55 protein-coding genes, 1 tRNA gene and 2 pseudogenes (2 of these 58 only partly in view) are annotated in these 55,916 nt (G+C 59.8%); 34 read left to right on the top strand and 24 right to left on the bottom strand.

Going from position 1 to position 55,916, the window contains the following annotated elements; genetic code table 11:
• From OP500_RS01905 to OP500_RS01930, 6 genes are all read left to right on the top strand, one after another.
• Positions 1-198: the 3' portion of an outer membrane protein assembly factor BamE gene (locus OP500_RS01905; RefSeq protein ID WP_238746073.1), read on the top strand. The gene continues 186 nt to the left of window position 1, outside the view; only the last 198 of its 384 coding nucleotides appear in the window; the start codon falls outside the window, past its left edge; the stop codon is at positions 196-198.
• Positions 195-1,010, top strand: coding sequence for a 4-hydroxy-tetrahydrodipicolinate reductase (gene dapB / locus OP500_RS01910; RefSeq protein ID WP_274070012.1), 816 nt, complete (start codon positions 195-197; stop codon positions 1,008-1,010). The genes OP500_RS01905 and dapB overlap by 4 nt, the downstream gene beginning before the upstream one ends.
• Positions 1,011-1,145: 135 nt before the next feature.
• Positions 1,146-1,907, top strand: coding sequence for a CDP-diacylglycerol--serine O-phosphatidyltransferase (gene pssA / locus OP500_RS01915; RefSeq protein ID WP_238746069.1), 762 nt, complete (start codon positions 1,146-1,148; stop codon positions 1,905-1,907).
• 99 nt (positions 1,908-2,006) lie between these two features.
• Positions 2,007-3,356 (top strand): hypothetical protein, encoded by a 1,350-nt coding sequence (locus tag OP500_RS01920; protein ID WP_274070013.1) that lies wholly within the window; start codon positions 2,007-2,009, stop codon positions 3,354-3,356.
• 197 nt (positions 3,357-3,553) lie between these two features.
• Positions 3,554-4,501, top strand: a complete 948-nt coding sequence (locus OP500_RS01925) for a cation diffusion facilitator family transporter (protein WP_274070014.1) — start codon at positions 3,554-3,556, stop codon at positions 4,499-4,501.
• Positions 4,502-4,523: 22 nt separating this feature from the next.
• The gene (locus OP500_RS01930) at positions 4,524-4,736 is read left to right on the top strand and encodes a PspC domain-containing protein (RefSeq protein WP_238746063.1); all 213 of its coding nucleotides are present in this window, start codon (positions 4,524-4,526) and stop codon (positions 4,734-4,736) included.
• 109 nt (positions 4,737-4,845) lie between these two features.
• Here OP500_RS01930 and OP500_RS01935 read toward each other — a convergent pair whose 3' ends face one another.
• A complete protein-coding gene (locus OP500_RS01935) occupies positions 4,846-5,133 on the bottom strand; it encodes a hypothetical protein (RefSeq protein WP_238746061.1) in 288 nt (95 codons plus the stop codon).
• A gap of 97 nt (positions 5,134-5,230) precedes the next feature.
• A complete protein-coding gene (locus OP500_RS01940; protein WP_274070015.1) occupies positions 5,231-5,680 on the bottom strand; it encodes a MarR family winged helix-turn-helix transcriptional regulator in 450 nt (149 codons plus the stop codon).
• A 146-nt stretch (positions 5,681-5,826) separates the two neighbouring features.
• On the opposite strand from OP500_RS01940, the gene OP500_RS01945 reads away from it, so the two are divergent.
• The 3 genes from OP500_RS01945 to OP500_RS01955 are packed head-to-tail and all read left to right on the top strand — an operon-like array spanning position 5,827 to position 6,908.
• The gene (locus OP500_RS01945; RefSeq protein ID WP_238746058.1) at positions 5,827-5,985 is read left to right on the top strand and encodes a hypothetical protein; all 159 of its coding nucleotides are present in this window, start codon (positions 5,827-5,829) and stop codon (positions 5,983-5,985) included.
• Positions 5,986-6,025: 40 nt separating this feature from the next.
• On the top strand, positions 6,026-6,421 hold the full coding sequence (locus OP500_RS01950) for a cytochrome b/b6 domain-containing protein (protein ID WP_238746056.1): 396 nt from the start codon (positions 6,026-6,028) through the stop codon (positions 6,419-6,421).
• 13 nt (positions 6,422-6,434) lie between these two features.
• On the top strand, positions 6,435-6,908 hold the full coding sequence (locus tag OP500_RS01955) for a hypothetical protein (RefSeq protein WP_274070016.1): 474 nt from the start codon (positions 6,435-6,437) through the stop codon (positions 6,906-6,908).
• A 118-nt stretch (positions 6,909-7,026) separates the two neighbouring features.
• Here the strand turns inward: OP500_RS01955 and OP500_RS01960 are convergent, their stop codons facing one another.
• The 3 genes from OP500_RS01960 to OP500_RS01970 all read right to left on the bottom strand — a co-directional run bounded on the left by OP500_RS01960 (position 7,027) and on the right by OP500_RS01970 (position 9,138).
• Complete coding sequence (locus tag OP500_RS01960) at positions 7,027-8,112, bottom strand: metallophosphoesterase (RefSeq protein ID WP_274070017.1); 1,086 nt, start codon at positions 8,110-8,112, stop codon at positions 7,027-7,029.
• 214 nt (positions 8,113-8,326) lie between these two features.
• Entirely contained in the window at positions 8,327-8,764 is a 438-nt protein-coding gene (locus OP500_RS01965; protein ID WP_238746050.1) for a protein YgfX, read from the bottom strand.
• 14 nt (positions 8,765-8,778) lie between these two features.
• On the bottom strand, positions 8,779-9,138 hold the full coding sequence (locus OP500_RS01970) for a hypothetical protein (RefSeq protein WP_274070018.1): 360 nt from the start codon (positions 9,136-9,138) through the stop codon (positions 8,779-8,781).
• A gap of 246 nt (positions 9,139-9,384) precedes the next feature.
• Here OP500_RS01970 and ppsA point away from each other — a divergent pair, with 246 nt between their 5' ends.
• Positions 9,385-11,790 (top strand): phosphoenolpyruvate synthase, encoded by a 2,406-nt coding sequence (gene ppsA / locus OP500_RS01975; RefSeq protein WP_274070019.1) that lies wholly within the window; start codon positions 9,385-9,387, stop codon positions 11,788-11,790.
• Positions 11,791-12,212: 422 nt separating this feature from the next.
• Here ppsA and OP500_RS01980 read toward each other — a convergent pair whose 3' ends face one another.
• Complete coding sequence (locus tag OP500_RS01980; RefSeq protein WP_274070020.1) at positions 12,213-13,103, bottom strand: DMT family transporter; 891 nt, start codon at positions 13,101-13,103, stop codon at positions 12,213-12,215.
• Between the two features lie 217 nt (positions 13,104-13,320).
• On the opposite strand from OP500_RS01980, the gene OP500_RS01985 reads away from it, so the two are divergent.
• Positions 13,321-14,304 (top strand): TraB/GumN family protein, encoded by a 984-nt coding sequence (locus OP500_RS01985; protein WP_274070021.1) that lies wholly within the window; start codon positions 13,321-13,323, stop codon positions 14,302-14,304.
• A gap of 121 nt (positions 14,305-14,425) precedes the next feature.
• Here the strand turns inward: OP500_RS01985 and OP500_RS01990 are convergent, their stop codons facing one another.
• A complete protein-coding gene (locus tag OP500_RS01990; protein WP_274070022.1) occupies positions 14,426-15,655 on the bottom strand; it encodes an LD-carboxypeptidase in 1,230 nt (409 codons plus the stop codon).
• A 67-nt stretch (positions 15,656-15,722) separates the two neighbouring features.
• Entirely contained in the window at positions 15,723-16,127 is a 405-nt protein-coding gene (locus OP500_RS01995; RefSeq protein ID WP_238746043.1) for an HIT family protein, read from the bottom strand.
• A 213-nt stretch (positions 16,128-16,340) separates the two neighbouring features.
• Between OP500_RS01995 and ppx the strand changes: the two genes are divergently transcribed.
• The 4 genes from ppx (at position 16,341) to yecR (ending at position 20,923) form a co-directional block, all read left to right on the top strand.
• Entirely contained in the window at positions 16,341-17,834 is a 1,494-nt protein-coding gene (gene ppx / locus OP500_RS02000; protein ID WP_274070023.1) for an exopolyphosphatase, read from the top strand.
• Between the two features lie 143 nt (positions 17,835-17,977).
• Positions 17,978-19,684 carry a biotin--[acetyl-CoA-carboxylase] ligase gene (locus OP500_RS02005; protein WP_274070024.1) on the top strand — a complete coding sequence of 569 codons (1,707 nt, stop codon included), beginning with the start codon at positions 17,978-17,980 and terminating at the stop codon, positions 19,682-19,684.
• Positions 19,681-20,268, top strand: a complete 588-nt coding sequence (locus OP500_RS02010) for a cell division protein (protein WP_274070025.1) — start codon at positions 19,681-19,683, stop codon at positions 20,266-20,268. Before OP500_RS02005 ends, OP500_RS02010 begins: the two co-directional genes overlap by 4 nt.
• A gap of 325 nt (positions 20,269-20,593) precedes the next feature.
• Complete coding sequence (yecR, locus tag OP500_RS02015; protein ID WP_274070026.1) at positions 20,594-20,923, top strand: YecR family lipoprotein; 330 nt, start codon at positions 20,594-20,596, stop codon at positions 20,921-20,923.
• Positions 20,924-21,004: 81 nt separating this feature from the next.
• On the opposite strand, the gene OP500_RS02020 is transcribed toward yecR, so the two are convergent.
• Complete coding sequence (locus OP500_RS02020; RefSeq protein ID WP_274070027.1) at positions 21,005-21,586, bottom strand: tetratricopeptide repeat protein; 582 nt, start codon at positions 21,584-21,586, stop codon at positions 21,005-21,007.
• A gap of 159 nt (positions 21,587-21,745) precedes the next feature.
• Entirely contained in the window at positions 21,746-22,852 is a 1,107-nt protein-coding gene (gene serC / locus OP500_RS02025) for a phosphoserine transaminase (RefSeq protein ID WP_238746035.1), read from the bottom strand.
• Positions 22,853-23,115: 263 nt separating this feature from the next.
• Here serC and lepA point away from each other — a divergent pair, with 263 nt between their 5' ends.
• The 7 genes and pseudogenes from lepA to OP500_RS02065 all read left to right on the top strand — a co-directional run bounded on the left by lepA (position 23,116) and on the right by OP500_RS02065 (position 30,089).
• Complete coding sequence (gene lepA / locus OP500_RS02030; RefSeq protein ID WP_274070028.1) at positions 23,116-24,909, top strand: translation elongation factor 4; 1,794 nt, start codon at positions 23,116-23,118, stop codon at positions 24,907-24,909.
• Positions 24,910-24,961: 52 nt separating this feature from the next.
• Positions 24,962-25,624 carry a hypothetical protein gene (locus OP500_RS02035; protein ID WP_274070029.1) on the top strand — a complete coding sequence of 221 codons (663 nt, stop codon included), beginning with the start codon at positions 24,962-24,964 and terminating at the stop codon, positions 25,622-25,624.
• A gap of 108 nt (positions 25,625-25,732) precedes the next feature.
• Positions 25,733-26,304 (top strand): annotated as a pseudogene (locus OP500_RS11255) (GTP pyrophosphokinase).
• Between the two features lie 23 nt (positions 26,305-26,327).
• On the top strand, positions 26,328-27,371 hold the full coding sequence (gene lepB / locus OP500_RS02050) for a signal peptidase I (RefSeq protein WP_274070031.1): 1,044 nt from the start codon (positions 26,328-26,330) through the stop codon (positions 27,369-27,371).
• Between the two features lie 218 nt (positions 27,372-27,589).
• Positions 27,590-28,081: a CoA biosynthesis protein CoaBC gene (locus OP500_RS02055; RefSeq protein ID WP_238746025.1), complete on the top strand. Its 492-nt coding sequence runs from the start codon at positions 27,590-27,592 to the stop codon at positions 28,079-28,081.
• Between the two features lie 27 nt (positions 28,082-28,108).
• Positions 28,109-29,326 carry a RidA family protein gene (locus tag OP500_RS02060; RefSeq protein ID WP_238746024.1) on the top strand — a complete coding sequence of 406 codons (1,218 nt, stop codon included), beginning with the start codon at positions 28,109-28,111 and terminating at the stop codon, positions 29,324-29,326.
• Between the two features lie 310 nt (positions 29,327-29,636).
• Positions 29,637-30,089, top strand: a complete 453-nt coding sequence (locus OP500_RS02065; protein WP_238746022.1) for a hypothetical protein — start codon at positions 29,637-29,639, stop codon at positions 30,087-30,089.
• Positions 30,090-30,531: 442 nt separating this feature from the next.
• Here OP500_RS02065 and OP500_RS02070 read toward each other — a convergent pair whose 3' ends face one another.
• Positions 30,532-30,957, bottom strand: a complete 426-nt coding sequence (locus OP500_RS02070; protein WP_238746020.1) for a type II toxin-antitoxin system VapC family toxin — start codon at positions 30,955-30,957, stop codon at positions 30,532-30,534.
• On the bottom strand, positions 30,957-31,202 hold the full coding sequence (locus tag OP500_RS02075; protein WP_238746018.1) for a type II toxin-antitoxin system Phd/YefM family antitoxin: 246 nt from the start codon (positions 31,200-31,202) through the stop codon (positions 30,957-30,959). Before OP500_RS02075 ends, OP500_RS02070 begins: the two co-directional genes overlap by 1 nt.
• Before the next feature lie 244 nt (positions 31,203-31,446).
• Between OP500_RS02075 and OP500_RS02080 the strand changes: the two genes are divergently transcribed.
• The 6 genes from OP500_RS02080 to OP500_RS02105 all read left to right on the top strand — a co-directional run bounded on the left by OP500_RS02080 (position 31,447) and on the right by OP500_RS02105 (position 37,070).
• Positions 31,447-32,451, top strand: coding sequence for an alpha/beta hydrolase (locus tag OP500_RS02080; RefSeq protein ID WP_238746016.1), 1,005 nt, complete (start codon positions 31,447-31,449; stop codon positions 32,449-32,451).
• A gap of 43 nt (positions 32,452-32,494) precedes the next feature.
• Positions 32,495-33,052 (top strand): flavodoxin, encoded by a 558-nt coding sequence (locus OP500_RS02085; RefSeq protein ID WP_274070032.1) that lies wholly within the window; start codon positions 32,495-32,497, stop codon positions 33,050-33,052.
• A 55-nt stretch (positions 33,053-33,107) separates the two neighbouring features.
• Complete coding sequence (locus OP500_RS02090; protein WP_274070033.1) at positions 33,108-34,217, top strand: alpha/beta hydrolase; 1,110 nt, start codon at positions 33,108-33,110, stop codon at positions 34,215-34,217.
• A 162-nt stretch (positions 34,218-34,379) separates the two neighbouring features.
• Positions 34,380-35,483 carry a cupin domain-containing carboxymuconolactone decarboxylase family protein gene (locus tag OP500_RS02095; protein WP_274070034.1) on the top strand — a complete coding sequence of 368 codons (1,104 nt, stop codon included), beginning with the start codon at positions 34,380-34,382 and terminating at the stop codon, positions 35,481-35,483.
• Positions 35,484-35,577: 94 nt separating this feature from the next.
• Positions 35,578-36,510, top strand: coding sequence for a LysR family transcriptional regulator (locus OP500_RS02100; RefSeq protein ID WP_238746008.1), 933 nt, complete (start codon positions 35,578-35,580; stop codon positions 36,508-36,510).
• A 260-nt stretch (positions 36,511-36,770) separates the two neighbouring features.
• Positions 36,771-37,070, top strand: a complete 300-nt coding sequence (locus OP500_RS02105) for a YciI family protein (RefSeq protein ID WP_238746006.1) — start codon at positions 36,771-36,773, stop codon at positions 37,068-37,070.
• A 159-nt stretch (positions 37,071-37,229) separates the two neighbouring features.
• On the opposite strand, the pseudogene OP500_RS02110 reads toward OP500_RS02105, so the two are convergent.
• Positions 37,230-38,236 (bottom strand): annotated as a pseudogene (locus OP500_RS02110) (IS5 family transposase).
• 364 nt (positions 38,237-38,600) lie between these two features.
• Between OP500_RS02110 and OP500_RS02115 the strand changes: the two are divergent.
• Positions 38,601-38,912 (top strand): hypothetical protein, encoded by a 312-nt coding sequence (locus OP500_RS02115; RefSeq protein ID WP_274070035.1) that lies wholly within the window; start codon positions 38,601-38,603, stop codon positions 38,910-38,912.
• Positions 38,913-39,062: 150 nt separating this feature from the next.
• Here OP500_RS02115 and OP500_RS02120 read toward each other — a convergent pair whose 3' ends face one another.
• From OP500_RS02120 to OP500_RS02155, 8 genes are all read right to left on the bottom strand, one after another.
• Entirely contained in the window at positions 39,063-40,793 is a 1,731-nt protein-coding gene (locus OP500_RS02120) for an ABC transporter ATP-binding protein (protein WP_238748017.1), read from the bottom strand.
• A 387-nt stretch (positions 40,794-41,180) separates the two neighbouring features.
• Positions 41,181-42,926: an ABC transporter ATP-binding protein gene (locus OP500_RS02125; RefSeq protein WP_274070036.1), complete on the bottom strand. Its 1,746-nt coding sequence runs from the start codon at positions 42,924-42,926 to the stop codon at positions 41,181-41,183.
• A 605-nt stretch (positions 42,927-43,531) separates the two neighbouring features.
• The gene (gene typA, locus OP500_RS02130) at positions 43,532-45,343 is read right to left on the bottom strand and encodes a translational GTPase TypA (RefSeq protein ID WP_238748013.1); all 1,812 of its coding nucleotides are present in this window, start codon (positions 45,341-45,343) and stop codon (positions 43,532-43,534) included.
• A 90-nt stretch (positions 45,344-45,433) separates the two neighbouring features.
• Positions 45,434-45,637, bottom strand: coding sequence for a hypothetical protein (locus OP500_RS02135; protein WP_238748012.1), 204 nt, complete (start codon positions 45,635-45,637; stop codon positions 45,434-45,436).
• 74 nt (positions 45,638-45,711) lie between these two features.
• Entirely contained in the window at positions 45,712-47,067 is a 1,356-nt protein-coding gene (gene trhP, locus OP500_RS02140) for a prephenate-dependent tRNA uridine(34) hydroxylase TrhP (protein WP_238748011.1), read from the bottom strand.
• A gap of 191 nt (positions 47,068-47,258) precedes the next feature.
• Positions 47,259-48,128, bottom strand: coding sequence for a ParB/RepB/Spo0J family partition protein (locus OP500_RS02145; RefSeq protein WP_238748009.1), 870 nt, complete (start codon positions 48,126-48,128; stop codon positions 47,259-47,261).
• A 67-nt stretch (positions 48,129-48,195) separates the two neighbouring features.
• Positions 48,196-49,095: an RnfABCDGE type electron transport complex subunit B gene (locus tag OP500_RS02150; RefSeq protein ID WP_238748008.1), complete on the bottom strand. Its 900-nt coding sequence runs from the start codon at positions 49,093-49,095 to the stop codon at positions 48,196-48,198.
• 235 nt (positions 49,096-49,330) lie between these two features.
• Positions 49,331-50,242, bottom strand: coding sequence for a Dyp-type peroxidase (locus OP500_RS02155; RefSeq protein WP_238748007.1), 912 nt, complete (start codon positions 50,240-50,242; stop codon positions 49,331-49,333).
• A gap of 393 nt (positions 50,243-50,635) precedes the next feature.
• Between OP500_RS02155 and accB the strand changes: the two genes are divergently transcribed.
• Positions 50,636-51,094 (top strand): acetyl-CoA carboxylase biotin carboxyl carrier protein, encoded by a 459-nt coding sequence (gene accB / locus OP500_RS02160; RefSeq protein WP_238748006.1) that lies wholly within the window; start codon positions 50,636-50,638, stop codon positions 51,092-51,094.
• A gap of 118 nt (positions 51,095-51,212) precedes the next feature.
• Complete coding sequence (gene accC / locus OP500_RS02165) at positions 51,213-52,574, top strand: acetyl-CoA carboxylase biotin carboxylase subunit (RefSeq protein WP_238748005.1); 1,362 nt, start codon at positions 51,213-51,215, stop codon at positions 52,572-52,574.
• Positions 52,575-52,760: 186 nt separating this feature from the next.
• Here accC and OP500_RS02170 read toward each other — a convergent pair.
• Positions 52,761-52,836: transfer RNA gene (locus tag OP500_RS02170), tRNA-Ile, on the bottom strand.
• Positions 52,837-52,968: 132 nt separating this feature from the next.
• Here OP500_RS02170 and scpB point away from each other — a divergent pair.
• The 3 genes from scpB (at position 52,969) to recX (ending at position 54,788) form a co-directional block, all read left to right on the top strand.
• Positions 52,969-53,550: an SMC-Scp complex subunit ScpB gene (gene scpB / locus OP500_RS02175; RefSeq protein ID WP_238748004.1), complete on the top strand. Its 582-nt coding sequence runs from the start codon at positions 52,969-52,971 to the stop codon at positions 53,548-53,550.
• A gap of 66 nt (positions 53,551-53,616) precedes the next feature.
• Positions 53,617-54,321, top strand: coding sequence for a phosphoglycolate phosphatase (locus tag OP500_RS02180; RefSeq protein ID WP_274070037.1), 705 nt, complete (start codon positions 53,617-53,619; stop codon positions 54,319-54,321).
• A 23-nt stretch (positions 54,322-54,344) separates the two neighbouring features.
• The gene (gene recX, locus OP500_RS02185; RefSeq protein ID WP_238748002.1) at positions 54,345-54,788 is read left to right on the top strand and encodes a recombination regulator RecX; all 444 of its coding nucleotides are present in this window, start codon (positions 54,345-54,347) and stop codon (positions 54,786-54,788) included.
• A gap of 65 nt (positions 54,789-54,853) precedes the next feature.
• On the opposite strand, the gene OP500_RS02190 is transcribed toward recX, so the two are convergent.
• Both OP500_RS02190 and hflX read right to left on the bottom strand, forming a co-directional pair.
• Positions 54,854-55,354: a hypothetical protein gene (locus tag OP500_RS02190; protein ID WP_238748001.1), complete on the bottom strand. Its 501-nt coding sequence runs from the start codon at positions 55,352-55,354 to the stop codon at positions 54,854-54,856.
• Between the two features lie 34 nt (positions 55,355-55,388).
• A protein-coding gene (hflX, locus tag OP500_RS02195; RefSeq protein WP_238748000.1) for a GTPase HflX crosses the window boundary here: on the bottom strand, positions 55,389-55,916 show its 3' portion. It continues 624 nt past the right edge of the window; 528 of the gene's 1,152 nt are visible here — the last part of the coding sequence; the start codon falls outside the window, past its right edge; it ends in the stop codon at positions 55,389-55,391.

Consider the following 55,916-nt stretch of genomic DNA (forward strand, 5'->3'; position numbering starts at 1 on the left):
GGCGCGCCGGTGCTCAATCCGTCTTTCCGCCAAGACCGCTGGGACTACACCTACGAACTGAGCCGCGGCGGCAAAATCAAAGAGCAGCGCACGCTGACCGTTTTCTTTGAAAACGGCACCGTTTCGCGCGTGGAAGGCGACGCGCTGGAGCACGCCCGCCGCGTGCTGCAGGAAAAACAGGAAGGAAAAGCGCAATGAGCAGCCTGAAAATCGCGCTGGCCGGCGTGGCCGGCCGCATGGGGCGGGTGCTGGTTGAAGCCGTTGCCGCCAACCCCGCCACCGAACTTTCCGGCGCGCTCACCCGCAGCGGCACCAAAGAAATCGGCCTGGATGCCGGCTACGCCAGCGGCATCGACACCGGCGTGTGCATCAGCGACGACATCGCCACCGCCTTGGCCGGCTGCGACGTGCTCATCGACTTCAGCCGCCCCGACGCCACCCTGCCGCTGCTTGATTACTGCGCGGCAAACGGCATCAAAGCCGTCATCGGCACCACCGGCTTTGACGACGCCGGCAAGGCCGCCATCGCCGCCGCCGCCGAGAAAACCGGCATTGTGTTCGCCGCCAACTTCAGCGTCGGCGTCAATCTCAGCTTCCATATTCTTGACACCGTTGCCCGCGTGCTGAACGAAGGCTACGACGTCGAAATCATCGAAGCCCACCACCGCCACAAAATCGACGCCCCCAGCGGCACCGCCCTGCGCATGGGCGAAGTCGTCGCCCACGCGCTCGGACGCAGCCTGAAAGACTGCGCGGTGTACGGTCGCGAAGGCCAGACTGGCGCGCGCGATGCGCAGACCATCGGCTTTGCCACCGTGCGCGGCGGCGATATTGTCGGCGACCACACCGTTTTGTTTGCCGGCGAAGGCGAGCGCGTGGAAATCAGCCACAAAGCATCAAGCCGCATGACTTTCGCCGCCGGTGCCGTGCGCGCCGCCGTCTGGCTCGCACAGCACCCGCACGGCCTGTTCGATATGCAGGACGTGCTCGGCCTGAAAACGGCCGCTTAAATCCGAAACGGCTTTTCAGGCAGCCTGAAAAGCCGTTTTTTGTTTTTCGGATGCGCCGCCGCGTTTCAGGCAGCCTGAAAACTGCATCGCAGGTTTGCCCAGCCGCCGCATCCGCCGCACAGAAAGGCCGACGCCATGACCGATCCCAATTTTTCCGAACGCCCCGTTGAAGCCCGCCGCCTGTGGCGGCAAAACAGCATCTACCTGCTGCCCAATTCCTTCACCATCGCCGCGCTGTTTTCCGCGTTTTACGCCATCACCGCATCCATGCACGACCGCTTCGAGCAGGCCGCCATCGCCGTGTTTGTGTCGATGCTGCTGGACGGCATGGACGGCCGCGTCGCCCGCTGGACCAACAGCCAGAGCGCCTTCGGCGAACAGCTCGACAGCCTGGCCGATATGGTCAGCTTCGGCGTCGCCCCCGCGCTGATTGTTTACAACTGGCAGCTTGCCCAGTTCGGCAAACTCGGCTACGGCGTCGCTTTCGTCTATTGCGCCTGCGCCGCGCTGCGGCTGGCGCTGTTTAACACCCTGATCGGCAAGGTCGATAAAAAATGGTTTATCGGCATTCCCAGCCCCACCGCCGCCGCGCTGGTGGCCGGCCTGGTGTGGCTCGACCGCAGCATGGACGGGCTGGGCAATATCGGCATCGTCGCCCTGCTGATTACCCTGTTTGCCGGCCTGTCGATGGTGGCGCAGATCCGTTTTTGGAGCTTCAAGGAAATCAACGTCCGCCGCAAAATCCCCTTTTTCGGCATGATTATCCTGGTGCTGGCGCTGATGCTGCTGGCCATCGAGCCGGCGCTGGTGCTGTTTGGCTTTTTCCTGAGCTACAGCCTGTCGGGCTATGTTTATTACGGCTGGCAGAAATGGCGCGCCGGCCAAACCAAACGCTGATACCGCTTACACAAAAAGCAGCCTGCGTAGCGTAGCGGAGTTGCGAAGCTAAAACCGCTGATCTGGTTTTCAGGCTGCCTTAGCAAAAGAAGACGTCCCATGAAGAAAATCCTGCTTGCCCTGCTGGCGCTGGCCGTGCTGGCGGTGTTTACGCTGTATCTGGTGCCGCAATGGCTGATGAAGCGCGACATTGCGGCCGCGCGGCCGGATGTGGCGCTGCTGGCCGCCGAGCCCGAGCCTCAGGAGGGCAACGGTATCGATGCATTGTGGCTGCTGGGCTACCGCACCGCCGACGATCAGGAGCGCCGTCAAATCATGCGGGACTACGGGCGGCAGATTATGGCGCGGCAGGATGTGCCGCAGCTGGCGGACAAGGCGCTGCCGCAGCCGCAGCCGGGAGAGTTGAACTGTACCGCCAAAAACGGTGCGGCCTGCCTGGCCGAAGTGCGCGCCGATCTGCCGCGCTTTCGCGCCGCCGCGCAGCAGTACCGGCCGCTGCTGGACAATGTGGCGCAGCTTGGCGCTTATGAAGTGTTCGCCCAGCGCGGCTGGCCGAACGATAACGACGATTTGTCGAAATTTGTGCTGCCGCCTTTCAACCTGCTGTTTGCCAATACCGCCGCCGCCGCGCTCGATTGGGCGGACGGCCGCCATCAGGCGGCGCTGGCCGGCGTCTGCCGCAACATCAAAACCGGCCGCACCCTGCTTAAAAGCCGTCCCGGGCTGATATTGCCGATGATCGGCAACGCCCTGATCCGCAAAAATACCGAGCTGGCCGCGGCGATGGTTGCCGAGCAGCCGGCGCAGGCGCAGCGGCTGCCTGCGGAATGTGCGGTCGCATTCGAGCCTCTGTCGGCGCAGGAGCAAAGCATCTGCACCGCCATGCGCGATGAGTTTCGTTTCATCGCCAATCTGGCGCGCAAGATGGAGCAAAATCCGGCGGACTATCTGGATGTCGATGCCGAAAGCGGCATGCCGTTTGAAGACGGCCAATCGGCCAATCCCCTGCTGCGGCGGCTGCTGAACGCCGAACACACCCAAGCCCTTATTGCCGCGCACTACGTCTATCCCTGCACTTCGGCTGCCCAAAACGCGCTGCAGCAGGACCGTGCTTTAGACTGGCCGCCGGCGGGCGACAAAAATGCGCTGGTGGTATGGACGTGCGCGGGCAATGTCCAAGGCTGCTTGATGGCTGATATGCTGTCCGATTTTTCCGACTACGCCCGCCGCCTGCAGGATACCGCCATGCTGCAGCGCGCTTTTCAGGCTGCCCTGTTTCTGCACAGCCGCCCCGCCGCCGAGCGGCCGGCGCTGATTGAAGATACCCTGCGCCGTTATTCCACGCCGTCGCGCCGGCTGCAGTGGAACGAGCGCGAGCACAGCATCGGTTTTCAGTATTACAGCGAAAAAGAAAGCAAACACACCGCTATCCCCGTCAGCCTGAAATAAGCTGCCGGGCAGATAAAAGCAGCCTGAAAGCTGGGTGGGCGGTTTTAGCTTCGCAACTCCGCTACGCTACGCAGGCTGCTTTTTGTGTGCTGCGCGGAATCGGGCGGCAAAACCGATACTGCCGGCTTTCAGGCTGCCTGTTGCGCCGGGGCGTTTTCGGGTACATTCCGCCTATCGGACAACGCAAGGAGCAGGCTATGGGTGCCGGTCACGACCATTCCCACCACGCGCATGCGGGCAACAAAAAAGCCCTGGCCGTGTCGTTTTTCATTATCGCCGGCTATATGCTGGTGGAAGTGGCCGGCGGCCTGCTGACCGGCTCGCTGGCGCTGCTTTCCGACGCCGGCCATATGCTCTCCGACGCGCTGTCGGTCGGCCTGTCGCTGCTGGCGTTCAAGCTCGGCGAAAAGGCGGTGGACAGCCGCCAGACCTTCGGCTACAAACGCGCCGAAATCCTGTTTGCCCTGTTCAACGGCCTGACGCTGCTGGCGATTGCCGTGCTGGTGGTGATCGAAGCCGTGGAGCGGCTGGACGACCCGCCCGAAGTGGCCGGCGCCGGCATGCTGGTGGTCAGCGCGCTCGGGCTGGCGGTGAACATCGTCGTCGCCCGCTATATGCATCACCACGGCGACGTGCATGGCAGCATCAATATGAAAAGCGCCTACCTGCACGTTTTGGGCGATCTGCTCGGCTCGCTGGGCGCGATTGCCGCCGCGCTGATGATGATGGTCTTCGGCTTGCGCTGGGCCGACCCCGCTGTCAGCGTGCTGATTGCCCTGTTGGTGGCCAACAGCGGCGCGGCGGTGCTGCGCCAAACCCTGCACATCCTGATGCAGGGCGCGCCGGCGCATATCGACCAGGCCGTGCTGGTTGCCGAAATCCTCGCCGTGCCGCAGGTGCTGGGCGTACACGATTTGCACATCTGGACGCTCACCAGCAGCCGCCACCTGCTCTCCGCCCATCTGGTGCTCGACGGCAGTCTGACCGTGCGCGAAGCCCAAGAAGTCAGCCGCGCGGTGGAAGCGCTGGCGCGGCAAAAAGGCATCGGCCACATTACCCTGCAAACCGACGCCCAAGACCACCGCCACGGCGATGCTTTGTACTGCCAAGAAGACGGCCACGCCCTGGGGCGTGCTGACATTTAACTTTTACCAACGGAGACTGCATATGACACGATTGGTCAAACTCCACCGCTCCCGCCGCTACCGCATGATTGCGGGCGTGATGGGCGGCATAGCCGAATACCTGGGCTGGTCGCCCACGCTTACGCGCGTGATGTTTGTGGTTCTTTCCTGCGCCAGCGTTGCCGTGCCCGGGATTTTGATTTACATCATCCTGTGGATCATGATGCCCAACGCCGGCGCCGATTCCTACCGCTAACGCAACGCGCTTGGGCTTTCAGGCTGCCTGTTTCTGGGAAAACAGGCAGCCTGAAATTTTGATTGCAGCGAAAAACCGCCGCCGTTTTGACCAAACTCCGCCGCTCGGGCTATTCCGTTTCTTTCCCTTTCTGCGGCGGTTTCTTCGCATCACGACGCAGCAAAAACGGCAGCCTGCCGGCCAAGATGCCCAAGTAGCCGGCAAGCAGCGTCGGCAGACCGGCCATCGCCATCCAAATCGGGAACCACGCCATCTGCTCCGAGCCGGCGCCGATATCGTCGATAAAAAGCAAAAGCAGCGTCAGCGGCACGGGCAGCAGCCATACTTTCGCCGTTGCCCGCCAAACCGCGCCCGCCAAACAGCCGTAGATAAAGGCGGCAACTATCATCGACCACATATTCGTTCTCCTGGTTGTCCACATCTTCAGCCGCCCCGCCATTGTGCGAAGCGGCATCTGCAAGCAGCCTGAAACTGCTTGTGCGCTGCGCCGTTTGCTACCCCGCCGCCTTCACCCGCTGCCCCAGCGCCAGCAACACCTTCTCCGCCGCCGCCAATTCTTCCGCGCTCAAATCCTGCGCCCATTCCGCCGCCTGCGCCAGCCAGCGTTGGTGCACTTGGGCGAACACCGCCGCGCCGCGTTCGGTGAGCGAATAGAGTGGCGAGCGTTTGTGCGCGGGGTTGTTGGCGGCGGCGACCAAACCGTCGGCCAGCAGCAGATTGAGCTGCTTTTGCGCGCCTTGACGGCTCATGCCCATGCGCTCGCCCAGCTGCGGCGAGGTTTGCGCTTCGGCGGCGTGTGCCAGCGCGCCGAGCATCTGCCAGCGCGCCGAGGTCAGCCCCAAATCGGCGGCAAAACGGTCGCCCCACGCGAGCAGTAAACCATTGGTGTAGAAAATTTCGGTGGTGATGCGGCTGAGGGCTTCGCTGTTTAACTGATTGTCCATACTGTGTTTCCCAAATGATTTTTCGGCGGTGAGTTTAAAAAATGCGGAAAACGGTTGTCAAATAGTTGCGGTTTTCAAGCAAAATAATTTGACAACTGATTTCCATATTTGTAAACTGGTTTCCAAGTTATTACACAAAGGAAACCATGAAACCCGACACCCCGCAACGTTACGCCCCGTTCACCCGCTTTTTGCATTGGGGCATGGCTGCCTGCTATGCGTTTATGTTTACCAGCGCATCAGGGCGTGTTGACATTCAACATTTTGGCGGCTTTTGCGCCAGAAAACGGCATCTGCCGCGTTAAAAATACTCGCCTATGGGCGGCATAGGCTCGCATTTTTGCCTTGCATCTGCCATTTTCTGACGAAAAATCCGCTGCAAAAGTTAAATGCCAACACACCCTAGCTTGGCATCTCAACGGCAGCCTGAAATTCCTGATTGCGCCGCATAAGGCGGTTGGCGTGCTGCTGCTGTTGCTTGCGGCGGTGCGCTTTGTTTGGGCGTTGCGCAACCTGCGCCGCCGTCCCGCAGGCAGCCTGAAAGTGAAGCTGGGGCATCTTGCCCTGTATGCGCTGATGTTTGCCGTCCCCGCCAGCGGCATGGCGAGGCAGTTTCAAGCCCCGCTCGGCGTGGCGCACGGCGCGTTGGCGTTTGCCCTGCTGTTGCTGATTGTCGGACACGTCGGCATGGCGCTTGTCCACCAGCGCAAGGGCGAACAAATTTTGCAGCGCATGATGTAAACGGAGACCGAATATGAAACCCTACACCCACACAGCCGCCCGCGTGCTGCTTTTTATCGGCGGCAACCTGCTGGCCGGCAGCGCGCTGGCCTTTGCCGCGCTCAATCAGGGCACACGCGTGCAGGATGGCGCGTTCTTTTACTGGCAGCGGTATTTTGTGGACAACATTGTCGCCACCGCCACCCTGCCCGGCATCGCGCTGCTGGTCGGCGGCAGCCTGCTGCTCTGCCTTGCCGAAATCAGGAAAAAACATTTGTTGCTGCTGACGGTGTCGCTAATGGTTGCCGCCAACAGCCTGCTGTTTATTCTGCCCGCTTCGCACCAAGCCTCCGCGCTGGCGTTTCAGTCTGCCCGGCCGGTTGCGGTATCCGCCGCTTTTACCGCCGCCAAAAATACGGAAGACCGCCACGGGGCGCTTAATGGCGTGCTGCTGTTGGTTTATCTGGCGGTGTTTTTTGCGCGGGCGGGTGGGCGGAAGGCAGCCTGAAAAAGGACGGACAAACCAAAGCAGCCTGCGTAGCGTAGCGGAGTTGCGAAGCTAAAGCCGCGCAAACGGTTTTAGCTTCGCAACTCCGCTACGCTACGCAGGCTGCTTTTTGCCGTGTTTACGGGCCTTTGACGTCGATAATCCACACTTCGGCCTGCGAGCCGAGGCGGAAGGGGACGCCCCAGAAGCCGTAGCCGGAGCTGACGATGTAATGGCCGTTGCCGATGGCTTCGTAGCCGTAGTGCAGGCGGTAGAGAAAGCGCACGATCAGGTTGGCGGGGGCGATTTGGCCGTTGTGGACGTGGCCGGAGAGCTGGATGTCCACCGGCAGTTGGGCGTGTTCTTCAATCTGGCTGGGGCGGTGGTCGAGCAGGATTACCGGCAGCGCGGTGTTTTGGCCGCGCAGCAGTTCGGCGGTGCTCGGGCGCTTGGCATCGACGTCGTCGGTGCGGCCGGCGAGCAGGATGCCGTTCAGATTGATGACTTCGTTGTCCAGCTCGCGGATGCCGGCTTCGCGCAGGGCGCGGCGGATTTCGTCGGCGTGGCCGTACATGTCGTGGTTGCCGAGGGTGGCGTACACGCCCAGCGGCGCGCGCACGGCGGCCAGATGCGGGCGCATGTTTTCGGCGTCGTAAACGCGGGTGTCGTCGTCCATGATGTCGCCGGGCAGCAGCACGATGTCGGCGCGCTCGTCGCGGATGATCGCCGCCAGTTTGTCGAGCTGGCGCGCGCCCATCAGCATTCCCAGATGCAGATCGGAGGCCATGGCGATGCGCAGCGGCCGCGGCATCGGTTTATTGACGGTAATGCTCAGGCGGCGCACCTGCGGCGTGTAGGCGTTGTAAACCGAATAGGCGCTCAGCGCGAGAAAAAACAGCGGCGCAAACAGCCGCAGCGCCCGCCCCAGCCGCTGCGCGGGCAGCAGGCGGCGCAGGGCGAGATAGAGCAGGAAGGTGGCAAGCGCGGCATACATCACAAACAGCATCACCACCATCCACACCGCCATCCAGCGGAAAAGGCCGCTGCCCAATTCGAGCAGCAGGCCGGCAATCAGGCCGTCGGTTACCGCAAAGGCGGCGAGCATCAGCGCGCGCCGGCCGCGGCGGCCGATATGGTTGGCAAACAGCCACTGCAGCGAGCGGCCGAGTCCGAAAGTAAAAAGCTGCATCAGCAGCAGCATCAGGATGAAAAAAGTGATACGCATCGGGTTCCCTTATCGGACGGCAGGCAGCCTGAAAGGTGCGGGCGGCCGCTGTGTGTGTTTTTCAGGCTGCTTTGAGCCGTGTGCTTATCGTGTTTGTGGTTGGTGCGGACGAGTAGGGCGGGTTTGCCGCCAAAAGGCAGCCTGAAACGGCGGTTCGTTTTTTCAGGCTGCCTTTGGTTTGACTTGCAGTACCATCAGGCAGCCTGAAAGGTATTCAGCGCGGCAGTTGCCTGTCTGGCGGCGGGTTGTCGTTTTCAGGCTGCCCGAAGCGCGCCCAAACCATCAGCCGGCGCAGGCTGTCGGCATCGGTGCTGTCGGGCAGCACGCACTGCCAGAAGCGGCGGTTGCCGCAGTCCCAATGCAAAAAACAGGCGTGGCGGCTGATCAGGCTGCCGCCGAGCAGGCGGGCGTTTTGGCTGCCGGCGCCGGTATCGATGGCGGCGCGGCCTTGCGGATCGACGGTCAGCGTGCGCACCCGCCGCGGACTTTCGCGCCACGACCAATACGCGGCGGCGGCCAGCCAAATCAGCAGCGCTACCCGCAGCAGGCCGCCGAAATAGGCCAGCGCGCAGGCGGCCGCGGCCAGATGCAGCAGCAGCGACAGGCCGCGGCGCAGTTTGGACGGGACAAAAGCAGCCTGAAACGCGTCCACCGCCGTTTCCTATGCTATTCCGTGCTGTCCAGCAGCGGGCTGGGATTCAGTTCGGCGTCTTCCAAATCAAGCACGGTGTCGTGCACTTCCAGTTCGAAAAAGCGCCAGAAAGTTTCCAAACCCATATCCTGCGGCCATTGCGCCTGGTCGATCATCCAGCCCGAAAGCTCGGCGGCGAAAATCTCGCGGTGGCGATCGTCGAAATAGGCGACGGCCTGCTCGGGTTCGTCAAACTCGGGAATCAGAAATACGCTGCAGTTGGCGCGCAGCTGGGAAAGGGTGAGATCGGGCAGGTCGCTGTCGGCGGCCTTGAGCCATTCTAAAAACGCTTCGGTGGGTTTGAGCACCACGGCGGTGCGGTCGATAAAATACATGGTCTTCCCAATATCAAAAGAAAGGCGGCATTCTAACCGAATCCGCCGCCGCGTTTACATTTCAGGCTGCCTGCGCCCGATGGTTTTCAGGCTGCCCGTGCCGCTGCCCTGGCAGCCTGAAAGCCGCTGCCGGCGCGCTTTGCGGCAAAAAAACATGACACAGCTGCCGACAAAAGATAGAATAGCCGCGCTTTTGCTTTTTACTCAGTCTTTACATTTACACAGCCAATCTGAAGGACACACCAAATGGCCGAAAACTACGTTATCTGGTTTGAAAACCTGCGTATGCACGATGTCGAGCGCGTGGGCGGCAAGAACGCCTCTTTGGGCGAAATGATCAGCCAACTTGCCGAAAAAGGCGTGCGCGTGCCCGGCGGCTTCGCCACCACCGCCGAAGCCTACCGCGCCTTTTTGGCGCACAACGGCCTGAACGAGCGCATTTCCGCCGCGCTGGCCGGTTTGGACATCGAAGATGTGGCCGAATTGGCGCGTGTGGGTAAGGAAATCCGCCAGTGGATTCTGGAAACGCCTTTCCCAGAGCAGCTGGACGCCGAAATCGCGGCGGCGTGGGACAAAATGGTTGCCGATGCCGGCAGCGCCGATATTTCGGTGGCGGTGCGCTCGTCGGCCACTGCTGAAGACCTGCCGGACGCTTCTTTTGCCGGCCAGCAGGAAACTTTCTTGAATATCAACGGCTTGGACAATGTGAAGGAGGCGATGAAGCACGTTTTCGCCTCGCTTTACAACGACCGCGCCATTTCCTACCGCGTGCACAAGGGCTTTGCCCACGATGTCGTCGCCCTGTCCGCCGGCGTGCAGCGCATGGTGCGCTCCGACAGCGGCGCTTCGGGCGTGATGTTCACCATCGACACCGAAAGCGGTTTTGAAGACGTGGTATTTGTTACTTCATCCTACGGTTTGGGCGAAATGGTGGTGCAGGGCGCGGTCAATCCCGACGAATTTTATGTGCACAAACCCACGCTGCGCGCCGGCCGCCCCGCCGTGCTGCGCAAAACCATGGGTTCCAAGCTGATTAAGATGGTGTTTGCCGAGCAGGCCGAAGCCGGCAAATCGGTGCAAACCATCGACGTGCCCGAAGCCGACCGCCGCCAGTTCTCGATTTCCAACGAAGAAATCACCGAATTGGCGCAGTACGCGCTGATTATCGAAGAACACTACGGCCGCCCGATGGATATCGAATGGGGCCGCGACGGCATCGACGGCAAACTCTACATCCTGCAGGCGCGCCCCGAAACCGTGAAATCGCAGGAAAAAGAACAAGGCCAGGGCAACAGCCTGCGCCGCTATACCCTTGCCGGCGAGCGCAAAGTGCTGGCCGAAGGCCGCGCCATCGGCCAGAAGGTCGGCCAGGGCAAAGTGCGCCTGATTCAGAGCGCCGCCGAAATGGATCAGGTTCAGGCCGGCGACATTCTGGTTACCGATATGACCGACCCCGATTGGGAGCCGGTGATGAAACGTGCCGCCGCCATCGTAACCAACCGCGGCGGCCGCACCTGCCACGCCGCCATCATCGCCCGCGAGCTGGGCATTCCCGCCGTGGTCGGCTGCGGCAACGCATCCGAAGTGCTGAGCCAGGGTCAGGAAGTAACCGTATCTTGCGCCGAAGGCGACACCGGCCTGATTTACGACGGCCTGCTCGATGTGCAGGTGGACGACGTGGCGCTCAACAATATGCCGCCCGCACCGGTGAAAATTATGATGAACGTCGGCAATCCCGAGCTGGCCTTCACCTTCGCCGGCCTGCCCAGCGAAGGCATCGGCCTGGCGCGCATGGAGTTCATCATCAACCGCCAAATCGGCATCCACCCCAAAGCCCTGATTGATTTCGACCGCCTCGAAGGCAGCCTGAAAAACGAAATCGCCGAGCGCATCGCCGGTTATCCCAGCCCCGTTGATTTTTACGTGGACAAAATCACCGAAGGCGTCGCCACCCTGGCCGCATCGGTGTATCCGCGCAAAGTCATCGTGCGCATGTCCGACTTCAAATCCAACGAATACGCCGGCCTGATCGGCGGCAGCGTGTACGAGCCGCACGAAGAAAACCCCATGCTCGGCTTCCGTGGCGCCGCCCGCTACGTGTCCGAAGAGTTCAAAGAATGCTTCGCCCTCGAATGCCGTGCGCTCAAGCGCGTGCGCGACGAAATGGGGCTGACCAACGTCGAAATCATGATTCCCTTCGTGCGCACCCTCGGTGAAGCCGAAGCCGTGGTCAAGGCCTTGAAAGAAAACGGCCTCGAGCGCGGCAAAAACGGCCTGCGCCTGATTATGATGTGCGAAGTGCCGAGCAACGCCCTGCTGGCCGAGCAGTTCCTCAAATACTTCGACGGCTTCTCCATCGGTTCCAACGACATGACCCAGCTCACCCTGGGCGTTGACCGCGACAGCGGCGGCCCCATCGCCACCACCTTCGACGAGCGCAACCCCGCCGTCAAAGTGATGCTGCATCTGGCCATCTCCGCTTGCCGCCGTCTCAACAAATACATCGGCATCTGCGGCCAGGGTCCGTCCGACCACCCCGATTTCGCCCAATGGCTGGTGGAAGAAGGCATCGAAACCATTTCGCTGAACCCCGATACCGTAATCGAAACCTGGCTGTATCTGGCCAAAGAAGTGAAACAGCAAAACGCCTGAGCTTCAGGCGGCCTGAAAAGCCAAACCAAAGCAGCCTGAAAACCGTTTGCACGGTTTTCAGGCTGCTTTTTCGCTTTCAGGCTGCTTTTGCGTTTGCCAAGCGCGAATACAGGCGGCGGAAATGTTTTCAGACAGCCTGAAAAAAGGTAACTTGGGTTGCGACCCGATAAATCTTTACATGCCGAAAATATTGGTTTTGACAAGCCAAGCCGGCTGCTAAAATGCATCAGCCACCGTATTCCCTCTCCCGCTCGCGGGGGAGGGCTAGGGTGGGGGCGGTGGCCGCTGCAGCAACTTTTTCGGGGTAGCAGAAAATGCAGTTCTGCGAACTGCCACCCCCACCCCAACCCTCCCCCGCGCTTGGGGCGCGGGGGAGGGAGTGAGGTTCGCGGCAAAATTGGCAGTTTGGATACTTTGGACTTTCAGGCTGCCTTGCCGGCTTTAGCCGTTTTACGCTGCTGCCACAGCAGCGGCAGCCGGTAAATCACCAGCGCCGCCAGAATCAGCGTGCAGCCGGCGGCTTTGGCGGCGCCGACGGTTTCGTTCAGCAGCCACACGCTCAGCAGCAGCGTCCACACCGGCTCCAGCACCATAATCAGCGCGGCGCTGCCGATTTGGCACAGCTTTTGCGCGTAGGTTTGCACCAGAAAGCGCAGATTGGTCAGCACCACGATGCACAGCGCCAGCCACGCCCACACCGCGCCCGCCACCTGCGGCGGCCAATGTTCGAACGCCAGCGAGTAGGCGCCGCACAAAATGCCCGCCGCCGCCATCTGCACGGTGGTCAGCGCCAGCACCGGAATATGCTTGGCAAACTGGTTGTTGAGCACGAAAAAGAGCGCTGCCGCCAGCGCCGATATGGCGAAAAACAGGCTGCCGGTATCGAAACTGCCGCCTTTGCCGCCGGTGAGCAGATACAGCCCCGCCGCCGCCGGCAGCAGCGACAGCCAAAACACCCGCGGCGGACGGTGGCGGAACAGCAGCCATGAGAGCAGGGGCGCCGCCAGCATCGACAAGCTGAACACAAAGGCGCCGCTGCCGAAATAGCGGCTGTGCGCCACGCCCATCAGCCACAAAAAGATATTGAGAAAAAACGCCAGCCCCACCGCGCCGGCGCGCCACCATTGGCCGGCATCCATCGTCCGCAGCGCGCTCAGGGCAAAGGGCAGGAACAATAAGGCCGCCGCGCTGAAACGGATGCCGAGAAACGCCGCCGGCGGCAGGCTGGCAATCACGTTTTTCGATACGAACCAGCCTGCCGCCGCCATCAGCGATACCGAAAGCAGCAGCCATTCGCCGCGGTAAGAATGCATGTGCGCCCCGTTTGCCAAACAAAAAACGCGATAATACGCCTGTTCGGCCGGCTTGGGCGGAGCCGGCGGCGCTTGTGGCGCGGCATCAGGTGTGGTATCTACGCTTTCAGGCTGCCTGACGGCCTGTTTTGCTGTCCGCCGTTTGCAGTACGGGCGGGCATTTTCTGATGCAAAACTCGCGGCGAAATCCGAATATCAACACCCATAAGGAGACGCTATGTCTGCTGTTTTTTCCCGCTTCACCTGTTTTTTCGCCTGCCTGCTGCTGCCGTTTGCCGCTGCCGCCGACAGCGTGCGCGACGGCAGTTTTTTGTGGTGCGCCGCCCGCGACGGCGCGCCGGTCAGCTATCTGGCGGGCACCGTTCATGTCGGCAAGGACGGGAACAGGCTGCCGCCGCTGTTTCAGGCTGCTTTGGCGCGCAGCCGGGTGCTGGTGGTGGAAAACACCGGCATACTGCCGCCTTCATACCGCAGGCGCTACCCCGCCGAGCAGCAGCTGATCGCTTCGATGCTGCATGCGGACGAGCCGCTGTCTGCCACGCTCGGCGCCAAACGCATGGCACGGGTGCGCAGTTTCGTGCAGCCGGGCAGCCATGCCGCCGCCGCTTCCGTACTGCAGCCCGAAAGCAAAACCGCGCCCGGGGTGGCCGGCTTTTTCTTTTCCTTGCTGCTGCTGCCTGAGGGTTATGGCTACGGAAACGGCGTCGATGTACTGATGGCGGGCGAAGCGCGGCGGCTGGACAAGGGATTTTTGGCGCTGGAGGGCGAGGCCGACGTGCTGAAGCTGTTGCACCGCCTGCCTGCCGACAAGGTCGGCCGCCTGCTTGACGCGCAGATGGACGAAGCAGCAGAAGGCCGCCGCGAAATCCGCACCGTGCTCGATGCCTATTACGGCGGCCGCGTGCGGCAGCTGCTGCCCTTGCTCGATCCCGACCGCAGCAACCGCACCAGCCGCCGCCTGAGCCGTGCCGATCGGGCGTTCTGGCGCCACCACGGCGCCGAGGAAATGCTCGCCGGCCGCAACCGCATCTGGCTGGAGCGGCTCGACATCCTGCTGCCGCGGGAGAGCCATACCGTTGCCGTCGGCGCCGCCCATCTGTTTGGCCGCGACGGCCTGCTGCAGAGCCTGGAGCGCCGCGGCTGGCGCGTGCGGCAGGTGCTGGACGACAAGGATTTGTCCTGCGGGCAGCCTGAAAGCTGATTTTGACCGCGCGGCGTGCGGGTTGGAAAAGCAGCCTGAAAAGCCGAAAGCCTAAAACAAAGGCAGCCTGAAAACCTTAATCGGGTTTTCAGGCTGCTTTTTTCAGGCTGCTTGGGCGGACTTACTGTTCGCCGTCGCTTTCGCTGCCGGTGGTGGTGCCGTTGCCGTTGCCGGCGGGGGCGCTGCCGAAGATGCCGTTTTCCAATTCGGGCGGCGGCGGCAGCAGGGCGGACAGGTTGAGCGCGGCGGGGTTGAGGGTGGGGTAGCCGCTGAAGGTGATGCGGTAGCCGCCGTTGTCGGCTTCGCTCAAACGGCCGCGGGCGCCGAGCGGGAAGGTGGCTTTGTTGGTGATGTGGCCGAAGGGGAAGTTCATCAGCACGGGAATGCCGGCGGCACGGGAAACGCTTTGGGCTACGCTGGTCAGGTTGTAGCCCGCATCGTAGCTGTCGCGGATGTTGCCCATGCGGAAGTCGCCCAATACCAGCGCCTGCTGCTGCTGGAGGATGCCGGCCAGATAGAGGGTGTGCAGCATGCGCTCGATGCGGTAGGGCTGCTCGGCCACGTCTTCAATAAACAGAATGCCGCCTTTGACTTTGGGCATATAGGCGCTGCCGGCCAGCGAGGCGAGCACGCTGAGGTTGCCGCCCCATACCATGCCTTCGGCGGGGCGCACGCGGCTGCTTTGGAAGGCGGAAACGGTGATGTCGTACTGCGGCGCGGTGGTGGCGCGGATAAAGCTGTCCATGGTGTAGGTGCTGGGCTGGGCTTTGCCGAATTCGCTGTAGAGCATCGGGCCGGCGAAGCTGGGATGGCCGGTTTGCGCCAAGAGCGCCATTTGGATGGCGGTAACGTCGCTAAAGCCGAAGAGCAGGGTTTGGCGCTCCTGCATTTTGGCGCCGAGCCGTCCCCAGTCGATATGCGGCAGCAGGCGCACGGCGCCGTAGCCGCCGCGCAGCCCCATCAGCACTTTGGGGGCGGCGGCTTTGCCGGCGGCGATGTCTTGGAAGTCGGCGATGCGCTCGGCGTCGCTGCCGGCAAAGCGCTGGAAGCGGCGGTAGCCGGCCTGGCGGTTTTCGACTTGGAAGCCGGCGGCGCTCAGGCGGGTGATGCCGGTTTCGACGCGGATGGGGTCTTCGGCAAAACCGGAACAGGCGAAGATGCGCAGGGTGTTGTCGCCGGCGCGGACGGGGGCGGCGGGTTGCGGTTGCGGCTGGGTGTTCATGTCGGGCTTCTTGGCAGGTTGGGCGGGCGTTTGCGGCGGGTTGCTGCTGCCGCAGGCGGCCAGCAGGCTGCTGCCGGCAGCGGCCAGCGAAGCCTGCAGCAGGCGGCGGCGGGAAAGGTGGGAAGTCATCGCGGCTCCTTGTGCGAGTAGTCGGAAAACGGCGGCATTATAGCTGATACGTTTTTCAGGCTGCTTTTCAGGCTGCCGCCAGACGGGTTTTGACCGCTTCGATCCAGTTTTCAGGCAGCCTGAAAGACGGACGGCGCACCGGCGGCGCCCATACCGGCGCGGGGAAGCAGGCGTCGTCGCGAAAGCGGGCGATAACGTGCCAGTGCAGGTGCGGCACCATATTGCCCAGGCTGGCGAGATTGATTTTGTCGGGGTTGAGCACCGCGCGCATCGCCGCTTCGGTGCGCCACACGGCGTCCATCAGCTCGACGCGCGCATCCGGCGGCAGATCGCTCATTTCGGCGGTGTGGCCGTGCCAGATAACGCGGCAGACGGCGGGAATATTGCTTTCTTCGGCGGCGATGATGCGCAGGTTTTCGTTTTGCCACAGCACGTTTTCGTTTTCGGCGCGGCACAGCGGGCAGGTGTTCATGGCGGGGTTTCCTTGTTTTGGGGCGGGGTCGGCTTTTCAGGCTGCCTGAAAAAACGGCGGCATTGTAACGCGCAAACGGCCGCCGCCGCAGCGCCGCCGTCTGTGCCTTGGCCGCCAGCCGTGCAGGCAGCCTGAAAGCGCCGCTGGGGCAGGCGGATTGTCGGAATCGGCGCGATGCCCTAAGATGCCCGCTTTTTTACCGCCGCGACCGATATGAATACGCTTCCCACGCTTGCCGTTGTCGATTTGGGTTCCAACAGCTTCCGCCTGCAGATCTGCCAAAACCACAACGGCCAGCTGCAAATCATCGAAAACATCAAACAGATGGTGCGGCTGGCCGCCGGCCTGGACAGCCAGAAAAACCTGGACCACAGCTCGCGGCAGCGGGCGCTGGAATGTCTGGCGCAGTTTGGCGAGCGCCTGCGCGGCTTCGAACCCGAGCAGGTGCGGGCGGTGGCCACCAACACCTTCCGCGTTGCCAAAAACATCGCCGACTTTCTGCCCGAAGCCGAGCGTGCGCTGGGCTTTCCCATCGAAGTGATCGCCGGCCGCGAAGAAGCGCGGCTGATTTACGCCGGCGTGGTGCACACCTATCCGGCCGGCGGCAACAAAATGCTGGTGGTCGATATCGGCGGCGGTTCCACCGAATTCATCATCGGCCGCGGCCTGTCCCCCGAGCAGACCGAAAGCCTGCCTTTGGGCTGCGTAACCTATTCGCTGCGCTTTTTCGACGGCAAAGCCGCCGCCAAAAACTTTCAGGCTGCCATCAATGCCGCCCGCAGCGAAATCCAGCGCATCAGCAAAAACTACCGCCGCAGCGGCTGGGACGTGGCGCTGGGCACGTCCGGCAGCGCCAAATCCATCTGCAGCGTGATTGCCGAACAGGGCTGGGGCGAAGAAATCACGCTGGAAGCAATGCGCAAAACCGCCGAAAAAATCATCGACGCCGGCAGCGTGAAAAAAGCCCGGCTCAAAGGGCTCAAAAGCGAGCGCGTCGAAGTGTTTGCCGGAGGGCTGGCGGTAATGATGGCGGTGTTTGAAGAGCTGGAAGTCCGTTCGATGAAGTTCACCGAAGCCGCCCTGCGCGACGGCGTGTTTTACGACTTTATCGGCCGCGGCCTTGAGCAGGATTTGCGCGAAGAAACCGCCGTGCGCTTCCAAGAGCGCTACCACGTCAGCAAAAACCAAGCCGCCCGCGTGGCGAAAATCGCCGGCCTGTTTCTGCACAGCCTGGCCCAGCGCGCCGCCACCGCCGAAGTCGCCCGCTGGAGCGAATACCTGCGCTGGGCGGCGATGCTGCACGAAATCGGCACCGACATCGCCCATACCGCCTACCACAAGCACGGCGCCTACATTCTCGCCCAGGCCGACATGCCCGGCTTTTCCCGCTCCGAGCAGGAATTGCTGTCCACGCTGGTGCTCGGCCAGCGCGGCGATTTGAAAAAAATGACCGACAGCATCGGCAGCGGCGACGCCATGCTGTGGAACGCCGTGCTCGCCCTGCGGCTGGCGGTGCTGTTCTGCCGCGCCCGCCTGCCGCTGGAGCTGCCCGAATCCACCGCGCTGCGCTGCGGCAGCGACGGCAGCGGCAGCCTGAAAATCCCGCAAAGCTGGCTCGCCCACAACCCGCTCACCGCCGCCGCGCTGGCGCAGGAATGCGAACAATGGCAGCGCGCCGGTCGCGAGTTTGTCGTCGAAGGCATCTGAAAAAAGCAGCCTGAAAACCGTTTGCGCCGGCGCAGACCGCTTTTCAGGCTGCTTTTTTGCCGCGTATCGCCCCGCCATTTCGCCGCCGGCGGCGGGATGGGGTAAAATCCGCCGTTTTTTTCAGGCTGCCTGAAAGGTTTGCGATGTCTTTGTCCCAAATGCTTGCCGCGCTGGCCGACGGCGAACCGCGCCACGTTACCGAGCTGGCGCGCGCCGCCGGCCATGCGCCCGCTTCGCTCAACGCGCTGTGGCAGCAGGCACCGGCGCACCTGCGCGGGCTGCTGCGCCAGCGAGACGGCTTCTGGCATCTGGTGCGGCCGCTGGCGCTGCTGCCGGAAAACTACCGCCATCCGCGTTTTCAGGCTGCCGTGCTCGAAGAAACCGCTTCGACCAACGACGAATTGCTGGCGGCGGTGCGCGCCGGCGGCGACATCCACCGCCGTTTCGTCGCCGCCCACCACCAGCGCAGCGGCCGCGGCCGCCAGGGCAGGGCGTGGCAGAGCCGCATGGGCGAATGCCTGACCTTCAGCATCGGCTGGACCTTTGCACGCACGCAGGCGGAACTGGGCGCGCTGGCGCCGCTGGTGGCACTGGCCTGCGCGCGCGCGCTGGCGTCGCTGGGCTGCCCCGCCGCCATCAAATGGCCGAACGACTTGGTGTCCGGCACCGACAAACTCGGCGGCATCCTGATCGAAAGCGTGCGCCGCGACGGCCTGACCCACGCCGTTATCGGCATCGGCATCAATTTCGTGCTGCCCAAGGAAGTGGCAAACGCCGCTTCGGTGCAGGCACTGGCGGGCAAAAAAATTACCGCCGTCGCGCTGGCCGACCGTTTGCTCGACGAATTGGATCGGGCGCTGGAAGGCTTTGCCGCCAAAGGTTTCGAGCCTTTTCAGGCTGCCTACGAGGCCGTCCACCGCGACCAAAACCGCGAAGTCTGCCTGCTGCGCGAAGGCGAAACGGTGGCGCAGGGCAGGGTGCTGGGCATTGCCGCCGACGGCGCGCTGCGGCTGGAGCCGGAGCAGGGTGGCGAAATGCTGGTGCACAGCGGCGAAATCAGCCTGCGCCGGCCGGAGCAGCTGGTTCAGGCTGCCGCACCGGCCAAGCCGCAGCAATGCCTGCTGCTGGACGGCGGCAACAGCCGGCTCAAATGGGCGTGGGTGCGCAACGGCCGCATCGTCCACAGCGGCCACGCGCCCTACCGCGATTTATCGCAACTGGAGCGCGAATGGCAGGAGCGCGGCGCAGACATTGAAAAAATCGTCGGCTCGGCGGTGTGCGGCGAAGACAAGCGCGATGCCGCCGCCCGCGCCGTCGGCCTGCCGGTGGAATGGCTGCCGTCGATGCCGCGCGCGCTGGGCATCACCAACCACTACCGCCGCCCCGAAGAACACGGCCCCGACCGCTGGTTCAACGCGCTGGGCAGCCGCCGTTTCACCGACCGCGCCTGCGTCATCGTCAGCTGCGGCACCGCCGTTACCATCGACGCGCTCACCGCCGACAACCACTACTTGGGCGGCAGCATCATGCCCGGCTTTTACCTGATGAAAGAAGCGCTCTGCCGCAAAACCGACCGTCTCGGCCGCTCCGACGGCCAGCACTACCCCTTTCCCACCACCACCGCCAACGCCATCGCCACCGGCATGATCGATGCGGTATGCGGCGCGCTGATGCTGATGCACGCGCGGCTGGCATCACGCAGCAGCGGCGCGGTGGACGTTTTGATTACCGGCGGCGGCGCAGCCAAGGTCGCCGCGGCGCTGCCGGCGGCATTTACTTTAGACAAGCAAGTCAAAATTGTAGATAATCTCGTGATTTTCGGACTGCTCAACTGGATAGAAAACGCATGAAATGGCTGTTTGCCACCCTAGTGGCCCTTAATCTGATTGTTTTTGCCGGCATGCTCGGCGGCAAAATGCTCAAGCGCCACACCGCCGCCCAGCAGGCGGTTTCCACGCCTGTGGCGCCGCCGCAACCGCAGCAGCAACAGCCGCAGATCATCATCAACACCGGCAGCAGCGGCAGCCAGCAGCAGGCGAACAACAACCAGGGCGCCTACGGCGGCGGCCAGAACAAAAACTACATCCTGCCCAACCAGCCGCGCCGTCCGGTAGTGATGCTGCCGCGCGAGGGCAAAGCCCAGCAGCCGCGCGCTCAGAAACAGGCCGAAGGCGAAGTCCGCCAGGGCAGCCAGCACCGCCCCTGCTCCGCCCGCGTCAGCTTGCCGGAAGACGACTACCACCGCATCAAAGGCCTGCTCGGCCGCTTCCCGCACGCCGCCACCCGCCAAGTGGTCGAAGGCGGCGGCGAGGGTAACAGCCAAAGCTCCGCCCGCATGAACGTGCTGTTTATGTCGGTAAGCGACGAAGATGCCGCCGCCCTGCAGGGCATCGTCGGCCGCTACGGCAGTTTAAGCCGCAGCCCCTGCCGTTAAATATTGCCGCCAAGGCAAAAAGCAGCCTGAAAACCAAATTTATGGTTTTCAGGCTGCTTTTTTGACGGCTAGGGTGCGTACCGCGCACCATTCACCGTATATCGTTCTGCCGTTTTGCCGCACGGTATCTCGGCAGCGCGGCGGTTTCTTGGTTTCGGTGCGCGGGGCGCACCCTACGCAAAGCATGGCATACGGGCATTAGATCTGTTGGAAAACAATTTGGTAATAGAGTACACAACAGGTTCCATAACAAATTGACATTTTGTTAAGAAATAGGCAAAATTCGTTTGTTTCTTTTTTCTTTTGTAAAATTGTGGTGAGTTAAATGATGAAAAATATATTAATTGCATCTTTGGTTCTGATTCTGGCATCGTGTGCTGTTCATGTTAGTCCTGAGCCAACAGGTGGTAGCAAGGCTGATGGTATCGTTGAATTAGGGTTTGATATTAGAGAAATGCAGAGACCAATCATTGATGAAAACGAAGCATTGCGAAAAGCCTTAAAAAGGTGCCAGGCGTGGGGTTATACAAAAGCGGAAAAATTTGGCGGTATAACTTCTCAATGTAATGCCTATGGAGGAATGAGCGGCTGTATGCTTTCACATATCACGATTAAATATCAGTGTGTTGATTTAAAATCGGAAATTTCAAATTAATTATATTGAATTTAAATTTATTTCAATGAAAAGCAGCCTGAAAGCTAAAATTTGGTTTTTAGGCTGCTTTGCTGCGCGGATTTAGCGTTTGGCCGGCGCTGCGGCCGGCTCGGATGCGCTGCGAAAGCGCTCTTCCAAGCCGGCAAGGGTGCGGCGGGCGCTGTCGTTGCCTTGGGCGGCGGCTTTGGCATACCAGTATTTGGCGGTGGCGATGTTTTGTTTGACGCCGGTGCCGGTGGCGTAGCGGGCGGCAAGGTTGTTTTGTGCTTCGGCGTGGCCTTGGGCGGCGGCTTTGGCGTACCAGTACACGGCCTGTTCGTAGTTTTGGGCGGTGCCGATGCCTTCGCTGTAATCGAAACCGAGCATAAACTGTGCTTCGGGGTGGCCTTGGCGGGCGGCTTTCTGGTACCACTTGAAGGCTGCGGCGGGATTGACCGGTACGCCGAGGCCGTCTTGATACAGGGTGGCGACATTGACCTGCGCCAGCGCGTCGCCGCGTTCGGCCAGCGGTTTGAGCAGGCGCATGGCGGTTTGGTAGTCTTCTTTCTGGTAGGCGGCGGTGGCGGCATCAAGGGCGGACTGCCGGCTTTGGGCGGCGGGCGCGGCGTAGGCGCTGTGGGCAAGCAGGGCGGCCAGCAGCAGGGCGGCAGGGCGGATGTTCACGGGCACTCCTTGTTTGGTCGGATGGTGGGAGATGTTTTTCAGGCTGCCTGAAGGTTTAAGGCAGCCTGAAAACTTTGGCGGGCGTTTGGACTTTGCTGTTGCGTTTTTCAGGCTGCTTGGCGGTTTGCCGGCTTCAGGCAGCCTGAAAAGCCGGACGGTTTAGCCGTAGCGGCGCTGGAACTCGCGCATAAAGTTAATCAGGGCTTCGACGCCTTGCAGCGGCATGGCGTTGTAGATGCTGGCGCGCATGCCGCCCATCGATTTGTAGCCGCGCAGCAGCTGCAGGCCACGGGTGGTGGATTCTTGGGCGAAAAGTTCGTCTAATTCCTTATTGCCGGTGGTGAAGATTACGTTCATTTTCGAGCGGGCGGCGGGATCGACGTTGTTGATGTAGAAACCGCCGCTGGAATCGATGGCGTCGTACAGGGTTTTGGCTTTGAGGGTGTTGATGGTTTCCATCTGGGCAACGCCGCCTTGCGACTGCAGCCAGCGGAACACCAGGCCGGAAATGTAGATGGGGTAGGTGGATGGGGTGTTGTACATGCCCTGGCGCTGGACGTGGGATTTGTAGTTCCATACGTCGGGCACGCGGTCGGAGCAGCGCTCGAGCAAATCTTCGCGGATGATGACGATGGTGGCGCCGGAGGGGCCGATGTTTTTCTGCGCGCCGGCGTAAATCATGCCGAAGTCGGAGACGTTGATACGGCGGGAAAGGATTTCGCTGGACATATCGCACACCAGTGGCGGCATATTGTCGGCCAGTTTGGGCACTTCGCGGTATTGCAGACCGTGCACGGTTTCGTTGATTACAAAATGGACGAAGGCCGAATCGGGCGAGATGTCCCATGAAGAAACCGGCGGCAGGTTGTTGAACTGGTAGCGTTCGCCGCCGTGCGCGGCCAGATGGATTTCGACGTCGGAAAGTTTGCCCATCTGCTCGTGGGCGATGCGGCTCCATTGGCCGGTTACCACCGAATCGACGCGCTTGAAGCCGTTGGCCAGGTTCATCACCGACATATTGAACTGGGCGCTGGCGCCGCCCTGCAAAAACAGCACTTTGTAGTTGTCGGGAATGGCCAGCAGCTGGCGCAGGTCTTGTTCGGCATGGTAGAGAATGCTCATAAAGGCATCGGAGCGGTGGCTCATGGTCATCACCGAAAAGCCGGTGCCGTTGTAGTCGAACATCTCGCTTTGCGCGGTGCGCAGTACCGACTCGGGCAGGGTGGCGGGGCCGGCGGAGAAGTTGTAGATGGGCGTGTTGCGCATGGTGTGGGTGTTCCTAAGCAAGCATCGTTTCAGGCAGCCTGAAAGGGTTTTCAGGCTGCCTGAAAAGGGGTTAGTCGGTATGGGTACAGGTTCTTGTCGGAACGCATTTTATGCCCGCGCCGCCGGCTTTCGCAAGTGGCGCGCCTAGGCGGCGGCGCGCTTTTATCAGCCCGCCTGCGAAATCGCCCTACCCGATGCGCGCTTTTGGGCTAAAATGCGCGGTTTTTATGTCTTTTCAGGCTGCCTGAAAACCGATTTTCGCTATGAAAAACATCCGCAACTTCTCCATCATCGCCCACATCGACCACGGAAAATCCACCCTTGCCGACCGCTTTATCCAATACTGCGGCGGGCTGGAAAACCGCGAAATGAGTTCGCAAGTGCTGGACAGCATGGACATTGAAAAAGAGCGCGGCATTACCATCAAAGCCCAAACCGCCGCGCTCCACTACAAAGCCAAAAACGGCGAAACCTATCTGCTGAATTTGATTGACACCCCCGGACACGTGGACTTTTCCTACGAAGTCTCGCGCAGCCTGTCCGCCTGCGAAGGCGCGCTGCTGGTGGTGGACGCGTCGCAGGGCGTGGAAGCGCAAACCGTTGCCAACTGCTACACCGCCATCGATTTGGGCGTGGAAGTCGTACCCGTGCTGAACAAAATCGACCTGCCCGCCGCCGACCCCGACCGCGTGGCGCAGGAAATCGAAGACATCATCGGCATTGATGCCGTGGGCGCGGTAACCTGCTCCGCCAAAAGCGGGCTGGGCGTGGAAGACGTGCTGGAAGAAATCGTCGCCAAAATCCCCGCGCCCGAAGGCGATGCCGATGCGCCGCTGCAAGCCGTGATTATCGATTCGTGGTTTGATAATTATGTGGGCGTGGTGATGCTGATCCGCATCAAAAACGGCAGCCTGAAACTGAAAGACAAAGTGCAGTTTATGTCCACCAAAGCCGAATCGCAGGTGGAGCAGCTCGGCGTGTTCACGCCAAAATCCGTGCAAAAACAAGAACTCAAAGCGGGCGAAGTGGGCTTTTTGATTACTGGTGTGAAAGAGTTGGGACAGGCGAAAGTGGGCGACACCGTTACTCTTGCCAACAACCCCGCCGCCGAGCCGCTGGCAGGCTTTAAAGAAGTGCAAAGCCAAGTGTTTGCGGGCTTGTACCCCGTGGAAAGCCACGATTACGAAGCCCTGCGCGATGCGCTGGAAAAATTGCAATTAAACGATGCTTCGCTGAAATTTGAACCCGAAGTATCGCAGGCGCTGGGCTTCGGCTTCCGCTGCGGCTTCTTGGGCTTGCTGCACTTGGAAATCGTGCAAGAGCGGCTGGAACGCGAGTTTGACATGGATTTGATTACCACCGCGCCCACCGTGGTGTATGAAGTGATCCTGAAAAGCGGCGAAAAAATTGACGTGGAAAACCCGTCCAAACTGCCCGACATCGGCACGGTGGAAACCATTATGGAGCCGATTATCACCGCCACCATCCTCGTGCCGCAGGATTATGTGGGCAACGTGATGACCCTGTGCAACCAAAAACGCGGCGTGCAGCGCAATATGCAGTACCTCGGGCGGCAGGTGATGCTCACTTACGACCTGCCGATGAACGAAGTGGTGATGGACTTTTTTGACAAACTCAAATCTACCTCGCGCGGCTATGCCTCGCTAGACTATGAGTTCAAAGAATTTCAGCCCGCCGACTTGGTGAAGCTGGACATTATGGTAAACGGCGACAAAGTGGACGCACTCAGCCTGATTGTGCACCGCCAAACCGCCGTGCAGCGCGGCCGCGAACTCGCCAGCAAAATGCGCGAACTGATCCCGCGCCAAATGTTCGACATCGCCGTGCAGGCTGCCATCGGCGGGCAGATTATCGCCCGCGAAAACGTCAAAGCCCTGCGCAAAAACGTACTCGCCAAATGCTACGGCGGCGACATTACGCGTAAGAAAAAACTGTTGGAAAAACAAAAGGCAGGCAAAAAACGCATGAAACAGGTGGGGAATGTGGAGATTCCGCAATCAGCGTTTTTGGCGATTTTGGAGATTGGGGAGAAGTAGCGGGTAGGAATATTTACATTATTGAATCGAACTTTTTCATCACAAAGATTTTATGGAAATAATATTTAAAATAATTGCAGCAGTATCCAGCGTTTATGGTATATACAGGGGGGTTCAAGAAGTTTTATTGAAAAAGGCATCTAATAATTTAGAACAAATTTACAAATATTTCTCTATTGAAAAAATTAAAGAGCTAGAAAAAGAGCCGCCGTATATCGGGGATATGGCATGTAAAACAGTATCTTTTTTAAGGCGATTTAAATTTAGAGAAATTTCTTTTATTTTAAAAAATAAAAAAATAGATTTTGAAGAGCTTAATCATATTCTATGGCTTGTCCAATATAAAATATTAAAAACAAATGATAATGAAGTAATTGTAAATACGGGAAGCGTTTACTATCCACTTCTTGAGAATAAGAATGTTGCGAGTAATAAGAAAGAAAGAATTAAAATTTGGTTTCTTAAGTTCCGTACTGGAAGGGTTTTTATTTGTTTTTTGTGGGTTAGTTATATTTCTGTTACTTTACTTATAGGTCTTTATTTTATTGAAGAAAACCCGTTATTAGCTATTGTTTTCATGGTTGCATTTCAAGTTATTGTTCAAGTACCATTAATGCTTTACCAAGAAAAAATAAGGTCTATAAAGAACTACATTAAAAAAGAAATTAATGGGAGTAGAAAAATTGATGATTTGCTTAAAAAAATCAATAGCTAAATGAAATTGTATAGCTTTGATTACGCTTTGTGCACATGTTGATATTTTTCTTTGCTACTTATCTAAAAATTGGAAAATTTGTTTCTATGTTATCCGAATGGTAAAAGTATGGCGGAATCCCCCACCCAAAAAACCGAACGCCTAATCCGCGAAATCAACCGCATCCATACCCAATATTCGCAGGATTATTTTGAAACCAGCAAAGTGGCGAAAGTCAATTTAAGCCGCACGCTCGCCCATGTGCCGACCGAGCATATTTTGTCCTACCGTCTCAACCTGCACGAAGCGATTAACGACTACTTGGCATTCGCCGATACGCGCGGCATAGACTTTTCTACCGCGTTAAAACCGCCGAAAGCATCGCCGACAAAATCCGCCGCTACACCGAACGCGAAAACCAATATCCCGTCAACAACATCCTGAACGACATCTTCGGCGCGCGCGTGATTCTGCCATCGGCAAGCGTCGCCGAAATCATGCAGCGGCTGGACGACTGGAAAACCCGATACAGCCTGAAAAACTGGTATCTGCGCGACAGAAACGGCTGCATCGGCTTGTGCGTTTATTTTGAACCCAATGATTGCTACCCGTGGGAATTGCAAATCTGGGACGAAAAAGATGCCGCCGAAAACATCCGCAACCACATCGCCTACAAACGGCACTTCGTTCAGGCAGCCTGAAAACCCATCACTAAAGGAAAACAATGGAATTAAGCAAACTGGTGTATCTGGCCGTAGCCGCCTTGGCAGCGGGCATCGTGATGTTCTTTGCCAGCAGCAAAGAGCGCAATGAAAAAGGCGAGTGGGGCAACGGCCTGCAATGGGCTTATCTGCTGATGATGATCGGCGTGTTCGGCATACTCGCGCTGTGGGTGGAGTGGAGCCTGACCGCGGTGCTGTTGGCCTTTACCATGTTTACTGGCGCCGTCTGGCTGTGGGCGAAGCTGGTGCGCGGCAAAGGGCAGCCTGAAAAAGCCGCGCTGCCCGATGCCAACCATTTTCGCGACTATATGGGCGGTTTTTTCCCGATTATCCTGGTGGTGTTTCTGCTGCGCACCTTTGTTGCCGAGCCGTTCAACATCCCATCGAGCTCGATGCGCCCGGGCTTGGTTAAGGGCGATTTTGTGCTGGTGAGCAAATTCAGCTACGGCGTGCGCATGCCGATTCTGAATAATGTGCTGATTCCCACCGGCAAAATCGAACACGGCGATGTGGTGGTGTTCAACTACCCCGTCGAGCCGAAAACCAACTTTATCAAGCGCATCGTCGGTTTGCCCGGCGATACCGTCGAATATAAAGACAAGGTATTGAAGGTAAACGGCAATATTGTTGAAACCGATACCCCCGACGGCAGCTACGCCTACCCCGACGACAACGATCCGCAGCAGCAAATCGACACCCAGCGCTACCACGCCGATTTTGCCGGCCGCCGTTTCGACGTGCTGAAAAAAGAAGGCGAAGCCGCGGTGAAAGTGGACGGCGTGGGCTATTACCAAAACCTGGCCGCACAAAACGGCATCGAAGGCCAGGTCGACGAGCAAAACCAAAACTGCGTTTACGAAGCCGACGACAGCGGCTTCACCTGCACCGTGCCCGCCGGCAAATACTTCGCCATGGGCGACAACCGCGACCACAGCGCCGATTCCCGCTACTGGGGCTTTATCGACGACAGCCTGATTGTCGGCAAAGCCTTCTTTATCTGGCTCAACTTCAGCGAACCCAGCCGCATCGGCACGGTTATCAAATAAGCGGCTGCGGCACAGAAAAAAAGCAGCCTGAAAAGCAAAAACGGCGTATCGCAAAGCCCTGCGGTGCGCCGTTTTTAGGCTTTCAGGCTGCTTTATGCTTTTTTGTTATAAGAGTTAATTGCTTTAAAAACATAAAGAATATGATTAAACGGTCTTGGTCGGTGCGGTTTTAAGCGGCTATGATGCCCGCCTGCTTAATACCAAAAGGAAGAAGTGCCATGTCCCACCGCAAAAACATCCTGTTCACCGTATCCGACAGCACGCCGCTTGCGGAACTCTACCGCCGCCTGTCGCAAGGCATCGACATTATCGAAGCGCATACCGCCTTCGCCCACAAACGCGCGCTGCCGACGGTGCGCCAGGCCATCAGCCATCTGCGCCGTTTCGTTGCCGGCGAATTGGGCACCGACGAAGGCGCGAAGCTGTGGTTTAAAAAACTCACCAAGCTCGCCGAAGAAGTGGGCGACATGACGCCCGCGCAGTCTGCCTACATTCTCGCCGCCGCCGAAGTGGCGCACGCCGCCTCGCATATGGGGCATGTGAACATGGCGCTCAGCCGCGGCGGCCGCACCCGCGCCGATGCCGAATATGTGAAGCTGCAAACCGCCTACGTTAATTTTGCCTTCAAAGGCGTCGATGAATTTCTGGCGCTGGCCGACAGCAGCCTGAAACCGAATTTTGCTTTTAACGACGAAGCCGTGGCAGCCTGAAAACTGCCGCCGCACAAGGAGAAAATCATGAGCGCCTTACCGCTGGAAACCTACTTTGAAGCCGACGAAACCGAGCGCTTCACCCCTTATTCCTACGCCGCAATCGTGCCGCAACGGGGCGAAACTTACGCCGCGCAGGCCGCAGACATCGCCGAACAAATCCGCCGCCAATTCAAAGGCAGCGGCCGCAAAATCGTGCGCCAAACCGTCTTTCTGCGCGACGCCGAACGCCTAGACGAAGTGGCCGCGCTGTTTGCACAAAACTTTGGCGACAGTCTGCCGCTGACCGCCTACGTTGCCCAAGCCCCCGCCGACGGCAGCCTGCTCACCGCCGAGATCGCCGCCGTTTCCGTGGCCGATGCCCAAGTGCGCCGCATCAGCCCGCAGCTGACTACCGTGTCCCACAACGGCATCACCTTCGTCCACACCCACGCCGACGCCTTCCAAAACGGCCGCGCCCCGCGCGAAAATTCTTATGCCGACACCCGCGCCGTGCTCGAAGAAAACCTTGCCCTGCTCAAACAAGGCGGTGCCCGCCTCGACCAAGTGTTCCGCACCTGGTTTTACATGGGCAGCATCGTCGCCCCCGACAGCCGCGCCGCCGACCATGAGCAGCGCTATAAAGAACTCAACCGCGCCCGCACCGACGTCTTCGGCGACACCCGTTTCCTTGAAAGCAGCCTGAAAACCCAACCCGCCTTCGACGTTTACCCCGCCTCCACCGGCATCGGCATGGGCGGCGAAGACATCGCCCTGGGCACCACCGCCATCCTGACCGAGCGCCGCGACGTTTACACCCTGCCGCTGGAAAACCCGCGCCAAACCCCCGCTTTCGACTACGCCCGCCACTACAGCCCCGAAAGCCCCAAATTCGCCCGCGCCATGGCCGTTATCTACGACGACACCGCCGACGTTTACATCTCCGGCACCGCCTCCATCACCGCCTCCGAAACCCAACACATCGGCAACACCGCCAAGCAGACCGAAGAAACCCTGCTCAACATCGCCACCCTGATCAGCGCCGACAACTTCGCCGCCTCCGGCTTCCCCGGCTACGGCGCCACCCTGGGCGAACTCGCCTCCGTGCGCGCCTACGTCAAACACGCCGCCGACTACGAAACCGTGCGCGCCGTGTGCGAACGCCAACTCCCCGGCGTACCCGTGGTTTACACCATCGGCGACGTCTGCCGCGACGATCTGCTGGTCGAACTCGAAGCCGTCGCCCATATCCGCAAGGCCGTCTGAAAAGACAGCCTGAAAAAGCCAAAGGCAGCCTGAAAAGGCTTTCAGGCTGCCTGACGGCTTAAAACAGCATCTGCCACAGGCAAAACACCGGCGGCCGTCTGCACCCTCTCCCGCTTGCGGGGGAGGGTCGGGGTGGGGCGCTTGGCATTGCAGCCATATCTGCCACCGCATTTCTGCGAAATGCCACCCCCTCCCCAATCCGCCCCCAAGCAAGCGCAAGAGTGGGAGAAACGGCAGCCGCTTGTCCCGCGAAACGCCGCCGACATTTTCAGGCTGCCTTCGCCCCATTACCAAAAAAGGAACCCAAAACATGACCCGCCTTTACGACATCCCCGATTACACCCTCGACGAACTCTACGACTACTACAACCGCGTGATCGACCACGCCGAAAGTCTCAAGCCCGCCATCCACCCGCGCACCCGCTTCCAAGTCGAAAACGCCCTGGCCGACTACCGCAAATTCGGCACCGGCGAATTGGACATCGACCTGGGCACCAAACGCTGGTTCCGCGTTATGTCCCACCTGGTCGAAGAAGTCGGCGACCTCGACGAAGGCCAAACCGCCTACATCCTCGCCCTCGCCGAAATCGGTCACGCCGCCGCCCACCTCGGCCATCTCAACACCGCCCTCAGCCGCGGCGGCCGCACCGAAGCCGACGTCAAATACGAAGCCCTCAACCGCGCCTACGTCGGCTTCGGCTTCAAATGCGCCGAAACCTATCTGGATTTGGTATCCCCCGCCGAAACCGCACAGGCAGCCTGAAAAACCCGCCAAACGTCAACGCACCGTTCCCGCCCGTCCGGCAGCCGCACCGCCGCACGGGCGGTTCGTATAGTTGCCGGTGTGGCTCGGAACAAGGTGTGTTGGCAACTGGCGGTTCGGCGTTCTCTGTCCATCAAATCTCCAACACTTGTACCATAAAATTTCTAACACCGTCATTAGTTTACGCAAGTCCGCTGTGCTACCCCCGCGTCGGCGGGAGTCTTGTTTCTGCTTAAACATCGGCTTGTTTGCTCAGGCATCGCCACAATACCAAGCAAGATTCCTGCCTGTGCGGTAATGACGTCGTTTGGGCAAACTTTGCGAACCTTACCCAAGACTTTCAGGCTGCCTTGTGCGTTTCCAAAACCAAATGCAAACATAAGGCCGTCTGAAAACCGGTTTCCGCTTTTCAGACGGCCTTTGGCATCAGCAGACAAACGCATCAGATTTCGCCGAACGGATTAAACAGCGGCACCTGCAAATCGGCAAAATCCCGCGTGTTGCGCGTTACCAAAGTCAAACCGTGGCGGATGGCACTGGCGGCAATCAGCGCGTCGTTGTAGGGGCGGCGGTCGGGGATGTGCAGGCGGGCGCAGACGCGGGCGGTGTGGCGGTCAACGGGCAGGATGCGCGTGTCGAAAGTGGGCAGTACCGTGCCTTCCAGCCAGTTTTCCAAACGCGCAAACTGCGCTTCGTCGCTGCGATGGCGCACGCGCAAAATGCCCTGCTCGATTTCCAGCAGGGTGATGACGCTGAGGTAGCAGCGGTCAAAATCCACGCGCTCCGCCCACGCAGCCACGGCGGGATGGGCTTTGCCCTGGCTGATTTTGCGGATTTCCGATAATACATTGGTATCCAGCAGATACATCAGAAATCCACCTCGCGCTGAACGATGGGGCAGCGGGGGAACTCCACTTCAATCCAGTCGGATTCGGGGTCGCTCAATTTTTGTGCCAAACTCGGTTTGCCCGCTTGCAGCGACTGATACGCCGCATAATTCATCAACACATAAGCCGGTTCGCCGCGGTCGGTAATGCACACGGGCGCGGTGTCGCTCATGTTTTTGGCTTTGGCAACGTTTTGGTTAAATTCGCGGCTGCTGATGGTTTGCATGATGGTCTCCTGATGGTTGTAGCAACGTGCAAGCATTGTAGCACGGTTTGGGAAAAGCGTTTTCAGGCTGCCTTTGATGAATTTTTCTCACAACCGTTACCAGAAATCCCCCGTTTTTCTCAAACAACAAACCCCGTATCATCCGCCCATTCCCATTCAACACGCAGGACAAACCCAGTGAAATCCGTGAAAACCCTTTTATCCACCGCTGTTATCAGCACACTTTATATTCGGAGCAAACACCATGGCCGCAGACTACCGCAGCAATCCCTTCACGCTGACTTACGACCACGCCATCACGCAAAACGTGAAAGGCAAAGTCAATATCCACCCCGTGAAATACACGCAAAAGCACACCGGCATTGAAGTCGCCGCCAATGTGTACACGCCCGCCAATTACGACCCCGCGAAAAAATATCCCGCCATCGTCGTTGCCCATCCGAATGGCGGCGTGAAAGAGCAGGTCGCAGGCTTGTATGCGCAAAAACTTGCCGAGCAGGGCTACATCACCATCGCTTTTGACGCCGCTTACCAAGGCGCAAGCGGCGGCAGTCCGCGCTACACCGATAAACCGCAAAACCGCATTGAAGACATCCGCGCCGCCGCCGACTTTATCAGCCAATATCAAGGCGCCGATGCCGATGATTTGGGCTTGCTCGGCATTTGCGGCGGCGGCGGTTATTCCATCAAAGCCGCGCAGACCGACAAACGCTTCAAAGCCGTGGCAACCATCAGCATGTTTAACACGGGCGACGCGCGGCGCAACGGCTATATGCGCTCGCAAAAAGACACCATCCAACAGCGTTTGCAGGCAGCCGCCGAAGCGCGTCAAAAAGAAGCAGCTACGGGCGAAGTCGCCTACACGCCGCCCTTTGGCGCGGGCATGACCCCCGAGCAGGTGGCCGCCATCAAAGTGGATTTGTACCGCCAGGGCTACGAGTATTACGCGCAAAGCCACTTCCACCCCAATTCGCAAACTAATTCCACCGTTGCCAGCCTTGCCGATTTGATGGAATTTGATGTGAACACCAATGTGGATTTGATTAACCAGCCGCTGTTGATGATTGCGGGCGACAAGGCGGATTCCCTGTATATGACCGAAGAAGTGTTCAAAAACGCCACGGGCACGCAAAACAAAGAGCTGTTTAAAATCAAAGGCGCAACGCATATCGAGACCTATTGGAAGCCCGAATATGTGAAGCAGATTGCCGATAAACTGGGGGCGTTTTTTAAGCAGAATTTGAAATAGGCAGCCTGAAACGCTGTCTGAAATGCCCAACGAGAAAGCCGTTATGAAATCCATCCTGCTTGCCCTTTCCCTGCTCGCCGCCATGCCCGCGCAGGGAAAGGATTTGATTGTTTATCTAAGCCGCAGTCACAACACCGAAGCCGTCGCCAAAATCATTCAATCGGAAACGGGCGGCGATTTGGTTGCCATCGAACTGCAAACCCCATATCCCGCCGATTATCGCGCCACCGTCGAACAAGTACAGCGCGAAAACGAACGCGGCTACCTGCCGCCGCTGAAAACCCGTATCAGCCCTGCGCAGTACGACCGCATTTTTATCGGCTTCCCCACTTGGGGTATGCGCCTGCCGCCACCCGTAAAAAGCCTGCTCGCCGCCCACGATTTCGGTGGCAAAACCGTTATCCCCTTCAACACCAATGCGGGCTACGGCATCGGCAGTAGCTTTGACGAACTGCGCCGTTTGTGCCGCAACTGCCGCGTCGCTGAAGGCTATGCCACCGAAGGCGGCAAAGAGCGTGACGGGATTTTGTTTGTGATGCAGGGTGAAAAAGTGCAGCAGACACGCAGCCAAATCCGCCGCTGGCTGCAAAAGCTCAAATAAACGTTTTCAGGCTGCCTCAGTCTTCAATTCACCTAAACAACATAAGGAAAATAAAATGACGCTAAAACAACTCTGCTCCGCCATTGCCGCCACCACCGTTGCCACCTCTGCATTTTCTGCGCCTTTGTCCATTGAACAACAAGGCACGTTTGCCGTAGGCGGCACGGTGAAAACCAGCGCAGGCACATACAACCCGCGCCCTGCCATCACGCAAGGCAAAACGTCCAACAACTTTATGGATGTATTCAACGCTTCCATTCAAAGCGGCGGGCAAACCCTGCATGGCGACCACGCCACCGTACATTACCAAATTCCAAGCCGCGCCAAGAAACTGCCGCTGGTGTTCCTGCACGGCGCAGGACAATCCATGCGTTCGTGGCAAACCACACCCGACGGACGCGAAGGCTGGGACACGCTGTTTTTGCGCAAAGGCTACGGCGTTTATTTAATCGACCAACCGCGTCGCGGACAATCAGGGCGCAGCACCGTAGATGCCAATGTGCCCGCCACACCTGACGATCAATTCTGGTTCGCCCAATTCCGCATGGGCGAGTATCCGACCTTCTTTAAAAATGCCGCGTTTCCGCGCGATGAACAATCGCTTGACCAATTCTTCCGCCAAATGACCCCCAACATCGGCGCGTTTGACGCGGATTTGATTTCAGGCAGCCTGAAAGCCCTGTTTGAGCGCATCGGCAACGGCATTTTAATCACACATTCGCAAGGCGGCATTGTCGGTTGGTATGCCGGCATCAAATCGCCCGACAACATCAAAGCCATTGTTGCCATCGAACCGGGCAACTTCCCCTTCCCTGAAAACGAAGTACCGCCCGTCATCACCAGCGCATTCGGCGACATCGCACCTGCCAAAGTAAGCCAAGCCGATTTTGCCAAGCTCACCAAGCTGCCGATTGTGATTTACTTCGGCGACAACATTGCCGACAAACCCGCTAAAACCCAAGGCGAAGACCAATGGCGCATCCGTCTCGCCCTTGCCCGCCAATGGGCGCAAGTGGTGAACAAACACGGCGGCGATGTAACGGTGGTGCATTTGCCCGAAGCCGGCATCAAAGGCAACACCCACTTCCCGATGCAGGATTTAAACAACGCCGAAGTTGCCGAGCATTTGGCAGGCTGGCTAAAAAGCAAAGGCTTGGATAAATAGAAACCCGAAAATCCGCTTTCAGGCAGCCTGAAATGTTCTATAAAAGCGTGTAGGTCGGGCATGAATGTCCGACCTGCTCCGCAGCCCTTTTCAGGCAGCCTGAAAACAGCAAAATGCCGTCTGAATCCGCTTTCAGACGGCATCGCAGCAAGAGTCTTCCCAATGAAAAAATTTTTCCAAAAAACCACCGCGCTTTGCTTTGCCCTTGCCGCACCCTTTGTCCAAGCCCAAACCATGACCCAAGTTATCCCCCAATCCGTCCAAACCGTGCAAACCACCGACCCCGCCCATTTCACCGGTCAAGGCAGTTACGCCCGACTGCCCGTTATGCCGTCCAACGGCGATGTTGCCGCCGCCTCCGTCAACTTTCCGCCGAATGTGTTCACCGACTGGCACAGCCACGCCCAAGGGCAATATCTCATCGTTACCGAAGGCGTCGGGCGTTTCCAAGAATGGGGCAAACCCGTGCAGACCATACAAAAAGGCGACGTGGTGTGGATTGCGCCGAATGTCAAACACTGGCACGGCGCGGGCGAATTCACCGCTATGGCGCATATCGCATTGAGCCCCGCCAAAGACAACGCGGTTACTTGGTTTGAAAAAGTCAATCTGCCGCGCACCGAACGCGTCGCCGCCCATATTTCAGGCAGCCTGAAAGCCAAACAGCTCGCCCTGCTGCCCGTCGCCGCCGCCGTTACCACGGGCGACACGGCAAAACTCAACGCCGCCGTCGCGCAAGGCTTGGCGGACGGTTTGACCGTGTCCGAACTCACCGAAGCCGTGTCGCACCAGTTTGCCTACATCGGCGCGCCCAAAACGCTCAACGGCATCGCCGCCCTGCAAAAACAGCTTGAAACGCGCAAAAACCAAGGCATCCGCGACCCCGAAGGCACACCCGCCACCGACATCGGCGCGGCGGATTATTACCAACTGGGCACGCAAACCCTCGCCCGATTGAGCCAAGCCCCCACCGACCGCCCGATTTTCCGCTTCGCCCCCGCCGTCGATTACGCCATCAAAGCGCAGCTCTTCGGCTACCAGTTTAGCCGCGACAACTTGGGCGCAGTCGAACGCGAACTCGTTACCCTCGCCAGCCTCGCCGCCTTGGGCGAAAGCGTAAACGGACAGATGCGCTCGCATCTGCGCGTGTTGCAAAACCTCGGCGCAACAGACAGGCACATCGCCCAAATCGCCCAAAGCATCGAAACCGCGCTGGGCAAGGCCGCTGCGGATAACGTGCGCCAAGTGTGGCAAGGGCTGGATTGATTTCAGGCAGCCTGAAAACTTCCCCCCAACGACGTCATTCCCGCGCAGGCAGCCTGAAACGCAAAAACGCCGTCTGAAACCCGATTCAGACGGCGTGTTACCATCCACCTTCGCAAACCCGAATCCCAACGCCATGAACGACAAGCGCAATTTCAACGATTTATACGCCTTTATCCAAGTGGTGCAGGCAGGCAACTTCAGCCGCGCGGCGAAAACGCTGGACGTACAGCCCTCCGCATTGAGCCACCGCATCGGTGCATTGGAAGCGCGGCTGGGCGTGAAGCTGCTGCACCGTACCACCCGCGCCATGTCGCCCACCGAAGCGGGACAGCAGCTTTTCGAGCGTACCGCGCCGCTGTTTGACGGCATCAGCCGCGAAACCGACGCACTGGGCGACTTTCAAAACCGTCTCACCGGCAAGCTGCGCATCAACGCCGCCGAAAACCCCGCCCATTATTTCATCTATCCGAAAATCCGCGATTTCCTGCGCCGCTATCCCGACGTTTCCATTGAAATCCTGATTGACAACCGCCGCGCCGACACCGTATCCGACGGCTTCGATTTTGGCGTGCGCCCAATAAACGATGTCGCACAAGACATGGTGGTGCTGCCCGTGTCCGCCGAACGCGCGATGGTGCTCGTTGCCGCGCCCGAATTTCTCAGTCGACACGGCGCACCGCACAGCCCGCAAGACTTGCCGCAATGCCGCTGCATCGTGCCCTCGTTTGATGCGTCTTACCGCTTGGACGAATGGGAATTTGTGCAAAACGGGCAAACCGTGCGCATCCGCGTGCCCGCCGTGTTCACCGCCAACAGCACGCTGATGGCCAAACAAGCCACTCTCGACGCGCTGGGCATCGTCTGGCTGCCGCAATACGCCGTGTCGCGCGAACTTTCAGAAGGCAGTCTGAAAGAAATCCTCGCCGACTGCCGCATCACCTACCCACCGATGGCGCTCTACTACCCGAAAAACCGCCACAAAACCCGTGCCGCGCAGGCTTTGTTGGATTTTTTGAAAACGGATTGATGGGCTTGGTAAAGGGGAAAACAAAAGGCAGCCTGAAAACCCGTTTCAGGCTGCCGCAAACATTTGAACGCAGTGCGTAGGTCGGGCATTCATGCCCGACAAATCCCCGCTTGCAAGATGTCGGGCATCAATGCCCGACCTACCGTGAGCCGAAAAGGCCGTCTGAAATGAATTCCCTCCGCCTGCTTGCGGGGGAGAGTTAGGGTGGGGGAAAGCCTTTTCAGGCTGCCTGATTTTTGAATTTGAATTAAGGAAACAAAATGTATCTAATCACCATCACCGTCAACCCCGACCTATCCGCCGAGCAACATGAAACCATGTTCCCCAAACACGCCGAATGGTTCAAAAAACACTTCGCCAACGGCACATTCCTGCTTACTGCGCCGTTTACCGACACCGACGCGCACCAAGGCATGATTTTCGCCCACACCGAAAGCCGCGAAGCCTTGCAAACCATTTTGGCAGAAGATTGTTATTACCCCGACTTTGCCAAATACGAAATCCGCGAATTCGCGCCCAAGCTGATTTCTGAAAAACTGCCCGAACTCGCCGGCAAATAACTCACACAGGAGGAGACCTTTGCAAAAAAGCCCTTCCTTCGACAGCCGGAACCCAAACACAGGTTTTCGGCTGTTTCCGCCCCCGATACCTCCTGATTTTACCCAAATATCCCCTTAATCCTCCCCGGACGCCCCATAATCAGGCATCCGGGCCGCCTTTTAGGCGGCAGCAGGCACACTTAGCCTGTTGGCGGCTTTCAACAGGTTTAAACACATCGCCTTCAGATGGCTTTGCGCACTCACTTTGAGTAGACCAAAATAGGCTGCCCGGGCGTAGCGGAATTTACGGTGCAGCGTCCCGAAGCTCTGTTCGACCACATAACGGGTCTTCGACAAATACCGGTTGCGCTTCGTTTGCGCTTCCGTCAGCGGACGGTTGCGGTGGGCTTTGCGCATAATGCCGTCCTGTAACCGATGCTCTTTCAGATGTTGCCGGTTTTCCTTACTGTCGTAGCCTTTGTCGGCATAGACGGTCGTACCTTCGGCAATGCCTTCCAGCAAAGGCGACAGGTGGTTGCACTCATGGGTATTGGCGGGAGTGATGTGCAGTTTCTCGATATAGCCTTCCTCATCGGTACGGGTATGTTGTTTGTAACCGAGTTTGTAGAGGCCGTTTTTCTTTGTCCAGCGGGCATCTTTATCTTTGCTCGGTGTGGTTTGGCCGCTGACTTGTCCTTCTTCATCGACTTCTATGGCTTGACGCTGTTTGCTGCCGGCGGTCTGAATAATGGTGGCGTCAATGACGGCGGCGGATGCTTTCTCTACTTTTAAGCCTTTTTCGGTCAGTTGGTGGTTAATCAGTTCCGGCAATTCGGACAGGGTGTTGTCTTGCGCCGCCGGTTGCGGTAGCGGCATAAGGTGCTGTAATCGGGGATGCTCAGTTCGTCGAAACGGCAAAAAAGGTTGAAATCGATGCGGGTGATGAGGCTGTGTTCGAGTTCGGGATCGGAGAGGCTGTGCCATTGTCCGAGCAGGACGGCTTTGAACATGGATAGCAGGGGATAGGCGGGACGGCCGCGGTGGTCTCGAAGGTAACGGGTTCTTTGACGGTTCAGGTACTGTTCGATCGGTTGCCAATCAATCACTTGATCCAACTTCAATAGTGGGAAGCGGTCGATGTGTTTGGCGATCATGGCTTGTGCGGTTTGCCGGAAGAAGGTGCTCATGAGAAATCCCCTAAATGTCTTGGTGGGAATTTAGGGGATTTTGGGGGGATTTTGCAAAGGTCTCTCCCTGCGATATCCGCCGCACAAAAGGCCGTCTGAAACCCTTTTTCAGACGGCCTCTTCCTTGCCGTTTTGGCGTCGCCACTGCGCTGCGCAGGCTGCATCCGAAGTTTCGCAATGCCCTGCGGTTCCCAAACAGTGCGGCCTGAAAGCGGTTTTGTATAGACACGCAGTTGGCCGATAATCCGCTTTTTTCTTGCGGAGGTAACAATGGCGCGCGGCTCGGATGTCCAATCACAAAACAAACAGATTAAGGAAAACTGCCTGCGGGAAGCCCGCTATTAGCGCGAACACGGCCTGCCTGATGTCTTGGCGCAAGTTTGCCGAGAGCACGGAATCGATACCAAACGCGCCGTGTTTTTTGATGTGGGCGGCTCGTTTGACAACAATAGTTTTCACGAAGCCGAATATCTCTACGGTTGGGTCATGCACGGGCGGGGAGCAGATTGTTTATTTTGAGATCGAACTTGCGGAAGACGGTTCCCCGCCGGTGGCGCAATGGCGGGACGCTGCCGCCGATTTTAATTTTTGCCGGCACAATAAAGGGTTTGGAAAAGGCTTGGGAGCGATTTTGCAAGAAGTATGGGCGGAAATGAACGGGACGCAGGCAGCCTGAAAGCCCGCCGGCGCTTTTCAGACGGCCTTTGCCGCTTGGGCGATGCGGTAGAGGATGGCGGCGGCCGGCTTCCGGATGTCGTAGTGGCGGTAGGGGCGGCTGCTTGCAAACTGTGTTTTCAGACGGCCTGCCGCCTGTCGGCTGCCCGCATCAATCCTGCCCCCATCCCCCCGCCTGCCACAGTCGTCGATACACGCCGTCTTGGGCGAGCAGTTCTTGATGCGTGCCGCTTGCGGCGATTTGTCCGTCAGCGACGACGACGATTTGTTGCGCGCCGCTGATGGTGCTTAGGCGGTGGGTGATGACGATGACGGTTTTGTCTTTGACCAGCGCATCAATGGCCTGCTGCACCGCCACTTCGCTTTCGGTATCGAGTGCGGCGGTCGGTTCGTCCAAGATGATGATGGGCGCGTTTTTCAGCAGGGCGCGGGCGATGCTGATGCGCTGTTTTTCGCCGCCGGAGAGTTTGCCGCCGATGTCGCCGACGCGGGTTTGGTAGCCATCCGGCATTGCCATGATGAAGTCGTGGCAGCGCGCGGCGCGGGCGGCGGCTTCGATTTCTGCGTCTGTGGCGTCGGCTTTGCCGAGGCGGATGTTGTTGCCGATGGTGTCGTCAAAGAGGTAAACGTCCTGGAAGACGACCGAGATTTGCCGCATGAGGTCTTGCTGCGTCAGGGCGCGGATGTCGCTGCCACCGATGAGGACACGCCCCTGCTGCGGGTCGGCGTAGCGCATGATGAGGCGGATGAGGGTGGTTTTGCCGCAGCCGCTGTGGCCGACCAATGCGGTCAGCGCGCGTTCCGGGATGTGCAGATTGACGCCGCGCAGCACGGGCTCGGGGTTGGCATCGTAGTGGTAGTGGACGTTTTCAAAGGTGATGTCGTGCCGCGTGGGCGCTGCCGCTTCGCCAACACGCTCCAGCGGGGCAACGGCGAGTAGTTCCTGCAAGCGCGCGTAGCCCTGCTGCACCATGCTGTAGATGCCGCTCATCGAGAGGATTTGTCCGAGCGGCTCGGCGAAACGGATGCAGGCGACCATCAGCGCGGCGAGCAGCCAAACGTCGAGGCTGCCGCCGGTTATCCACACCATGCCCGCCAGCAGAATCAGCAGCATCAGCAGTTCGACGGCGGAACCGAGCAGGGCGTTGGGCAGGGTTTCGGCAAGCAGCGCGTCGCGCTGGATGGTTTCGACCGCGCCGATGGCTTGTTGCAGGCGCGGCAGGCGGCTGCCGGCGCTGTTCGCCGCTTTTAAGACGGGCAAGCCCTGGCTGTATTCGAGCAGTTCGGCGTTCAGGGTGGCATTGGCGCGGGCGAGCCGCGCTTTGGCGCGCGCCATCAGCGGCTGCGTCCAGTGCTGGATGGGGACGATGAGCGGGAAGCTGATGAGCAGGATGAGGCCGAGGCGCCAGTCCCACAGCATGGTCAGCAGCGCGGTGGCAAGCGGGGTGAAGATGGCGGCAATCAGCATGTTGCTGACGATGAGGGTGTGGTTGTAGGTTTCGTCGATGGTACCGGCGAGCAGCGCGTTCAGCTCGCCGCTGCGCTGGCGGTAGAGGGTTTGCAGGGGGATGCGGCGCAGGTGTTCGCCAAGGTGGCGGCGCATGGTATCGCCGGCGCGGGCGCAGTTGCCGTGGTAATCGTAATCCTGCGAACGCCAGCGCAAGATGCTGGAAAGGACGAGCAGCGCGGTCAAGGCGAGCAGCCAGAGGACGGCAGCGCGCTTGTCGCCCGCGCCCAGCGCCAGGCAGATGGGAACAAGCAGGGCGAAACTCGCGCCCTGCAGGCTGGCGGCGATGACGCTGTCGCGCAGGCAGCGCTTGAGGACGGGCGCTTGTTCACCGGCGGCGTGCAGGATGGTGCGGTAGATGTGGATGGGGTTCATGGGGGACTCCTTTGCGGTGGGTCGTAGGTCGGGCATTTATGCCGGACGTTTTTGAATTTTGCCGGCGCAGGTCGGGCATAAATGCCCGACCTGCGGTCTGATGGGGGAGATGGTATCTACGGGCTGTTTTTCAGACGGCATCCAAGGCAGCCTGAAAGACAGTTTTGCCGTTCCAATACCAAGCCGCTTTACCGCTTTCTTATTCCGTCATTCCCGCGCAGGCGGGAATCTTTTCTCGGCGGCGGCAATGTTGGTTTTTTCCACCGCAGCCGTATCGCAAGCAAGACTTCCGCCGATGCGAGAATAACGCCGCAGCAGGCTTTCAGGCTGCCTTCAAGGCCGTCTGAAAGGCAGCCTGAAAACCCAAACCGCCTTTCAGGCTGCCTATTATTCCGCGCCGCCGATGCGCCAGTGCTGTGCGGCTTCGCCTGCCTGCCACAGTTTGGCGTAGCGGCCGTTTTGTGCGATGAGTGCCGCGTGGTCGCCTTGTTCGACGAGGCGGCCGTGGTCGAAGACGAGAATCTGCGCGGCGTGGCGGATGGTGGCGAGGCGGTGGGCAATCATCAGCACGGTTTTGTCCTGCATCAACGCCGCCAGCGCGCGCATCAGCAGCGCTTCGTTTTCGGCATCGGCAAAGGCGGTGGCTTCGTCGAGAATCAGCACCGGGCGGTTTTGCAGGATGGCGCGGGCGATGGTGATGCGCTGGCGTTCACCGCCGGAGAGGGTGGCGCCGCGTTCGCCGACGGCAGTTTGGTAGCCATCCGGCAGCGTCATGATGAAGTCGTGGCATTGTGCGGCACGCGCGGCGGCTTCTACTTCGGCGTCGCTGGCGTCGGGCGTGCCGAGGCGGATGTTGTCGGCAATGGTGCCGCTGAAGAGGAAGTTGTCCTGGAAGACGAAGGCGACTTGCGCCATCAGCGCTTCCGGGGTGAGGTGACGGATGTCGGCACCGCCAATGCGGATTTCGCCGCTGTCGGCGTCCCAAAAGCGCGGAATGAGGCGGGCGACGGTGGTTTTCCCTGCGCCTGAACTGCCAACCAGCGCGGTCAGGCTGCCTGCTGGCGCGGTGAAGCTGATGTCGGTCAGCGCGTTTTCGGCGCGGCCGGAGTAGCGGAAATTGACTTGATGGAAGCTGACGCTGGCGTCTTTTGGCGTTTGCGGCGGCGCAAGTACCGGCAACACCGGCGCGTCCAGCACTTCGATGATGCGTTCGGCGCTGATTTTGCCCTGCTCAATCAGGTGGTAGAGCGAGATATAGGGCAAAAGCGCTTCCGCCATGCCGGTGCCGATGAGCAGCACGGCGAGCCAGGTGGCGAAGGGCAGCGCGTCCGCCTGCCACCAGTAGAAACCCGCCCAGAGCAGCACGACCAGGGTCGGCATCGGGTTCAGTATCAGCATGCCGCTGCGCGCCGAGCCACCGACCGAGCGGTACCAGCCGATGAGCATGGCGAGGTAGTTATCCAGCGCGCGCTGGTAGCGACCGAAGCTGGTTTCGCCGCCGTCGAAGGTGCGCACCACCGGCATCGCCTGCACGAATTCGACCACAGCAACGTTCACCTGCTCGCGCGCGGCGTTGTAGGCGGCGGTGGACTCACTCGCGCCGCGCATCACCAGACCAAATATCACCATGCCGACGGTCAGCACGGCAGCGGCAACCAGGGCGAGGCGCCAATCGACCACGAGCAGCACGACAAAGGCTATCAGCGGCGCGGCGTAGGCGCGGGCGTAAAGCGGCGTGCTGTCGGCAACAAAAACGTGCAGACCGCGCACATCGTCCTGCATCACCTTGGTCAGCGCCGCCGCGCCCCGGTCGTGCAAGAAACCGAGCGAGACTTGCGCGAGGCGTTCAGCAAGCTGGCTGCGCAGCAGGGTTTCGAGATGAAAAGCGGCAAGATGCGAGACGCGGAAGGCGTAGGCGCGCACGGCAAAGGCGGCAAGGGTGAGGACGAGAAGCAGCGCGGCGAGCCACCAGTCGGCGCGACCGGTGAGCAGGTCTTTGAGAATCTGCGCCATGACGAGCAGGGCGGCGGTGGAAAGGACGGCGGCAGCGGTGGCGATGGCCATCGCGCGGCGGATTTGCGGGCGCACCGGGTCGATGATGCGCCAGGGGGAAGGGGCTTTGGGCTGGGACATGGGATTCTCCCGACGGGTTGCACGGTGCGGGAGATGATAGCGGGTTTTGTTTGCGTCGGAAACGGGAAGCGCGGCGAAAGGCGGCCTGAAAGCGCGGCTGGGGTTTTCATAGTGAGCCCACACAAAAATCTACGGCGTTGCTGTGCCTTAGGGGCTGTTGACATTTGGTATTGCGGCGGTTTTTACGCCATAAAACGGCATCTGCCGCGTTGAAAACACCCGCAATGGGCGGCATTGGCTCGCGTTTTCGCCTTGCATCTGCCGCTTTCTGACGCAAAATCTGCTTCGCAAACCAATTGTCAACAGCCCCTAGCTCGAAGAGGGCGGTTTTCTACGGCATTGGAAATGCTAAGAAAACCAGCCCTGTATTACTACTTGTACTGTCTGCGGCTTGCTGCCTTGTATCTTTTTCATTTTGACTCACTATATTTTTTCGGTGCAGACCTGTTTCGCAAACAGATTGCCAATACGCCGGATATCCTGTTGCACCATAAAAAAGGCCGTCTGAAACCTTTTAAAGGTTTCAGACGGCCTTTTGTTGTTTGCCGTTTGTGAGGCCGTCTGAATGCCGGTTGATGCTTTCAGACGGCCTCTTGTCGACGTAATTAATCCAGTTTTTTAAAGTGGCGGCGGCGTTCGAGTTCGCTCAGATAGCGTTTGCGCAGGCGGATGGACTGGGGGGTGATTTCGACCAGTTCATCGTCGTCGATAAACTCGACCGCGCTTTCCAGCGTCAGTTTAATCGGCGTGGTCAGGCGCACGGCTTCGTCGGTGCCGCTGGCGCGCACGTTGGTGAGCTTTTTGCCTTTGAGCGGGTTGACGACCAAGTCGTTGTCGCGGCTGTGGATGCCGATGATCATGCCTTCGTAGAGTTTGTCGCCGGGGGAGACGAACATGCGACCGCGGTCTTCCAGGTTCCACAGGGCGTAGGCGACGGCTTCGCCTTGCTCTTGGGAGACGAGTACGCCGTTGTGGCGACCGGGCATGTCGGGTTTGACGGGAGCGTAGTCGTCGAAGACGTGGCTCATCAGGCCGACGCCGCGCGTCATGGTCATGAATTCGCCTTGGAAGCCGATCAGGCCGCGGGCGGGGATGTGGTATTCGAGGCGGGTGCGGCCGTTGCCGTCGCTTTCCATATTGGTGAGCTCGCCTCTGCGGCGGCCGAGTTCTTCCATCACTGCGCCCTGGTTGTCGTCGGGTACGTCAACGGTCAGGTTTTCATAGGGCTCGCATTTTTGGCCGTCGATTTCGCGGAACACGACGCGCGGTTTGCCGACGGCCAGTTCGTAGCCTTCGCGGCGCATGTTTTCCAAGAGAATGGTGAGATGCAGCTCGCCCCGGCCGGATACGCGGAATACGTCGGCATCGGCGGTGTCTTCCACGCGCAGGGCGACGTTGGTGAGCAGCTCTTTTTGCAGGCGGTCGCGGATTTGGCGGCTGGTTACGAATTTGCCTTCGGTGCCGGCCAGCGGGCTGGTGTTGACCATAAAGTCCATGGTCAGGGTGGGTTCGTCCACGCTGAGCATCGGCAGGCCGACGGGGTTGTCGCGGTCGGCAATGGTAACGCCGATGCCGATGTCTTCGATGCCGGAAATAATCACGATGTCGCCGGCTTCGGCTTCTTCCTGCGGCACGCGCTCCAGGCCTTTAAAGCCGAGCAACTGGTTGATGCGGCCTTGGGCGACTTGCTGCTCGTGGTTCATCACGGCAACGACCTGGCCGGGCTTGATGCGGCCGTTGAGAATACGGCCGATGCCGAGGCGGCCGGTGTAGTTATCGTAGTCGAGCTGGGAGATTTGCAGTTGCAGGGGGGCGTCGGCATCGCCGCTGGGGGCGGGGGTGTGTTTCAGGATGGTGTCGAACAGCGGGCGCATGTCGCTGCTGTCGTCGTTTTCGTCGAGCTTGGCAAAGCCGCTCAAACCTGATGCGTACACAATCGGGAAGTCCAGCTGCTCTTCGGTGGCGCCGAGATTGTCAAACAAATCAAATGTCTGGTCGATTACCCACGAAGCGCGGGCGGTGGGTTTGTCGATTTTGTTAATCACAACAATGGGTTTTAAGCCCAGCGCCAGCGCTTTTTTGGTCACAAAGCGGGTTTGCGGCATCGGACCTTCTTGGGCGTCAACCAGCAAAACCACGCAGTCGACCATGCCCAATACGCGCTCCACTTCGCCGCCGAAGTCGGCGTGTCCGGGGGTATCGACGATGTTGATGTGGTAGCCTTCGTATTCGATGGCGGTGTTTTTGGCGAGAATGGTAATGCCGCGTTCTTTTTCGAGATCGTTGCTGTCCATCACGCGCTCGTCCACCTGCTGGTTGGCGCGGAAAGTGCCGGACTGGCGCAAGAGCTGGTCAACCAGCGTGGTTTTGCCGTGGTCAACGTGGGCGATGATGGCGATGTTGCGGATGTTTTTCATGGTGTTTGTGTATCGGTAAATGGCAAAAGGCGCGGATTCTAACATATTTTAACTGTGGCTTCCGCGCTTTACATTGGATAAAGGGGCGGTTCAGCGGCCGAACAGCTCGGCCACCATCCGCGCCTGCTCTTCGCTGTAAGGCTCGGCGCCGATGCGGGCGGCAAGGGCAAACTCGCCCGACAAACCTTGCGCGGCGGCGGTTTGCTGCCAGAGATGCAGACGCTCGGCATCGGTGGTTTGCTTTTTCAGGCTGCGTACGGCGCGGGCGGCGCGTTCGGTATCGGTCGGTTTCATCGGAACTCCTGCTGTCATTTGGCAAGACAAAGTTTTCAGGCTGCCTGGTGGTTCAAGGCAGCCTGAAAAGCGTTTTACGGATTCAAAATCCGCGCCACCAGAGCTTTTTCCTTGCCCTGCATATCGGGAATCTGCACCTGGATGCCGTTGCCGGGGGCGACTTCGGCCGCTTCGCCGCCGCGTTTCATCGCCTGCAAAACTACGGTTTGGTTGCCGGCGGGGTGGATGATTTCCAGCGTGTCGCCGACGGCAAAGCGGTTTTTCACGTCCACCGTGGCCCAGCCGTCGGCGTCGATGGCGCTGACCTGGCCGACATACTGGCTTTGCTTGGAGAGCGAATGGCCTTCGAGATAGTTTTGGTATTCCTGCGTTTGGTGGCGTTCGAGAAAGCCGGTGGTGTAGCCGCGGTTGGCCAGACCTTCGAGTTCGGCGAGCAGGCTGTAATCGAAGGGGCGGCCGGCGACGGCGTCGTCGATGGCTTTGCGGTAGGCTTGGGCGACGCGGGCGACGTAGTAAACCGATTTGGTGCGGCCTTCCACTTTCAGGCTGTCCACGCCGATTTTTGCCAGTTCGGCCACCTGCTCGACGGCGCGCAGGTCTTTGGAATTCATAATATAGGTGCCGTGTTCGTCTTCCATAATCGGCATGTATTCGCCCGGGCGGTTGGACTCTTCGAGCAGGAAGATTTTGTCGGCTTTGGGGTGGCGTTTTTGGCCGTTGATGCCTTCAAAGGCCTGGTTGGCTTCTTCCTGCGCTTTGTTGAAGTCGAAGCCTTCGAGCAGTTTGGCGTCGCCCATGTCGTCGATTTGCGCGTCGTGGACTTTGTAGTCCCAGCGGCAGGAGTTGGTGCAGGTGCCTTGGTTGGGGTCGCGGTGGTTGAAGTAGCCCGAGAGCAGACAGCGGCCGGAATAGGCGATGCACAGGGCGCCGTGCACGAAGACTTCCAGTTCGATGTCCGGGCATTCCTGGCGGATTTCGGCGATTTCTTCCATCGACAATTCGCGCGACAGAATAATGCGTTCGACGCCGATGTTCTGCCAGAATTTCACGCCCCAGTAGTTGGTGGTGTTGGCCTGCACGGAAAGATGAATCGGCATCTCCGGCCAGCGCTCGCGCGTTACCATAATCAGGCCGGGGTCGGCCATAATCAGGGCGTCGGGCTTCATGGCAACCAAGGGTTCCATGTCGGCGACAAAGGTTTTGAGCTTGGAGTTGTGCGGCAGGGTGTTGCAGGTGAGAAAGAATTTTTTGCCGCGCCGGTGGGCTTCGGCGATGCCGTCTGAAAGCACGTCGAGCTTGGCAAATTCGTTGTTGCGCGCGCGCAGGGAGTAGCGCGGGCTGCCGGCGTAAACGGCGTCGGCGCCGTAGTCGAAGGCGGTGCGCATACGCTCGGGGCCGCCGGCGGGCAGCAGGAGTTCGGGAGATTTCATGGTGTTTGTGCTGTGTTTGGTGTGGTGAAACGGTTTTCAGGCTGCCTTGGGATGTGAAGGCAGCCTGAAAGGTTTGAAAACGTCTGAAAACAAGGATTTCAAGCGGGGCGGATTATCCGCGCTTTCGCAGGCTGGGGCAAGGCGGGGCATGGGATAGGGTCGGCAGACGGGCTTTCAGGCTGCCTGAAAGCTCAGGCGTCCAGTTCCACGCCCAGCCGCTCCATCAGCGCGGCGAAGGTGTCGGCCGAATCGAAGTGCAGCACCAGCGTGCCTTTTTTGCGGTTGCGGCTTTTGACTTCCGCCACCACGCCCAGCGACTGGGTAAGGGTTTCGTTCAGCCGGCGCAGGTCGGGATCGATCTGCTTGGGTGCTTCCGGCTTTTTGCCAGCGAGCAGGTTTTGGCTGCGGCGCTCGGTTTCGCGCACCGACCAGCCGTTGCGCACTGCTTTATTGGCCAGATCGAGCTGGTCGGCCACCGGCAGGCTGAGCAGGGCGCGGGCGTGCCCCATTTCCAGGCTGCGCGCAAACAGCAGATCCTGCACCGGCGCGGGCAGTTTCAGCAGGCGCAGGCTGTTGGAAACCGCGCTGCGGCTGCGGCCGACGGCTTCGGCCACGGTGTCGTGGGTGAGGCCGAACTCGTCGATCAGGCGCTTCAAACCCTGCGCTTCTTCGATGGGGTTGAGGTTTTCGCGCTGGATGTTTTCGATCAGACCGATGGCCAGCGCGGCTTTGTCGTTGATGCGTTTGACCACGACCGGCACTTCGGTCAGACCGGCGATTTGCGCGGCACGCCAGCGGCGCTCGCCGGCGATCAGCTCGTATTCGGAAAGGCCGTATTCGCGCACGATCAGCGGCTGGATAATGCCCTGTGCCTTGATCGATTCGGCCAGCTCGGCCAGCGAAGCGTCGTCCATCTGGCTGCGCGGCTGGTAGCGGCCGGGCTTGATGCTGGCAACCGGCACGCTGTCCAAGCGTTCGCCGTCGCCTTCGTTCAGGCTGCCGCTGCCGGCAATCAGCGAATCGAGCCCGCGGCCGAGGCCGCTTTTCGGTTTGGTGGACATGGTTTTTTCCTGTGGTTGGAGCAGCCTGAAAACGGATTTGCGCTGTTCAGGCTGCCTGAAAAACGGGTTATTCCGCCGTTTCCTGCCGTTTGTTCTGGCGCAGCCATTCGCGGGCGGCGGCTTTTTGCTCGTCGCTGCCGTATTGCAGATCGCGTATGGCGCGGCGCTGAGCGGCGCGGCGGCGGTCTTCTTCAAGCTGGCTTTCGCGGAAACGCTCGCGGTTGGCGGGGGCGGCGCCGCTGCCCTGCTGCGCTTGCGCCCGCGCCATTGCCTGAGCGATCAGCGCCGCGGGGTTAAACGCGGCTGCTGTGGCGGCGGGACTGCCTGCGGCGGGCGCGGCGGCGGCCGTTTCGGCCTGCCGTTTTTCGGCGATGGCGGCGCGGCGCTCGGCCTGGCGGCGTTCGCGTTCGGCGGCTTCCTGCTCTTTGCGCCGCTGCTGCGCCTGATAGCGGCCGTAGGCATGGGCGGCAGCCTGAAAGCGTTTGCCGCTGCCGGGGCTTCTGTCTGAGGCAGCCTGAAAACGCGGCGGTTCGGCAAAATCGTCAAACAAATGCGCGCGCGGCAGGCTGTCGTCGGCCACCGGCAGCATATGGATGCAGTCCACCGGACAGGGCGCGACGCACAGGCCGCAGCCGGTGCATTCGTCGGTCAGCACGGTGTGCATCAGCTTGGAGGCGCCCATAATCGCATCGACGGGGCAGGCGCGGATGCAGGCGGTGCAGCCGATGCAGACGTCTTCGTCGATCCACGCCAGCGCGGCGGGCTGGATTTTCGCCGGCGCCTGCTCGGGCACGCCCAGCGTCTGCGCCAGATCGCGCATCACCCGTACCCCGCCCGGGGCGCACAGATTGACTGCCGCTTCGCCCGCGGCCATCGCTTCGGCATAGGGCAGGCAGCCTGAAAAACCGCATTCGCGGCATTGGGTCTGCGGCAGCAGGGCGTTAAGGGTGTGGGCGCTGGGCTTCATCGGGTAAGGGTTTGAAACAAAAGGGCGCGATTATAGCCCAAAGCACTGCCGTCTTCTATGCCCGCCGCCGCCCGGCCTAAAGGCAGCCTGAAAAGCGGGGCAGGGCGGTTCGGGCTGGCTTGGGGCAATGCGGGCGGATGGGCGCGACGCGGCCGGTTTGGTACTGCGCGGCGGCAAGGCAAAAAGCAGCCTGAAAACCGCGAATCCGGTTTTCAGGCTGCTTTGGGGTGTGTAATCAGGCTTTGAGTGCGCGCAGGCGCTCGACGGACGGGGCGTAGTAATAGCCGCCGGACACGGGCAGGCTCATGCGCTCGAGCACCAGGTCGGTCTGGCCGTCGATATCGCCGAACATGCTCAGCAGCTGGGCTTCGATATTGTGCAGCCGTGCGGCGTAGGCGATAAACATCAGCCCGTGTTCGCCGCCCGAAGCGTTGCCGAAGGGCAGGCTGCGGCGGACGATTTTCAGGCCGACGCCGTTTTCTTTGAGATTGACGCGGCCGATGTGCGAGCGCGGCAGGCGCTGTTCTTTGGAAAATTCGATGTCGTCTTCTTTGGTGCGGGCGATGGTTTCTTCCTGCTCGGCCAGATTGTAGCTTTCCCATTTTTTCAAGTCGTGCAGGTATTTCTGCACCACGACATAGCTGCCGCCGGCGCCGGCTTCGCCTTCCGGTACGGTGCCGATGCGGCGGATTTCGGGGTCTTCGTGCGGGTTTTCGGTGCCGTCGACAAAGCCGTCGAGACCGCGGTTTTGGTGGCGGCGGAAACCGTGGGTTTCGCTTTTGACGGCGATGGCGCCATCAAACGCGGCCAGTACGTCGCGGGCAAGGGTGAAGCAGGCGTCGTGGTTTTTCGATTGGATGTGGATCAGCAGATCGTGCTGGGTGGCGGGCGCCAGACCCTTGCCCAGCGGGGTGAAGTTTTTCAGTTCCGCCGCTTCGGCTGTACGCTTCAGGCTGCGCCAGAAATCGCTGCCAAAAGCAAGGGTCAGCCCCAAGTCTTCGCCGGCAAACTGGCGCTGGCGCGCTTCAAGGGCGCTAAGGGCGGCCAGACAGGCAGCCTGAACGGTATCGGGGCTGAGAATATCGGCTTCGATAAAGAAACCGGCCTGCGCGGTTTCGGGGATGATGGCGGACTGGGGGGTGCTCATGTTTTCTTTCCTTTTTGGTTTGTGTTTGGTGCGGCGCAAGCGCGATACAAGCGCGATAAGGGCGCGGATTATAAAGAAACTGCGCGCGCCCCGCCATGCACTCGGCGGGCGTTGAATCGGGGCGATAGCTGCAGCCTGCATCGGCGCAGGCAGTCTGAAAAAACGGTTTCAGGCTGCTTCGAATAAATAAAGGCAGGCACTAGTGTTTGTATTCTATAATGCCGGACTTTCGCCGCTGCCGCGCTCAACGCCGCATACGGGCTTTATGCGCTTTTGGGCGGTTTTTACCGATAATTTGCTGGACATCTGCCGCTATTTTCGCCAAAATCCGCGCTTTTGCCCGCGTCGGATTTATCGGGGTAAACCGCAATTTCATCACGAAAGAAGATAACCATGGATTTAAGAAAGCTGAAAAAACTGATCGATCTGGTTGAAGAATCCGGCATCGCCGAAATCGAGGTAACCGAGGGCGAGGAAAAAGTGCGCATTACCCGCACGCCGCACAACGCCGCCGCAGTTTATGCCGCCCCCGCACCCGTTGCGCCGGCAGTGGCCGCAGCCGCTCCTGCCGCCGCACCCGCAGCCGCGCCTGCTGCCGCTCCGGCCGGCCGCGATTTGTCCAACGCGCAAAAATCGCCGATGGTTGGTACTTTCTACCGCGCGCCCAGCCCGTCTTCTCCGGCCTTTGTCGAAGTCGGCCAAACCGTTAAAGCCGGCGACACCCTGTGCATTATCGAGGCGATGAAGCTGATGAACGAAATCGAAGCGGAAAAATCCGGCGTCATCAAAGAAATCCTGGTGGAAAACGGTACGCCGGTGGAATACGGCGAACCGCTGTTTATTATCGAATAAGGGCTTTCAGGCTGCCCCGGGCGCAAGCGTGAGGCAGCCTGAAACATTTGCGGCGGCAGCCTGAAATGCTGCCGGCCGCCTTTTCAGGCAGCCTGAAAACTTGGAAACAGGAAATCCCATGCTGAAAAAAGTTTTAATCGCCAACCGCGGCGAAATCGCCCTGCGCGTATTGCGCGCCTGCCGCGAAATGGGCATCGCCACCGTGGCGGTGCATTCCGAAGCGGATAAGGACAGCCTGCACGTCAAGCTGGCCGACGAATCGGTGTGCATCGGCCCCGCGCCTTCGCCGCAGAGCTATCTGCACATCCCGTCGCTGATTGCCGCCGCCGAAGTAACCGGCGCCGACGGCGTCCATCCGGGCTACGGCTTTCTGGCGGAAAACGACCGCTTTGCCGAGCAGGTGGAAGAGTCGGGCTTTGTCTTTATCGGCCCGCGCGCCGAAACCATCCGCCTGATGGGCGACAAAGTTTCCGCCAAAAAAGCGATGATCGAAGCCGGCGTGCCCTGCGTGCCCGGTTCCGACGGCGCACTGCCCGACAATCCCGCCGAAATCCTGAAAATTGCCGATAAGGTCGGTTTTCCCGTCATCATCAAGGCTTCCGGCGGCGGCGGCGGGCGCGGCATGCGCGTGGTCGAGAAAAAAGAAGACCTGATCAAATCGGTGGAAATGACCAAAGCCGAAGCCGAAGCCGCGTTCGGCAATCCGATGGTGTATATGGAGCGCTTTTTGCAGCGCCCGCGCCACGTTGAAATCCAGGTTTTGGCCGACGAACACGGCAACGCCATTTATCTGGGCGAGCGCGACTGCTCGATGCAGCGCCGCCACCAGAAGGTGATCGAAGAAGCGCCAGCGCCGGGCATTACCGCCGCCGAGCGCAAAAAAATCGGCGAAGCCTGCGTTGCCGCCTGCAAGCGCATCGGCTACCGCGGCGCCGGCACGTTTGAGTTTCTCTACGAAGACGGCGAGTTTTTCTTTATCGAAATGAACACGCGCGTGCAGGTCGAACACCCCGTTACCGAGCTGGTTACCGGCATCGACATCGTGCAGGAGCAGCTCAGAATCGCCGCCGGCCTGCCGCTGCAGTACAAGCAAAAAGACGTGGTGATTGAAGGCCACGCTTTCGAGTGCCGCATCAATGCCGAAGACCCCTACACCTTCATCCCCAGCCCCGGCCTGATCGAAAGCTGCCATCTGCCCGGCGGACTCGGCGTGCGGGTAGACAGCCACATCTACCAGGGCTACCGCATCCCGCCGAACTACGACAGCCTGATCGGCAAAATCTGCGTGTACGGCAAAACCCGCGAGCAGGCGATTGCCAAAATGCGTGTCGCCCTTGCCGAGCTGGCGATTACCGGCATCAAGACCAATACCGCGTTGCACCGTGATCTGTTTAACGATCCGGGCTTCTGCGAAGGCGGCGTCAGCATCCATTATCTGGAACACTGGCTGGCCGAGCGTAAAGAGCAGTTGCAAAAATAAGCCGACAGCCATGGCAAAAGCAGCCTGAAAGCCGGAATTCCGGTTTTCAGGCTGCTTTTTGATGCGCCTATCCGGCGCTGCTGTCGGTGTTACCCGAAACGGTTTCAGACTGCTTGGACGCGGCGCCGGACTGGGCGGCAATAAAAAACGGTTAAGCATCGCAATGGCTCAACCGTTTGAATCATTTGGTGGGTCCGGTGGGGTTCGAACCCACGACCAAGGGATTATGAGTCCCCTGCTCTAACCCCTGAGCTACAGACCCAGTGTTCAGGAAAGGCGCGGATTATAGTCCAAGCGCCCTAGGCAGGCAAGCTGCGGCCGGCTGACGGCGCCGGCGCCAACGCGGTACAATACGCCGCTTCAACCACCACCGCCTTTTCAGGCTGCCTGAAACATGCACGACAAGCTCTCCCCCGACGCCCTGATCGAAGCCGCGCTGCTGACCCAGAGCGAAGCCCTGAGCGAAAAGACCCTGCGCGCCCTGTGCGAGCCGCCCTTGTCGGCCGACAAACTGATCGACGTATTGGCTGCGCTCAAAGCACGCTGGCAGGGGCGCGGTTTGGAATTGGCGCACACTGCTGAGGGCTGGCGTTTCCAGATCGCCCCGCCGGCCTTTGCCGCCCTGGGCAGCCTGAACGAGCAGCGCACGCCGCGTTATTCGCGCACGGTGATGGAAACGCTGGCCATCATCGCCTATCAGCAGCCGGTTACCCGCGGCGACATTGAAGCCATCCGCGGTGTCGCCGTCTCGCAAAACGTGATGCAAACCCTGCAGGAGCGCGGCTGGATCGAAGTTATCGGCCAGCGCGACAGCATCGGCCGCCCGTCGCTGTGGGCAACCACCGCCGCATTTTTAAGCGACCTGCGGCTTGGCAGTTTGGAAGAGCTGCCGCCGCTCACCGAACTGGGCGAACTGCTGCTGCCCGAGCTTCAGGCTGCCGCGCCGGCAGACGAAGGGGTGGCCAAGCCGGTGTAAGCGCTGCTTTGCGCAGTCTGCTGGTCGTTTCAGCAGAAATAATTTTTTAAAACAAAAGGAAAACCGATGCCGAATACTTTTGCCCGCGTGCGCGCCGTTGCCTTTGATTTGGACGGCACGCTGTGCGATTCGATTCCCGATCTGGCCGGCGCCGCCAACGCCATGCGCGTCGAACTGGGCATGGCGCCGCTGCCGCAGGAGCAGATTCAAAGCTATGTTGGCGACGGCATTGCTGCGCTGGTGCTGCGCGCGCTCAGCGGGCAATACAGCGGCGGCGATGTTGCCGAATCCCTGCGCAGCGAAGGTTTTGCCGTTTTCGCTCGCCACTACGCCCGCCATCTGGCCGACGCCACCCGTCCCTATCCGCACACCGAAACCGCGCTGGAACTGCTGAAAAGCCTTGGCCTGCCGCTGGCGGTGGTTACCAACAAAAGCGAAGTGCTGTCGGTGAAACTCTTGCGCGAATTGCAGTTGGACGGCTATTTTAGCCTGGTGGTCGGCGGCGACACCCTGCCCGAGCGCAAGCCTTCCGCCGAGCCGCTGCGCTACAGTGCCGAAGTGCTGGGCGTCGAATGCGCGCAGCTGCTGATGGTCGGCGATTCGGCCAACGACATACTCAGCGCCAAAGCCGCCGGCTGCCCCGTTATCGGCGTGCGTTACGGTTACGGCGATATGGATGCGCTCGCCGCTGCCGCCGAAACCCGCCCCGATGCGCTAATCGACAGCCTGCCCGAACTCTACGAGCTGCTCAAACCCGTTCAGGCAGCCTGAAAGCACAAGAAAGGCCGATAGCCATGAAAGAAGGCAAATCGCTCAAAGCCCGCGCGCTCGATCTGCTCGCCCGCCGCGAATACAGCCGCTTGGAACTGAAGCGCCGGCTCGCCCCGCATGCCGAAAGCGAAGACGAAATCGACAGTCTGCTGGCCGAATTGTCCGACCGCCAATGGCAGTCGGACGAGCGCTACGCCGAAGCCTTTATCCACAGCAAAAGCCGCAGCCGCGGCCGATTGCGCCTGCAGCAGGAACTGGCCGCCAAAGGCGTGGACGAATCGCTGGTACGCGCCAATCTGCCCGACCGCGACACCGAACTGGCCAACGCGCTGGCGGTGCTGCACAAAAAATTCGCCGCCCCGCCGCAGGACTTTCAGGAAAAGCAAAAACAAATCCGCTTTATGCTCTACCGCGGCTTCGAGATGGACATCGTTCAGGCTGCCCTTAAAGAAGAGTGGCCGCAATAGCAGCCTGAAAACCAAAGAAAACGGTTTTCAGGCTGCTTTTTTGCAGGCGGAATACGAAACCCCAGCTACGCGGATCGTCCGAAAAACCAACGGCGCAGCAACCATTTGAGCAGCGCAAACAGCGGAAACGACAGCAAAAACAAGATAAAGCCATGCCCCGCGCTCCACGATTTGAACGACAGCGGCACCACCTTGCCATCCGCCGTAATGCGGTATCGCTGCGTGAACTGCGCGGTGTCGTAATTCACAAACAATTCAAACGAATCAGGCGCAACGGGTGTTAGGCTGAAAAACCGACCGTTCTCATCATCGCGGCTGAACGCTTGGCGCAGCAGGGTTTCGTTGCTTTTCAGATTGTGCAGCCGCTGCGGCAAAACCTCGCCCTGCGGCGTGCGCACCAAAACGGTGAACATCGGGCTGATTGCGTCGCCTTCGGCGTATTGCTCGGCGGGCAGTTGGCGAAAGCCCCACGCCATCACCATCATCAGCAGCCACCATGCGATGATGTGGACAATGGCGTTGAGCAGTTTGAGCGCGGCGGTGGTAAAAAAGGTGCGCGGGGTCATTTTCAGGCTGCTTTTATGTGGTGGGAATAGGCTTTCAGGCTGCCTGCACCCATTCGATTAACGCTTGGCGCAGGCTGTCGAGGCCGTCGCCGCTTTGTACCGACAGGCGGACGGCGGCGGGCAGGCCGTCGGGGCGGCGGGTGATGCCGTTGTGGCGTTCGTCGGCGGGCAGCAGGTCGGTTTTGTTGTAGATCAGCAGCTGCGGGACAGCTTCGGCGCCGATTTGTGCGAGTACGGCGTTGACGTCGTCGATTTGGCGCAGATGATCGGGATTGGCGGCATCGACGACGTGCAGCAGCACATCGGCCAGCGCGGTTTCTTCGAGGGTGGCGGAAAAGGCGGCTACCAGCCCGTGCGGCAGGTCGCGCACGAAGCCGACGGTGTCGGTGAGAATCAGGCTGGCTTCGGGGGCGAGGTAGAGCCGCCGCGCGGTGGTGTCGAGTGTGGCGAAGAGCTGGTCTTGCGCGAGGACGTCGGCTTTGGTCAGGCGGTTGAACAGGCTGGATTTGCCGGCGTTGGTGTAGCCGACGATGGCAAAGGTTTTCAGGCTGCCTGAAAGGCG

Origin of the sequence: Kingella sp. SNUBH-2017 (genome assembly GCF_028680565.1) — a bacterium.
In the GTDB taxonomy this organism is placed as follows: domain Bacteria; phylum Pseudomonadota; class Gammaproteobacteria; order Burkholderiales; family Neisseriaceae; genus Kingella_D; species Kingella_D pumchi.

Excerpts from the sequence above, each read along its gene's own strand:
- dapB (WP_274070012.1), top strand. The coding sequence starts at position 195 with ATGAGCAGCCTGAAAATCGCGCTGGCCGGCGTGGCCGGCCGCATGGGG.
- pssA (WP_238746069.1), top strand. The coding sequence starts at position 1,146 with ATGACCGATCCCAATTTTTCCGAACGCCCCGTTGAAGCCCGCCGCCTG.
- OP500_RS01920 (WP_274070013.1), top strand. The coding sequence starts at position 2,007 with ATGAAGAAAATCCTGCTTGCCCTGCTGGCGCTGGCCGTGCTGGCGGTG.
- OP500_RS01925 (WP_274070014.1), top strand. The coding sequence starts at position 3,554 with ATGGGTGCCGGTCACGACCATTCCCACCACGCGCATGCGGGCAACAAA.
- OP500_RS01930 (WP_238746063.1), top strand. The coding sequence starts at position 4,524 with ATGACACGATTGGTCAAACTCCACCGCTCCCGCCGCTACCGCATGATT.
- OP500_RS01935 (WP_238746061.1), bottom strand. The coding sequence starts at position 5,133 with ATGTGGTCGATGATAGTTGCCGCCTTTATCTACGGCTGTTTGGCGGGC.
- OP500_RS01940 (WP_274070015.1), bottom strand. The coding sequence starts at position 5,680 with ATGGACAATCAGTTAAACAGCGAAGCCCTCAGCCGCATCACCACCGAA.
- OP500_RS01945 (WP_238746058.1), top strand. The coding sequence starts at position 5,827 with ATGAAACCCGACACCCCGCAACGTTACGCCCCGTTCACCCGCTTTTTG.
- OP500_RS01955 (WP_274070016.1), top strand. The coding sequence starts at position 6,435 with ATGAAACCCTACACCCACACAGCCGCCCGCGTGCTGCTTTTTATCGGC.
- OP500_RS01960 (WP_274070017.1), bottom strand. The coding sequence starts at position 8,112 with ATGCGTATCACTTTTTTCATCCTGATGCTGCTGCTGATGCAGCTTTTT.
- OP500_RS01970 (WP_274070018.1), bottom strand. The coding sequence starts at position 9,138 with ATGTATTTTATCGACCGCACCGCCGTGGTGCTCAAACCCACCGAAGCG.
- ppsA (WP_274070019.1), top strand. The coding sequence starts at position 9,385 with ATGGCCGAAAACTACGTTATCTGGTTTGAAAACCTGCGTATGCACGAT.
- OP500_RS01980 (WP_274070020.1), bottom strand. The coding sequence starts at position 13,103 with ATGCATTCTTACCGCGGCGAATGGCTGCTGCTTTCGGTATCGCTGATG.
- OP500_RS01985 (WP_274070021.1), top strand. The coding sequence starts at position 13,321 with ATGTCTGCTGTTTTTTCCCGCTTCACCTGTTTTTTCGCCTGCCTGCTG.
- OP500_RS01990 (WP_274070022.1), bottom strand. The coding sequence starts at position 15,655 with ATGACTTCCCACCTTTCCCGCCGCCGCCTGCTGCAGGCTTCGCTGGCC.
- OP500_RS01995 (WP_238746043.1), bottom strand. The coding sequence starts at position 16,127 with ATGAACACCTGCCCGCTGTGCCGCGCCGAAAACGAAAACGTGCTGTGG.
- ppx (WP_274070023.1), top strand. The coding sequence starts at position 16,341 with ATGAATACGCTTCCCACGCTTGCCGTTGTCGATTTGGGTTCCAACAGC.
- OP500_RS02005 (WP_274070024.1), top strand. The coding sequence starts at position 17,978 with ATGTCTTTGTCCCAAATGCTTGCCGCGCTGGCCGACGGCGAACCGCGC.
- OP500_RS02010 (WP_274070025.1), top strand. The coding sequence starts at position 19,681 with ATGAAATGGCTGTTTGCCACCCTAGTGGCCCTTAATCTGATTGTTTTT.
- yecR (WP_274070026.1), top strand. The coding sequence starts at position 20,594 with ATGATGAAAAATATATTAATTGCATCTTTGGTTCTGATTCTGGCATCG.
- serC (WP_238746035.1), bottom strand. The coding sequence starts at position 22,852 with ATGCGCAACACGCCCATCTACAACTTCTCCGCCGGCCCCGCCACCCTG.
- lepA (WP_274070028.1), top strand. The coding sequence starts at position 23,116 with ATGAAAAACATCCGCAACTTCTCCATCATCGCCCACATCGACCACGGA.
- OP500_RS02035 (WP_274070029.1), top strand. The coding sequence starts at position 24,962 with ATGGAAATAATATTTAAAATAATTGCAGCAGTATCCAGCGTTTATGGT.
- lepB (WP_274070031.1), top strand. The coding sequence starts at position 26,328 with ATGGAATTAAGCAAACTGGTGTATCTGGCCGTAGCCGCCTTGGCAGCG.
- OP500_RS02055 (WP_238746025.1), top strand. The coding sequence starts at position 27,590 with ATGTCCCACCGCAAAAACATCCTGTTCACCGTATCCGACAGCACGCCG.
- OP500_RS02060 (WP_238746024.1), top strand. The coding sequence starts at position 28,109 with ATGAGCGCCTTACCGCTGGAAACCTACTTTGAAGCCGACGAAACCGAG.
- OP500_RS02065 (WP_238746022.1), top strand. The coding sequence starts at position 29,637 with ATGACCCGCCTTTACGACATCCCCGATTACACCCTCGACGAACTCTAC.
- OP500_RS02070 (WP_238746020.1), bottom strand. The coding sequence starts at position 30,957 with ATGTATCTGCTGGATACCAATGTATTATCGGAAATCCGCAAAATCAGC.
- OP500_RS02075 (WP_238746018.1), bottom strand. The coding sequence starts at position 31,202 with ATGCAAACCATCAGCAGCCGCGAATTTAACCAAAACGTTGCCAAAGCC.
- OP500_RS02080 (WP_238746016.1), top strand. The coding sequence starts at position 31,447 with ATGGCCGCAGACTACCGCAGCAATCCCTTCACGCTGACTTACGACCAC.
- OP500_RS02085 (WP_274070032.1), top strand. The coding sequence starts at position 32,495 with ATGAAATCCATCCTGCTTGCCCTTTCCCTGCTCGCCGCCATGCCCGCG.
- OP500_RS02090 (WP_274070033.1), top strand. The coding sequence starts at position 33,108 with ATGACGCTAAAACAACTCTGCTCCGCCATTGCCGCCACCACCGTTGCC.
- OP500_RS02095 (WP_274070034.1), top strand. The coding sequence starts at position 34,380 with ATGAAAAAATTTTTCCAAAAAACCACCGCGCTTTGCTTTGCCCTTGCC.
- OP500_RS02105 (WP_238746006.1), top strand. The coding sequence starts at position 36,771 with ATGTATCTAATCACCATCACCGTCAACCCCGACCTATCCGCCGAGCAA.
- OP500_RS02115 (WP_274070035.1), top strand. The coding sequence starts at position 38,601 with ATGTCTTGGCGCAAGTTTGCCGAGAGCACGGAATCGATACCAAACGCG.
- OP500_RS02120 (WP_238748017.1), bottom strand. The coding sequence starts at position 40,793 with ATGAACCCCATCCACATCTACCGCACCATCCTGCACGCCGCCGGTGAA.
- OP500_RS02125 (WP_274070036.1), bottom strand. The coding sequence starts at position 42,926 with ATGTCCCAGCCCAAAGCCCCTTCCCCCTGGCGCATCATCGACCCGGTG.
- typA (WP_238748013.1), bottom strand. The coding sequence starts at position 45,343 with ATGAAAAACATCCGCAACATCGCCATCATCGCCCACGTTGACCACGGC.
- OP500_RS02135 (WP_238748012.1), bottom strand. The coding sequence starts at position 45,637 with ATGAAACCGACCGATACCGAACGCGCCGCCCGCGCCGTACGCAGCCTG.
- trhP (WP_238748011.1), bottom strand. The coding sequence starts at position 47,067 with ATGAAATCTCCCGAACTCCTGCTGCCCGCCGGCGGCCCCGAGCGTATG.
- OP500_RS02145 (WP_238748009.1), bottom strand. The coding sequence starts at position 48,128 with ATGTCCACCAAACCGAAAAGCGGCCTCGGCCGCGGGCTCGATTCGCTG.
- OP500_RS02150 (WP_238748008.1), bottom strand. The coding sequence starts at position 49,095 with ATGAAGCCCAGCGCCCACACCCTTAACGCCCTGCTGCCGCAGACCCAA.
- OP500_RS02155 (WP_238748007.1), bottom strand. The coding sequence starts at position 50,242 with ATGAGCACCCCCCAGTCCGCCATCATCCCCGAAACCGCGCAGGCCGGT.
- accB (WP_238748006.1), top strand. The coding sequence starts at position 50,636 with ATGGATTTAAGAAAGCTGAAAAAACTGATCGATCTGGTTGAAGAATCC.
- accC (WP_238748005.1), top strand. The coding sequence starts at position 51,213 with ATGCTGAAAAAAGTTTTAATCGCCAACCGCGGCGAAATCGCCCTGCGC.
- scpB (WP_238748004.1), top strand. The coding sequence starts at position 52,969 with ATGCACGACAAGCTCTCCCCCGACGCCCTGATCGAAGCCGCGCTGCTG.
- OP500_RS02180 (WP_274070037.1), top strand. The coding sequence starts at position 53,617 with ATGCCGAATACTTTTGCCCGCGTGCGCGCCGTTGCCTTTGATTTGGAC.
- recX (WP_238748002.1), top strand. The coding sequence starts at position 54,345 with ATGAAAGAAGGCAAATCGCTCAAAGCCCGCGCGCTCGATCTGCTCGCC.
- OP500_RS02190 (WP_238748001.1), bottom strand. The coding sequence starts at position 55,354 with ATGACCCCGCGCACCTTTTTTACCACCGCCGCGCTCAAACTGCTCAAC.